Below are 57,671 nucleotides of genomic sequence, written 5' to 3'. Positions count from 1 at the left end.
CCTCAAGAAGTGCCAGCTCTTCTGGTTTGAAATGGGTTTTGTACGGAGATCCCACATTCAGGACACCAAATCGTTCAGCACCAGCCCTCAGCGGTACTGTGGCATGATGGGTGAGTCCGTTTGTCTCGCCTGTTTTGTTGTTGATGGCATCCTCAAGCCTTTTGCACTCAAATATATTCGTCGCTTTATTGAGCCTTCCATCTTGATACCGATCAACACACCAGCAGCCGCCCTCGCACATGGGCCGATATTCATTCAGTGTAAGTGCTGGCGGCAGCTGGACTTTCGCTGGCAGCTGATAGTCTCCTTGTTCATCAATCAGGAAAATCCATCCTGTCTCTAGTCCGGTTATATGTAGAAGCCTTGAAAGAACCTCGCTTAAAACCGTATTTAGCTCTGTTCCTTCATTCAATAGTTCAGCAATTTCTTTTAAAATGCCTATATCTGAATGACGATTCTCTACGGTCATAAAAACCCCTCCACTTTTCTATATTATATCTATATTGGCAAAATTCCGCATTCAGAAAAAGGATGAGAAAATCTCAGACAAAAGTCGTAAAAAAATCCGAAGAGAGTCACTCTCTTCGGATCATGTATCAAGCAATCGGATAGTTTTGCACTAGCGGGTGGATGACGATTTCATCAATCAGCATATGCTTTGGTGCAGACGCCATGTACACGACAGCATTCGCGATATCCTCAACTTTTAGCCAGTCATGCTTCTCAGGAAGGCCCTGCTCGGACTCAGCAAAATACGTATCAACCATTCCTGGGTTGACCGTGCCTACGCGGATTCCAAATTCCCTGACTTCCTGTGCAAGTGCGCCGCTGAATCCCTGGACTGCATATTTAGAAGCTGTATAAGCACTTCCATTTGGAATCGTGTATCGGCCCACATCAGAGGAGATCGTGATGATTGTTCCGGATTTCCGCTCCTTCATGTGCGGAAGAACAGCTTTCGCTCCAAGGAACACTCCCTGGACATTCACTTCAAATAGCTTTTTCCATTCATCAATGGTCACTTCCTCGGCAAGCTTGAAAAAGCCGATCCCTGCATTGTTCACCAGCACATCAATCTGACCAAATGCCTCGAGCGTTTTAGCAACAAGATTATTTACCTGCTGCTCATCACTGACATCTGTCTGCACTGCAATCACTTCGGAAAACCCTTTTTGCCTTAATTCCTCTGCAGTTTTATTGATCTCATCAGAACTTCCCGCAACAGCCAGCTTCATGCCCTGTTCCGCCAATTTGAAGGCGATTTCCTTTCCAATCCCTCTTGAAGCACCAGTCACGATGGCTATTTGGTCTTTTAACACCATATTTACTTCCTCTCTGTGTAAAAACTAGATGTTCTTTGCTGCTTCCATTTTCTTTTCAACAACCTCCATGAAATCCTGTTCGATTCTTTGGAGTTTCTGCTTGCTGTCCGCAAGGCTCTTGTCATTCACGCCAAAATAAAACTTGATTTTCGGCTCTGTTCCAGATGGGCGAAGACACATCCAAGTACCATCTTCAAGATAGTATTTAATGACGTTTGAAGACGGAAGATCAATTTTCTCTTCGTCATTGTTTTCATTCACTCTAACACCTGTTAAATAATCTTCCACTATTGTGACTTTCAATTCACCCAGATTCTTAGGCGGCTCCTGGCGGAAAACCCCAAGTGTCTTCTGGATCAGCTCCGCACCCTCTTTTCCTTTTAACGTCAGGGAACGAAGACCTTCCTGATAGTAACCATATTGTTCAAAGACGCTTTGGAGCGCTTCGTACATCGACATGCCCTTCTTCTTATAGAACGCGCATACTTCAACTGCTAGCATAGCAGCCTGAACCGCATCCTTGTCCCGTGCGAAATCGCCAATCAGATAGCCATAGCTTTCTTCATAGCCAAACAGGAATTTATATTCTCCAGTGTCTTCATATTGCTTGATTTTTTCAGCAATGAATTTGAATCCTGTCAGTACATCAATAGTATCGAGTCCAAATGAAGAGGCAACCTTGCGGCCAAGTTCAGAAGTAACGATCGTTTTCAGAACGACACCATTTGCAGGAAGTGTTCCTTTTTCCTTCTTTTGTGAAAGGATATAATGAAGCAACAGTGCACCAGTCTGGTTTCCAGTCAGTACGACATAATCCCCATCTTGATCCTTAACAGCAATTCCAAGTCGGTCAGCATCCGGATCGGTAGCAATCAGGATATCCGCGTCGATTTTCTTCCCTTCACGAATCGCCAGTTCAAATGCAGCCTGTTCTTCCGGATTCGGGCTTTTTACCGTTGAAAATTCAGGATCAGGAAGCTCCTGTTCCTTTACTACCGTGACATTTTGATATTTAAGGTTTGTCAGGATATTGCGTACAGGCATATTGGCCGTCCCGTGAAGCGGTGTGAACACCACTTTCACATCTGTCTCATCAGACAGGGTCGGATTTTCAGAAATCGTCATCAGCTTCTCGAGATAGGCACGATCCACTTCAGGCCCGATCATCTTGATCAAGCCTTTTTCCTTCAGTTCCTGCTCGTCCATAACTTCGATTGACAGTTCATTTTCGATTTCGTTGACCTTGGCGATGACTTCGTCGGCACTTTCCGGCGGAAGCTGTCCTCCGTCTGAACCATACACTTTGTACCCGTTATATTCAGGAGGATTGTGGCTTGCCGTAACCACGATTCCAGCGTAGGCGTGAAGGTGCCGGACTGCAAAAGACAGTTCTGGTGTCGGTCTCAGTTCTTCAAACACATAGGTTTGGATGCCGCGAGTCGCCAGCGTTTTAGCAGCCTCCATTGCAAATTCAGGTGACTTATGACGAGAATCATAAGCAATCGCCACCCCGCGCTGCTTCGCTTCATTTCCATGCTGTTCTATGTATGCCGCAAGTCCTGCCGATGCTTTTCGGACCGTATAGAGATTCATCCTGTTCGTGCCCGCGCCGATTTCTCCGCGCATTCCGCCCGTACCGAATTCAAGGTTTTTATAGAAAACTTCCTCTAAATGCTTTTCGTTATCTTTGAATGATTCAAGCTCAGCCTTCAGCTCTGGATCAAGCCCGGCAAAACCCAACCATTTTTCGGCTATCTTTTTCCAATCCATTGGATGACCTCCTGATAATAAGATTTCAATCTTACAGCTAATTATAAAACAATATTGGTTACCAATGATAATTTTTATTAAATTCTTTATGGAAGTTAAGCTCCAGTCATGCAAAAGCCTGCCAATTCGGCAGGCTAAATTCTATTTCTTATATTGTATCCTGTAAATGTCATGGCGGCGGTCTTTCAGCTGGCGGACTGTTCCGTCCTGGCGCTGGCGGCGCAGGATTTCGAGGTCGACGTCGCCGATCATGACCATTTCGATGTTTGGATTTGTTTCGCCGACGATTCCGTCCCTTGCGAATTCAAAATCGGATGGTGCGAAAATGCCGGACTGTGCGTACTGGATATCCATGTTTTCCGTTTGCGGCAGGTTTCCGACTGTACCGGAAATGACAGTGTATACTTGGTTTTCAACGGCTCTCGCCTGGGCGCAGTAGCGTACTCTCAAGTATCCCTGACGATCTTCTGTACAGAAAGGCGTGAAAATGATTTTTGCCCCCATATCTGTCGCAATCCGGGCTAGTTCAGGAAATTCGATATCATAGCAGATTTGAATGGCGATTTTTCCGCAGTCTGTATCGAATACCTTCAATTCATCTCCGCGGCTGATGCCCCACCACCTGCGTTCATTAGGAGTGATGTGAAGCTTATATTGCTTATCGATCGTGCCATCCCGGCGGAAAAGGTAGGAAATGTTGTAAATCTCATCATCATCTTCTTTCACAAAATGGGAGCCGCCAATGATATTGACATTGTAGCGGACGGCCAGGTCGGTAAAGAGCTCGATATATTGCTCGGTATACTCTGTCACCCTGCGGACAGCAAGGGACGGCGTCTTCTCATTCAGGAATGACATGAGCTGTGTCGTGAAGATTTCCGGGAATACCGCAAAATCAGACCCGGCATCCGATGCAACATCGGTGAAATACTCTACTTGATGTGCGAAATCCTCAAAAGATTGGATTTGCCTCATCATATACTGTACGACACAAATGCGGACAGGGTTGCTTGTTTTAAAGAACCGCTTTGATTTCGGCTGATAGTCCACATTGTTCCATTCCATCAAGGTAGCATATTTATTCGACTGGAGGTCGTCAGGCAAATAGTTTGGGTTGATCCTCATCAGCGTGAAGTCGTTTCGAAGCTGGAATGACAGAACCGGATCATAGATTTTGTGGGATGCGACCTGCCTTACATATTCTCGCGGCGACATTTCCTCTGCATGGATATGGTAGTTCGGGATCCGGCCGCCGATGATGATGCTTTTCAGGTTCATCTGCCGGGCGAGGTCCTTGCGAGCTTCGTACAAACGGTATCCGACCTTCATCCTCCGGAACTCCGGATGGGTCATGACTTCGATTCCGTAAAGATTGTAGCCATCCGGATTGTGGTTGGTGATATAACCATTGTCGGTGACATCATCCCAGCTGTGACGGTCATCATATTCATCAAAGTTGATAATGAGGCTGGAACATGAACCGACCACTTTGCCGTCATATTCAGCCACGAATTGTCCTTCAGGAAAAATCTCGAGATGGCTTTCCAGCTGATCACGCTTCCACGGATCCATACCTGGAAAGCAGCTGTTCTGCATTTTTATGATTTCATCGATATCCTCATATCTCGTATTTCGGATGATCATCTTTTTTTCAAATTTGGATAAATCCAGTTCTGTCATACGGTCTTACACACCTTTCGTCTCGTTCGAAAAATAAAATACGATACACCTATACCCTTAATCGTCTTCAGCTAATACTTCTATTTACTTTCCCCTTTTACATTGGGAAAAATTAATTCACAGAATGTTAATTGAAATATTCCTTCAGATTTCTTAAGATGTAATGAGAAGTTTGTTTTATAATGAATGTTTAAACAGAGATTATATAGCTTAGGGGAGATGAACTTGGAGCCAAAGAAAAAAGATGCCCGGGAAACATGGTTGTTCGCAGCCTGGGCGACATCGATCATCGCGATGTTCGGCAGCCTTTATTTTTCAGAAATACGCCAGTATGAACCATGCTTGCTGTGCTGGTACCAGCGGATATTGATGTATCCATTCGCCTTGATATTAGGAATCGCTGTCGTGAAAAAGGATTACAGAATTTCCTTTTACACTATGATTATGTCAGCTGCCGGCGGTCTAATATCGCTTTATCACTATTCATTGCAAAAGGTGCCATTCATGGCGGACAATGCAATCACTTGCGGAAGAGTACCTTGTACAGGGCAATACATAAACTGGCTCGGATTCATTACGATTCCTTTCCTGGCTCTGACAGCATTTATCATCATATTCGCACTAAGCTTGATCATTTGGAAAAAGACGAAGGAGGAAGCGTAAGTTGAAAAAGGTTATTATATTTCTGGTAATTATAATTGGGTTATTTGCGGCCCTGTTTTTCTTAAATAAGGCGCAAAATGAGGAGAAAGTGGAGGGAAATCCGTACGGTAAGGATACGTTGCATCCTGAAACCGCAAAGCAGCTTGATGATCCAAACTATCAAAACATCATCCTGCCAGACGAACTCGACAAGAAAATTGAAAGCGGTGAAGCGAGTACGGTTTATTTTTACAGTCCTACTTGCCCACACTGTGTCCGCACGACACCGATTGTTTCCCCTCTTTCAAAGGAAATGGGTGTGGACCTTGTCCAATATAACCTTTTGGAATTTGAACAAGGCTGGGATGATTACGGCATCGAGTCAACGCCAACCATCGTCCAATACAAAGACGGAAAAGAAGTCGACCGAATTGTCGGCTACCAGGAAGAACCAACCTTCGAAGCCTGGTTTAAACAGAACAGCGTCGAATAATAAAAACGCCTGCGAAAAATATCGCAGGCGTTTTTCTGATTATAACAGCAATCGATTAGCTGGTTTCGCATAAGTACTGATATAATCTAAGTGTACATGCTTTGAATCGGAAAACTGGCTGTAGTTGAATGGAAAACAAATACCATAGTCTGTCAGGATCTGTACATTTCTGCGGAACATGGATTGATATTTCTCAGGAATATGGCCAGACTCAAGAATAGAGATCAGTGTCTGCATGCACGTAATTACCTGGAACGCATCTCCCAGTGTGCTGAATCTCTCGAATTGCTCAGGTCTGGTATGTAATACTTCAAGCTTTTCAAATTCCTGTATGTCCTCATCATTAAAATACAGCGGAAAAACATCACTATAGAAATACCTGGCCAGCTCCACAATCTTTTCTTCTTGTCCGGGTGTTGAAGCAAAAACAATTTTCAATGATGGACCCACCTTTTTTTAACCCTTTGTAATCTATTCGTAATATATATTCTTAGAATAACATATCCATTCCCGGTAACATGGTGGTAATTATGCCCATGCCTGCGGTAAAAGTTGACAAAATGCACGCTTAATGGAAGAGAAAAACACAATACTATATATGTCAGGAGACCAAGATGATACAAACAAACAAAAAAGGCGATTGGTTCGAAATGATCATTCCAGCATCCTGGGAACAGTATACGCTTGAATCTCTTTTTAAAGGGTTCTGGAAAGCCCCTAAAAAAGTGGTCCACCAATTCCGCTTGGATAAAAAAGTCCTGATCAATGGAGTGCAGCCAGATTGGACCCAACCATTGAAAAAGGGACAACGCATCCAGTTGAAGCTTTTTACCGAAAAAGCTTTGACCGTCATTCCGGAATACCATGATATTGGCATCATTTATGAAGATGACCATTTGATTGTTTTCAACAAACCGGCTGGAATGGACACACATCCGAATGAACGCGGCCAGACTGGCACTCTCGCCAACGCGGCAGCTTTTCATGTGCAATCCAATGGTGAAGCATCCAACCCTCGGCATATCCATCGCCTTGACCGTGATACCACTGGAGCGATTTTATTTGCCAAGCATGCTTTTATTGCTGCGATCCTCGATAAGATGCTTGAAGAACGTTTCATTAAAAGGACGTATCTGGCACTGGCTGACGGCATCATCAGACAGAAAAAAGGGACGTTTAACAAGCCAATCGGACGTGATCGCCATCATCCAACAAAAAGAAGAGTCTCGGAAACAGGCCAGAACGCGGTAACACATTTTAAGGTGCTCAGACAAATGAAGGAAGAAAATCTGACCCTTGTCCAATGTACGCTGGAAACTGGCAGGACTCATCAAATCCGGGTGCATTTCAGTGATTTCAAACATCCGCTCGCCGGAGACGCTTTATATGGCGGCAGTGAAACCTTCCAAAGACAGGCACTGCATGCGGTGAAGCTGGAGTTCATCCATCCTTTTACACAGGAGAAAATAGAATGTCACGCTCCTTTTATCGACCAGCCACCCATCTTTTTAAATATTGAACTCTACGATATTTGATTTTTTGTACTAAAAAAGAGCCTTTTTTCTTGTAAAGGCTCTTTTTTATGGCGACTTTGGTTTGGATGACTTGCGTGATTTTTTTAAAAAACAAAGAAAAATCCTTCCGAAATTCGGAAGGATTCTTTTCTTAATTAATGATGACGGTCAGTTTTACGCATGCTCTTCAATACAAGGCTGACGATGAATACAAGTGCAATCGCACCAATCAACGCCGGGATAATCGCGAAATCTGCAACTACAGGACCCCAATGCCCAAGAATCGCTTCACCAATCCATGCACCAATGAAACCTGCGATGATGTTACCAATGATGCCGCCTGGAATATCTCTTCCAAGGATTAGTCCTGCCAACCATCCAATAATACCACCAATAATTAATGCCCATAAAAAGCCCATTCGTAATTCCTCCTTAAATGTGATGTAATGTTATCAAGTAGTTAGTAGTGCCAAGGGTGTTACACCCTTCTTAAAGAGTTGTACTGCAGTGAATGTTAAAATTAGGCTTAACTGAAAATTCTTTGCTTCCCGGGAGCTTTTCCAGCTTGCTCTAATCTTATCTTACCTCGAATTCGATGGTGTTAAACCATGTATTCTGCAGCTTTTCAAGCAGAGGTTCGAAGCTTCGCATGCTGTTGTTTTTTCATGTCACTTCTGCTTGTACACCTACATTACCACCCTGAGATCATTTTAAAACCTCCAAGGTCTATTTTGCCTTTTCGCCTTGAATGTCGATCTCTTGCTCTTAATATATCCAATTAGGAATAAAAAAAACGGGCTGAATAAAATTCAGTCCGTTGAAATATCCTTATTCAAAAATCAAATGAATCAGGGTCAGCACCAAATCGCTCGTTTCTGTTTAGTTCGTCAATCTCTTCCATTTCCCTTGCTGTCAGCTGGAAGTCGAAAATGTCAGCATTTTCTTTAAGCCTCGCAGGTGTTACCGATTTTGGTATCGGGATAATTTGATGTTGAAGGTGCCATCGCAATATCACCTGTGCAGGAGTCTTGCCATATTTTTCAGCAATTTCCCCAAGAACGGGTTCATCAAAGAATCTCCCCCGCGATAAAGGCGACCAGGCTTCCACTTTGATTTCTTTCTGCTGGCAGAACTGTCGGAGCTCCGCTTGAGATAACAATGGATGCAGCTCGACCTGATTGATCACCGGTTTTTCGTTTGAATGGAGCAATAGGTCTTCCAGGTGATGGACCTTGAAATTACTTACACCAATTGCCTTTACCCTTCCTTCACGATATAGCTTCTCAAGCGCTCGCCATGTGTCTAAATATTTGCCTTTTACGGGCCAATGGACAAGATAAAGATCAAGATAATCAAGCCCAAGCTTTTCCATGCTAAGCTCGAATGCTCTCAAAGTTTCGTCATAACCCTGGTCAGAGTTCCATACCTTTGTGGTAATGAACAGGTCTTCACGCGGTATACCGCTATTGCGGACAGCCTGGCCGACACCTTCTTCATTTTCGTAAAAAGAGGCTGTATCAATCAGCCCGTATCCAAGATCAAGTGCAGTCTGGATGGTTTTCTCGATCTGAGTGCCCTCCTCAACTTTGTAGACACCCAGACCAAACGCAGGCATTTCAACTCCGTTATGTAGAGTTACCTTATAGAAAATACTTCCCATGTGACCACTCCTTTTATTTATTTTATCCCTCGAACTGCATGAATGACAAATCAAAACGGCTGCCCACCGGCAGCCGCTAATCTATATAAACGGCACCACGGCCGAAATTTTTCCTTGTTTGCTACTTACGTTCCCGGCAAAAAATTGTCCTAAACAGCAGGACAAATTCTTTTTCGAAAATGGGCTTTTCCTTTTTTACAGCAAAGAAAAAAGCCCGGGGATCGAATCCCGGGCTTTTCCAGATGATTATTTAATGCTGTCGATCGCGCCAATCAGCCTGTGTTCAATATCGGAAGCGATGGCTTGCAGTTCTTCATTCTCTACGAATTTAATCAATTCAGTTGGTTTTGGAAGACCTACCTTTGTTGAACCGTCCTCTTTGTATACGACAATTTTACAAGGAAGGAAATAGCTTACGAGCGGACTTTTTTCCAAAACCCTTTTTGCTTCATGCGGGTTGCAGACCTCAAGGATGATGTAATCTCCATCCAGTTCTACCCCTTTGCCAGCTAGTGTTTCCTTCATGTTCAAGGACCAAAGAACACCAAACTTCTCATTCTTCAAGCTTGCTTCAAGAGCGGATACCGCTTCGTCCAAAGACTTGTCCACTTCAACCGTATAATGAAACATTTCCATCTCTCCTTTCGCTTTTCACCAAAACTGGTTAAAACCACTATAGGTATTATTTACATTGTGCCATACTAAAAAACCGCCGTACACTAATTTGCATTCGGCGGTCATTTCTTTAGGCTGTTTCCGTATTGATTCTTGCGTTTCGTATATTTTAACTTTACCGCAGTCTGTAAGGCTTCGGGGCTCTTTCTTACTGCTCCTTAACCAATAGGCTTTCAAAACCCGTAAAAATCCAGCAACCGATTTTTATTTTTGTGTCTGAAGGCAACAAAGTTTACGAAAAGAGCCTTTCTTCAAGACTTATGATCTTTCATGAAGTTCCGAGATTTCAACGGTCGTCCTTTCCTCAAGCGGCCCCCGCAGATGGACAGTCGCTGTGCGTCCATCCTCGTTCAATTGATCAATCCACACAGATGCACCATTGTAGGTGACATCGATTTCTGCTGATGAAGAAAGTATTTGTTTCACGCGATTAACATCCATATTCCTTACCTCCACAATCGATTTCTCCACTATTTTTGCTTGAAGCATTTCGTTTTATTCGTACTTCCAGACTTGAGAGCAAAATGTTCTGTAAATCCGATACCAAAGGAATCTTCATTTACGTTACAATGAATAATAAGCTATAACCATCTGGAGGTCATTATGCCTGATTGGTCTTATCATCCCCTATTCAAACCATGGCTGCAGCGCCTTCCTGGCAATACCGGGCGTGAATTCATCCACCGCGGAATGTCCATCATTTCCAGCATCCCTGGCGGCAGGTCTTTCATTGAGTTCCTTGGACATATGTCTCCCTCGGAAAAACTTTCACATACCCTGTTCGGAACTACATTCAAGAGCCCAGTCGGACTCAGCGGAAAAATCGACCCCCAGCTATCCGGTATACAAGCAATCCCGCATCTGGGTTTTGGCCTGCTTGAAATTGGGCCGGTTACTCTGGAGCAAAACAATAATGAAAAAGCAGCCAAGATTACGGGTGAAGATCTGCTTTTACCAAAAATGAATGAATCAGTCGGATTGGATGCCGCCGTCAACAAAATAACAAAGCTTAATAATCGCTCTGTCCCAATGTTCATCAGGCTGGGCGAACCATCGGAAGTTGCTGGAACCCTTAAAGACTTTGGTGATATCTTTGTCATTGACATAGACTTAATTAAGGATGCAGACGAACTGCTGCAGTTAAAAAAGACGTTAGAAAACAAGCCTGTCCTTTTGGCCGTAGAGCATACTTCTGCCAGAGAAAGTTTAATAAAACTAAAGAAGTTAAGTGTATCGGCGAATGGAATCATGGTTGATGAGAATGCTGTGAGTGACGGCGGAATGCTGAGGCTGCCTTTGCAGCAGACAGAAGAAATGGCGACCACGCTAAAAATGTTAAAAAAAGAGCTTGATTTGCCGCTGGTTGCCTCAGGTGGAGTTGTTGAACCGGCTGATGCCTTATCCCTTTTTAACTCAGGCGCTGAACTTGTCCTTCTTTCCGGAGGGTATATCGCATCTGGCCCTGGTCTTCCGAAGAGGATTAATGAAGCACTGTTGGATGATCGTTCTGACAAGAAAGAAGAGTTGCCAGGATGGATCTGGTATTGGCTTTTCGGTTTGTTCATCCTACTTGGCGGAGCGATTGTCCTGTTCTTCAGCTTTACCAGGGTCATTCTGTTTTATGATGAAGCATTCCTGCAGATGACAAGGCTGGAATTGATGGCCTACAATCCTACGCTCTATAAATTCATGTCCCATGACCGGATGACACTTGCCGGAACGATGATATCCGGCGGTTATATTTATATGCAGCTGGCCAGGCATGGCATCCGATACGGACTTCACTGGGCAAGAAGGGCATTCGACATTGGGGCAATCACTGGATTCCTTGGAATTTTGCTTTTTCTCGGTTTCGGTTATTTTGATTGGCTTCATGCCCTGTTTTGGCTGGTGCTGCTTCCCTTTTACCTGATCGGCTACCGGAAGACGCGCACAGCCAATGAATCACCAACTTCCAAAAATCGCACCAATCATACGGCCTGGAAAAAGGCAGTATTTGGTCAGCTGCTGTTTGTGGTACTAGGCTTTTCATTCGTCCTTGGGGGAATCGTCATCTCAACGATAGGAGCAACTTATGTCTTTGTTGATACCGACCTGCAATATATTTGCATGACACCGGAGCAGATGAATGCACTAAACGAGAAACTGATTCCTGTCATTGCTCATGACAGGGCAGGGTTTGGGAGCGCCCTTTTCAGTGTTGGCCTTTTAGTGCTGTCGATGGCACTGTGGGGATTCCAGGAAGGCGCAGCCTGGATTTGGAAGACGCTTTTTATTGGAGGCATACCTGCTTTTACTACAGGAATCTTTACACATCTGTATATTGGCTACATCGATTTTATCCACCTGCTGCCTGCATATTTCGCTTTAGGTTTATATATTGCAGGCCTGTGGCTGACTAAAGATTACTTCAAAGCGCAAAACTATTGAGGACTCTAATGAGTCCTTTTTTTATTTGCTGGGAAAACTACATGACGAAAGAATAACATCGACAAAAAAACCGTTTTTTTTCAAACTCACACTTGTAAAATACCCTATAAACGAATATTATATAAATTGTGTTTAAAATCGTTCGTATTTTTGGAGGAACTCATGTTTAAATTAAAAGAGCACAACACGAATGTAAAAACAGAAATGATGGCCGGTATCACGACATTTTTCACTATGGTCTATATCGTGGTCGTCAACCCAATCATCCTGGCTGATGCCGGTGTCCCTTTCGAACAGGTTTTTACAGCGACGATCATCGCAGCTGTCATTGGTACGCTATGGATGGGCTTATTCGCTAATTATCCAATCGCGATTGCTCCAGGTATGGGGCTCAACGCTTACTTTGCCTACTCGGTAGTTGGCAATCACCAGAACATTACCTATGAAACAGCATTTGCCGCTGTTTTCATTGCAGGTTTAATATTTGTCATCCTGTCTTTGACTCCTTTCCGTGAAAAATTGATTGAAGCGATTCCAGTCAATCTGAAGCATGGCATCACGGCCGGTATTGGTTTGTTCATCGCCTTTATCGGATTGCGCCTGACCGGAATCATCACAGACCACCCAACGAATCTGGTTGCTCTAGGCGACCTGCACTCGCCTTCCGCCTTGCTTGCTTTAGTCGGGCTTGCGGTAACGCTTGTTTTTATGATGCTTAATATCAACGGTGCATTGTTTTTAGGAATGGTCGTCACTGGAGTCATCGCTTTCTTTACTGGACAGCTCGACTTCAAAGAAGGCTTAATGTCAATGCCGACCCTGCCTGAAGGCATGATCGTACTGAATCCGTGGACTGCCTTAATGGATGTTATCCAGAACAGCTTATATGCAGTCGTGTTTTCATTCATTCTTGTAACAATCTTTGATACAACTGGAACGATGATTGGCGTGGCCCACCAGGCCGGCCTTATGAAGGGCGATAAAATGCCGCGCGCAAGAGAAGCCTTGCTGTCAGATTCAATCGCTACAGCTGCCGGTGCCATGTTCGGAACGAGCCCGACAACAGCCTACATTGAATCTTCCTCTGGTGTCGCTGCAGGCGGGCGTACAGGTCTTACTTCATTAACGGTTGCAGGTCTGTTCATTGTCGCTGCTTTCTTCGGGCCGCTTGTTGGTGCGGTTTCAGGATTGTCAGCAATCACAGCACCCGCATTGATCATTGTTGGAAGCTTGATGATGGGAAGCATTTCACACATCACTTGGGATCAGCTGGATGAAGCCTTCCCTGCATTCCTGATCATCCTGAGCATGCCGCTGACTTCCAGTATCGCAACAGGAATTGCGCTAGGTTTCATTTCTTATCCTTTGCTTAAAGTAGTAAAAGGCAGATGGCGCGAGGTACATCCATTACTCTACGTCTTTGCCGTACTGTTCTTTTACCAGCTAGCTTATTTACCGCATTAAATCCGGACCCGCTGCACAGCGGGTTCTTTTTTATTGGCCCTGTTCTATTGCTCGTCTTTTTTCATAAAAATAGTGGAAGAAGGACAAGGCTGGTGATGAATGGTGGCAGGTAAGGTTCTCGCTGTTTTGGTTGGCAGTTTGTTGCTGGGAATAGGTGTAAATGGCTTTCTAGTGCCTCATCATCTGCTCGATGGCGGAATGATTGGACTAGGTTTAATCATGCATTATTTTTATGGCTGGCCAACAGGATTGACCATCCTGTTCTTAAGCATTCCTCTCTATTTTCTCGCATGGTTTCTTGAACGCAGATATTTTTTCCACAGTCTTCATGGATTGATGATTTCAAGTTTGTTCATCGACCTTTTCGCACCCGTCGCAAAAGAATGGAGCCTTGGCATACTGCCAAGTGCCATTATCGGAGGATTGCTTGTAGGCTGCGGAATCGGTCTCATGCTGCGGCATGAAACAAGCACAGGCGGTACCGATCTTCTTGCCCAATTGATTCATAAATTCGTCTCCGTGAACGTCGGCATTCTTATTTTTGCAATCGATGGCCTGGTGATTTTAGCAGGATTGAACGTAATCGGATTGGAAAAATTCACTTACTCCCTGCTGACAATCATATGCGTCGGAGCCATGACTTCGATCTGTGTAATCAAGCGCGAAGGGATGGCTTGAAAGAAAGAGGCAGAGTCTTATTGTGTGGGTACGAATCAACGCCTAATATATAGAAAAAGTAGTGATGAAGGCTGAAATCGTAGTGAAAATGCCATTTTTCGTAGTGAATTATTGCGATTTCGTAGTGCATTAATGCGATTTCGTAGTGATAAACATGATTTCCGTAGGGATTCCTGGCAATTTCGTAGTGTTGGGGATCATTTTCGTAATGATTCCTGCCGATTCCGTAGTGAGGAGCATGATTTTCGAAGTGATCCTGCCGATTTCGTAGTGAGGAGCATGATTTTAGATAAAGATTCGTGGCTATTTCGTCGTGATGAACAGGATTTTCGTAAGGACTCGTCCCCTTATGTAACTGATTCTTAACCTCTATGTTGCAATGAGCCTATGGGAGTTCCAAAAACAACCCTAAAAAAGCCAGCCAAAAGTGATTTTGGCTGGCTTCCTTTTTATGCTTCCGCTTCGATTTTCTGATTCATATCTGTGTAGACGGATGAATCGATTTCTTTCGTGATCCTGCTTGTTAAGATACCGGAAGTCATGGATCCGCTGACATTCACGGCTGTACGTCCCATGTCAATCAAAGGCTCGATTGAAATCAGCAACCCGGCAAGCGCGATTGGCAGGTTCAGCGCTGACAGGACGAGCAATGCGGCAAAGGTTGCACCGCCGCCGACACCGGCAACACCGAATGAACTGATGGCTACGATCGCAATCACGGTTGCGATGAATGATGGTGATAATGGATTGATACCGACTGTCGGAGCAATCATGACAGCAAGCATCGCTGGATAAATCCCGGCACAGCCGTTCTGGCCGATGGAAAGTCCGAATGAACCAGCAAAGTTTGCAATGCCTTCCGGTACACCAAGGGAACGCTGTGTTTTGATATTAAGCGGCAATGCTCCGGCACTCGTTCTTGAAGTGAAGGCAAATGCAAGAACCGGGAATGCCTTTTTAATATAAGTGATCGGGTTCAATCCCGCGAGAGTCAATAATAGCAAGTGGATTACGAACATGATCGCGAGTGCTACATAAGATGCTGCTACGAATTTTCCGAGTTTCAGGATCGCATCGAAATCGCTCAATGCGACTGTCTTGGTCATGATCGCAAGTACACCATATGGAGTCAGGCGAAGAATCAGCGTCACGACTCGCATGATGATCGCATAGAAAGCGTCAATTATTTTAGCAAACAGCTCTGCCTGTTCAGGAGATTTCCTCCTGACACCAAGATAAGCGATTCCCAGGAATGCGGCGAAAATGACAACAGAGATTGTTGAAGTCGGGCGTGCTCCTGTGAAATCAAGGAAAGGATTCGCTGGCAGCAGGTCAAGAATCTGCTGGGGCATTGTACGGCCTTCAATTCCGCCATACGTTTCTTCGAGTTTTTCTGCTCGGGCCTGTTCCGCCTCACCCTGCGTGATTTGCACTGCCTCGAGATCGAATCCGACTGCAGTCGCAATCCCGACAGCAGCCGCAACTGCTGTTGTCCCGACCAGCAAGCCGAGAATCAGCGTACTGATCTTACCAATATTGTTTGTCAGCTTTAATTTTGTAAAAGCGGTAAGAATGGAAATGAATACAAGCGGCATAACGATCATTTGCAGGAATTTTACATAGCCGCTTCCTACAATTGAATACCAGTCTGTACTTTTAGTAATGACTTCAGAGCCGGCTCCATAAGCGTATTGCAAAGCGAAACCGAAGACAATTCCGACTCCCAGCGCAATGAATACACGTTTAGAGAAGGACACATGTTTCTTCTGTAAATAAAAAAGTCCGGCAATGATGCCCAGCATAATGGCAATATTTAAAATAACAATTCCAGTGGTCACCTATTTTCCCTCCTAATATATCATTCTGAAATACTATAATACATGTATTCTGATAAGTCAACTCGGGATTACAATTACACTCTCCTCTCCAAAAGAGTAATTTATTATAAGTTATGCATTGCAGGTTTGTTCGATGTCGGCAATAAAAATTTTCTTAAGGAAACATTTGGGATCGGCGCTGCCTATAAACCATTTAATGGAAAAAGTAGTGATAATGGCGTTTTTCGTAGTGAAAAGGAGTTAAATCGTAGTGATAATTAGGTAATTCGTAGTGGTTATGCCCAAAACCGTAGTGAAAAGGGGGTATATCGTAGTGATAATGCCAAAAATCGGTGTGATAATGGGGTGTATCGTAGTGATACTGCCAAAGATCGTAGTTAAAATAGATTAATCCGTAGTCATTTTCTAAAAATCTTAGTGATGAGAGCCTAAATCGTCATGATTATGCCAAAAACCATCGTAATTATCCTTAAAACCGTAATGATTAGGTGGGTCTCCAGAGTAATTCGTATCTTTTCCCTGATGAAGGTTGTCGTTAATTCAAGAAATAATTTCTTTTCGAACTTGAAAACGCAAAAAGCCATCTGGCCGATGGCTTTTTTCCTTCAAGTGAGACTTTCGACAAGCTTTTTGATTTCACTTCTGTTATTTTCAAATCCGATCAGGACTTTTTTCTGTTTAAGGAACAAAAGCTTTGTGGATGTAAAAATAAATGCTGGTACGATGGCGGTGCCGCTTACTTCCTTGAGCTGTTTCTCCTTCTCTGGATCACCCTGCACATTGATTTCTTCGTACGAAATATTTTTTTGCGAAAGAAACTCCTTCGCTTCCTGGCAGTCTGTTCACATTGGTCTGGTATACAGGGTTAACGAATTCTGTGCCATACGTTTTGCCTCCTATGCTGAATACTGTTAGCAGTATTATACCGCCAACAAACAAGCATCATCCAACAATCTGTTTGGCCCTGCATTGCCACTATAGTGAAAAAAGGCGGCTTTAATGGCCGCCTTTATTTCCTATTGTGTGTCTTCTGTCTGAACCGGCAATGAAATGGTAAAGGTACTTCCACTGCCATAGAGCGAGTCGACTGTGATCTCGCCTTGATGATACTGGATGATTTCTTTTACGATGGCAAGGCCCAGCCCTGTGCCTCCGATGGTTCTTCGGTCAGAATTATCGACGCGATAGAACTTCTCAAACACTTGATCCATTGCTTCTGACGGTATGCCAAGCCCATTGTCTATAACAGAGATATTCACCATTTCGCCGCTTTCCGAAACGCCGATATTGACCTCGCCTCCCCCGGGCGAATATTTAATGGCGTTATGGACCAGGTTGGTGATAGCCTGTTCCAATTTCTCCGCGTCTCCAATAACTTTTGCAGCACTGCCGGTAACCTCAAGGATCAACTCATGCTTATCGGTCTGAATTCTTTGCAGGTCAATCACCTTTTTTATGATTGGCAGCAAATCGACCTGCTTGCGCTCATAGCCCTGCTTCCCTGATTCCATCCGTTGTATATCAAGGAAATCATTGATGAGAGCTGTCAGCCGTCCTGCTTCATTGTGGATGGTTGTCAGGTATTTTTTCTGGCGGTCTGGCTTCAGCTCTCGTGTTAACATTAATTCAGTAAAGCCAAGTATGCTCGCTAGCGGAGTCCTCAGTTCATGGCTGACTGTGCTGACAAATTCCGACTTGACTCTGTCCACCTCAAATTCCTTCGTGATATCACGGTGGACAAATATCGTTCCAAGCTTCGTATTTTCATGGAACAGTCCTTCGCAATATACCTTGAAAACTTGCCCGTCATTATTTTTATACGTAAAAGGGCGTTCATTCAAGACGTTTCTTTCACCATTCAATACTTCTTTTCTCAGGAATTCAATAAACTCGGCAGGCCCGGCTATTGAAGCACTTATCAATCCGATCCACTCGTCAAAGCCAATACCGCTGCTTTCCTTCAACAAGTCAGGACAGCCAAAAAGTTCACAGAATTTCTTGTTGACTTGCAGGATCTTTCCATCTGTATCGACTAGCTGAATGCCTTCCTGGATGGTATCCAGAATATCCTGGTTAAGACGCCTGGCTTCTTCGGATTTACGGTACAGGCTGATTTTATCAAGGGCGATTCCGATATTTTTGGCCATGGCCTCGTATTCATCCATCTTCTTTGAGTCAAAAGGGGCCTCTGAACGGCTGAATGCCATGACAGCAACCAGTTTCTTCCCTGATAAAAAGATTGGAAGGAATAAGTCATATGAAACCAAACTGCCTGTATGGAAGCCTTTCTCTTCTTCAGCAGCTTCCCGCTTCATGGAAAAAGGTTTCCGCTCCATTTGCATTCTTTCGACGATTCCGCTGAATAGCAGATTGTTCCTGAACTGCTTCACCCCTTCAGGTGAAATGCCATATGACGCGTAGGAGTCCTCATGAACGAAGGCAATGATTCCTTTTTCCGCTCCGATAATCGGGCACATATTCACAATTGTGCTCTCCAGGACCTCCTGCTGATCGAGGGAATTCGCAATTTTGTTGATGAGTTCATTGCGGCTGTTAAGCTTCTGCTCACTTGCTTTGACGATTTCAAGTGCTTCCTGAAGGTCTACCTGCTGGGCATGCAGTTCGTCCTGCTGGGCGACCAGTTCTTCATTTTGTGCCAGAAGGTTTTGTTCATTCTCCTGGATACTCGCAGCCATCCTGTTGAATGCCACAGATAACACTCCAAGTTCATCATTCCTGTCGGCATCCACTTCAATGACAGCTTCTTTGCCACTCGCAATCTCATTTGCTGCTGAAGCGAATCCGGCCAGTGGTTTGGCTATTTCACTGAACATCAGTCTGGTGATCCTGAGCAGGACGATCAAGAATAAGAGAATGAAAGAAACGAAACCAATCTGTACATAGGATTGGATTTTCATCAATTCCTTGAAGTTATCCTCGATTTGATTATTGATTTCGTCGTTATAGTCATTCATTTCATTCTTTATGCTTTCAATTCTTTTTGTTGCCCCGCCATTAGCTGTTTCCTTGACTGCATCAATATCTCCTGTCTCATAATCTTCAATAGCATCAGGCAGTACTGTTACAAAATAATATTCTGTGAAAAGGTCGACTTGATCTAGGACTTTTTGGTCCTGCTCCTCACTTGCGATCTTCCTGAGGCGTTCGGTAAGAGTCCTTATTTCGTTCTCCTTATTAAGAGCCTTCTCTTTCAATTCCATATTTCCATAGGCAATATAACCACGAACATCCATGAATGCCTCGGTAAATGCTTCATTCATTTCCTGTACAAGCCGCTCTTTATCTTCCAGCTCTCTGTTCTTGGATGTGTACCCTTCATTCAGCTCTTGAAAGGAATATAAGAGAATAGCGGCCAATGCCAGGAATGCGGCAATGAATATGCTCATCAAGTAAATGTAGCGGCGCACTATACTGTGCTTATTGAATGATATTTTCGTCATCTAGGATCTCTCTCACTTTTTGCAATAAATCGTGCGGGCTGAAAGGCTTGGCGATGAAATAATCGGCACCCGCCGCCATTGCCCTTTCTTGCTCTGTCAGCTGGCTTTTGGCTGAAAGCATCAGGATTGGGACATCCGTGTTCAAGCCACCTTTACGTATTTCAGCAATGACCTCGAGCCCTGAATAGGTCGGCATCATATAATCGATGATCACCAGGTCATATTTTACATCCGCAAGGGAATCCAGCGCTTCTTGACCGTCTGCTGCCTCATCGACGTGATATTCCTCTTCCTCCAGAGTATCGACGATCAGCATTCTTAAAATTTCTTCATCCTCTGCCAGCAAAATCCTTCTCACTGGTTGCCCCCCTTGCTCCAATTGGATTACGTATAACTGATTGCCAAAAATAACTAAATAAATCATATATTCTACTATTTTGTGATAGTTATATCGGCTACAGATGATTCTTATTTAGGTTATAGTCAATGCCTCATCTTACATCTTCTAGAATTTCCTTCAACATTGGCACATAGGTTGACCAATAGAATGATTTGTCCGCCAGAGCTGCCTTTCTCCATGAGGTCATCCCAACAGTTTGGTAGATTCCTGGGACCTCCGCTTCATCAGCGAAATCCCCGGCAAAATAATAGGAAGAATAATGATCATTTTCGTGATGAACAACCGCAGGGAATGTTGCTGGTATTCCGTATTGTGCCAATTGTTCAAGACCGTCTTGGCTAGCAGGGATACTGTAAAAAGCCAGAACTTCATGCTCGTTCTTCGGCTGGATAATATCGAACCAATAGCGATATTGAGAATCCAGCTCCTTTTCAAAGAATCTATTTCCCCGATCAGTAAGGATAAAATCAAGTCCCTTTCCAGAAAGCTCCTCCTCATTCAAGACAATAATCCTATTCTTTTTATTAACGAAAACAAAGCCCTTTCCAGTAAAACTCCAGGGTCCAGATTGTGAAGAATATTCATCTGTAATCCAGGACGGTACTTCCGTTCCAGCGAGATCAGCAAAATAACGTCCAGTCCAGCCGCTCCATTCTATATTCAGAATGTCAGTCATTTGTTTGCTGACTGACTCTTCTGTCGGGCTGCCGAATGTATTAAATTCTGCAATTAATGTTTTGCCCCCTTTTTCCAGCCCTGCTTTCAATCGATTGATATCTTCCTGGAGGAGGCCGCCATACAATAGGCTGGATTTCTCATCATCTGCCCGGCTACGATAAAATTCATCCTCATAAACCCCGTAAAGGTCGGCGAGATAAATGACTTTGTATTTCTCTAATTGTTTTGGCAGATCTTTTGTGGAATAGGACTCTTGGGCTTTAGGTTTAAAGCCGACATAATCATTGTCAGCAGAATAATTCCCTCCATCTGCCTTTCTATATTTTTCATTATTTAAAATCCAGGTAAGCCCCTTATGCTCACGATAACTTTGGTCAGGGACCGTCTTGTCAACAATCAGGATATCAAGCTTTTTCTCAGGCTTCATCTGCCATAGCCAGAAAGGACTCGACAGGGTGGCAACCACCATGGTGACAAATAGCAGGACACCCATCTGGGGGTTTTTAGCAAAATATGATTTCATTGAGATACACCTTTTCGTTTCATTTCACCCCAGCCGGTCTCGCCCTTGACCATCTGCCAGATTCCCTGACAGCGCCAAAAGACAGTAAGCGGCCGATACCACATTGTCTCAGTCAGCGAGTAAAAAAACAGCTTGAGCAAATCAGTGATTTTTGGATACTTGCGAAGACTCCACTCCTCCAGCAGAATGGCGAAGGCTGAGAAGAGCGAGCCGTAAAGGCAGGATAAAAAAAAGATTAAAATTGCAAATTCGAGATAGATGCCGCCCGCAAATAATGAGAAGATGACATACAGATAGCCTGACAGTTCAACAATCGGACCGAAGAATTCGACAATCCAAAAATAAGGAAAGGATATGAAGCCTATTGGACCATACTTCGGATTGAATGTAAGCTTCCGGTGGCTCCACAGACTTTCAAACAGTCCTCTATGCCAGCGCCTCCTCTGCCTTTTCAAGTATTTCATGCTCTCTGGCACCTCTGTCCAGCATACTGGATCAGGAACATACACGATTCGCTTTTTCATGCCCTTTTCTTTAAGGAGCCTGTGAATACGGACGACCAGCTCCATATCTTCTCCGACCGTATCGGTCCTGTATCCGCCGGCCTGAACCACCCACTGCTTGGAAAAAACCCCGAAGGCTCCTGAGATGATGAGAAGCAAATTATGCCTGCTAAGGCCAATCCGTCCCATCAGGAAAGCCCTCAAATATTCAATGACCTGCAAGATGACCAGCGGGTTCTTAGACAGACCGATTGTAAGAACTTCGCCATTTCGGATTTCACATCCATTGGCAATTCTGATACTCCCTCCTGATGCGATCACTTCCTCATTTGAGTCAATGATCGGCTTCATCACCTTGAGGAAGGCATCTCTTTCAAGGACCGAATCACCATCCAAAGAACAGACATAAGGATAATGTGAGAAATTAAGCCCTGCATTCAGGGCATCTGCCTTCCCGCCATTTTCTTTATCGATCAGGAACAGGGATGGCAGTATCTGCGATTGATAGACTTTTTTGATCGGCTTTGAATCTACCTGCTTGCGGATTACTTTCTGGATTTCCTTCATATCATAATGCTGGATCAACTTTTCCATTGTTTGATCGGTGGAACCATCATTGACAACAATGATTTCAAAGACTGGGTAATTGATGCTGAGCAGCGAGCGGATGCTATGGATCACTCCAGCCTCCTCATTATAGGCTGGAACGATGATTGACACGGGTTTTGTATAGATATCCTCCGCATAATCACTATAAGACTTATCTCTATCAAGCTTGTATTCTCTTCGCAGCTGAATGACGGAAATCAGCATAACAATCGAATAAAAGGAGATAACGATGATCATATATACCATTATGAACCAGGCGAAAAAGATACCGATGTCTTGTAGACTCATGATTGATGTACTCCTTTATTCATCCATTCCCAGGCCATATCCCTGGCGAATGTATCATTGCTTTCAGCCATGACCTTCTCCAGGGTCACCCGGCCTTGGGGAAAGGACATGATCGACTGCCCGGCCTGTGAGCGTACCCACCATGACGAATCCTGAAGAAGCTCGACAAGATCTGGAAGTGCCTGCTCCAACTTCATCGCTCCAGCAAGTCTTGCAGATAGCATCCTTTCTTGCCAGTTCGCCGATTTCAGCAATGGCAGGTAGACCTCCATATTTTGAACAAAACCGACCGATGCAAGAGCTTTTAATGCCCGGATTCTTTCTTCACCATTACTCGCAGAAAATACAGATTCAATAAATTGCAAGTATTGAAGGTTTTTCTTTAGTCCAACCAAATCAAGCAGTGCATATTGAAGCTCAGAATGGCAAGAATGATAGCCTAGTAAAAATTGCTCAAATCCCCTATCCTCAACCCTTGACAGAATATTTCTGTACTCAAGGTGAGAAAGGTCTTTATATTCGTCCATCAATAAACGGAACATTTCTTTTGCCTGGAATTCAGCTAATATGGTCAGGGCCCTGACTTGTTCTTCTTTTGTTACCCGCTTGTGCTTTAGCATGGCCAGGATTTCCTCTTTCAGCGCTGCCATCCTGAAAGTCTCTATATAGAATAACGCATTCATCCTTGTACTCCATTTAGGTTTTCGCAATCCTTTGCGGTAATGATGGAGCAGCAGACTTTCCGCGAGCTTTTCCAGGTTCTTTTTCTCTGCTTCCCCTTCCAGAAAATCTGCATAGTGGCTCAGCAATTGCTCAATCGCAAGAGCCTTAGCCTTTGAATCCGCCTGCAAAGACCGTAAGGCCTCACCGGTCAGTATGGAATGGAGCAGTTTATCATTTATTGCCTGCTTTTGTTCCTCCACCCTTCTCTTCAGCCTATTCTCCCTCGCTTTTCTGATGACAAGATAGAACAGCAGCAACAGAAGACTGCCTGATAATAACAGGAAAAGTGTTAAAAGAAACTGTATTTCATCTTTGATCATCTAGAACATCCTCTGAATCAGCCTTTGGATCCTCGCCTGCAGCTCGGTAATGCTGAAAGGTTTTGTCACATAGTCATCCGCCCCAAGCTTAAGGGCTCGGGCAATATCATATTCTGATTTCCTGCCGGTAAGCATCAACACATGTACCTGACTGGAATTGGCGTAGTTTTTCACTTTGCCCAGCACCTCGATTCCATCCATGACAGGCATAACACCATCCAGAATCAAGAAATGTTTTCCCTTTTCATCCAGACGGCTGTCTGCAAAGAATTTTTCACCATTTTCATAGGATTCAATATTAAGCAATACTTTGCCTGTATCAATGGTTTGCAGCACCCTGACGAGCAGAGTCCGGATGATGGCGTCATCATCTATGACGGATACATTCAGGATCTTATTCGCCTGATGCATTGACTCATTGGCACTCTCCACCCTGGCACGGCCCTTTTCCTTGGCTTCATACAATGCCTGATCGGCCATTTTCAAAAGCTCAAGTCCGCCTTCCGCAGGATTGTCAGCCATATATACACCAGCGGAAAAACTGACTTGGAAGGACGGCTCCTGGCCGGTAAACGCAATGCTTGAAAATTTTTCAAGCAGGCGCCTTACCACCTCTGTGGCTTCATGAACGTTCGTCCTCGGAAGGAGCAGAACGAACTCTTCTCCCCCGTATCTGAAGACGATATCCGTGCTCCTGACATTTTCTTTCAGGAACAGGGCGAAAGCTTCAAGCACTCTGTCTCCCGTGAGATGACCATATGTATCATTTATTTTCTTGAAGTGATCAAGGTCAAGGATGGCGATAGAAAAAGCGATGCCTGTCCGTTCGAATTCTTTTAGGAAACGGTCCATTTGATCCGTTAAAAATCTTCTATTATAGACCTGTGTCAGCTCATCGACAAGAACTGATTGGTCAAATATCTGCTTTCTTTGCAGTTGCCTGTTGATTCTGACCAGGAATTCCTCAAGGTCGATCGGTTTTTCAATGAAATCATCGGCACCAATCTTGTACGCTTTGATTCTTGTTTCCCGTTCCTTTTGGGTGCTGAGGATCATCTTCGGAATGAAGTGTTTATGGTTATGCTGCTGGATCGTTTCCAATAATTGAAGGTCTTCGTCAGCTGGGATCCCAATCACCAAGCAGTCAGGCTGCAGGTCATAGTACAGGGATAACGCTTGTTCCTGATCCGTATTCGCTACGACCATCCATCCCATTTCCTCCATGGCTTCCTTCAAAAGAATCAGCATGGATACATCCTTGTCGATAATTTGGATTAACGGAGAGTCACCGCAGCAAGGTTCATTTTTTCTGTAATCAGATTCCTGAAAATGCTCATACTCATAGCTCAGTCCTATGAGTTCAAACAGGAATTCCCGCAGGTCATCTTTTTCCCACTTCCTTTCTTCCATTGATTCCAGACGTTCAAGAAGCCCTGAGGAAACGTGGAAAAGTCCGCCCAGCTGAATGGTTCCCGCTGTCCCTTTTACCGAATGCAAAAAACGATACACATCCTCAAAATCTATAGACTCATCCGGTTGTTCATCAAACCAGGTGTTCATTTGCTGCTTTATTTTTTCAAATAATGATTTTTGATATTTTTCTAATGACGCCACTTTCACACCCCATCCTATATTAAAAGCTTTTCTGCTCCCATCTCGCGGTCAGGGCTGGAAAGCTTTTAGCACTTCATCTCATTAATTCGATTATATATCATGGAAAGGAAGGCTAGTAGAAAATTACCGGCTGCAGCACATTCCTCATTTTTCCAAAAACCTTCAAAAAAAATTACGGTCTATTCGGCAAAAAAAATCACAAATAGTTAATATTTATATGTTAAAGTTATAGTGATATATCCGAATAATTGCACATTTTCAGACATTTGTGCAAAAATTGGCGAATAAACCCGTGAACATGCGAATTCTATTCCCTTAACTCACACAAGGGATTGTACCTCTTTATGACTGGAGATTTAGACTATGGACCTGCTGACTGTTCTTGTATTGAATCTGATCTTCATCCTGTTGACGACTTTTGCCTTCCAATATATTCTCGTCATTCGATTTACGAATTTATATATGAAATTCCCCAAATTTCTCATTTCATTATTATCGACAATTCAGATCCTCTTTTGCATTTCATTTCCGATGACCGGAAATGAAAATTTCATTTTTGACCTCCGCTTGATTCCTGTTGTGGTTGGAGGACTGTATGGCGGACCGATTGTCAGCATCATCTTATTCGTAGTGGTCGTTTTGGCCAGGATTCCTATTGGCGGAAGCGGAGTATGGGTAAACTTTTTCAATATGCTGACCGTCACAGTCTTTATTTCCTACATATCCATCCGATTCAGGGCATTTTCGCTCACAAAAAAGCTTTATACGGTTTTTGGGATCGCCCTCTGCTATTCTATTTTAATCTTCCTCATGAAGGGTGAGATTTTCAAAGATCCTTCCAATCTTTCTTTCATGCTCATTTACGGGCTGACCCTCACAATTGGCATCTTGATTGTTACTTATTATATTGAAATTATCAGACAGAATTATTTTCTCCAAAATGCGGTGATCAAGACCGATAAGATCGAAGTGGTCTCCCACTTAGCCGCAAGCGTAAGCCATGAAGTACGCAATCCGCTTACAGTGACACGAGGATTTCTGCAGATGCTTAAGGATCCTTCCATCGAGGAAGAAAAAAGGCTGTATTATTTGAATACCGCTATAGATGAACTGGACCGAGCTGAAATGATCATCAAAGATTACCTTACTTTTGCGAAGCCACATTCAGATATTGCATCATCCATCCTTGTTAAAGAAGAAATCGAAAAAGCCCTTGAACTGATTCTTCCATATGCGAATCATTTTTCAGTGAAAATACAAAGGGATTTGGCAACGGGCCTGACCATAACAGGAGAGGTTTCGAAATTCCATCAATGCATCCTCAATATCATCAAGAACGGGATTGAGGCGATGCCCAATGGCGGGGATTTGTTCATCAGCACCCGGGAAAGAGAAAATGGATTTGCCTCCATCGTGATTAAAGATACAGGTTGCGGCATGTCTCCCGCCCAGATTGATAAACTTGGCGAGCCGTATTTTTCAACCAAAGCGGAAAAGGGGACCGGACTTGGGATGATGGTGGTATACAAAATCATCCATGAAATGGGTGGCAGCGTTGAGGTCATGAGCATACCTGGTGAAGGAACTCAATTTACCATTTCATTGCCGCTTCATCATACATAAAAACGGGAGACATCCACCATCTCCCGTTTTCTTACTCCTCTATTAAATTCAGGACTGGAACATCCCTCTCCCGCTCCGGGTCTGCCTTCGAATACACCCTTGCCATTTTGCTTTTTTCATCAACATGCTGGATTATGATCGGCTCCCCTTCATAGGTAACATTGAACATTTCTGCTGATTCAACAATTTCCTTCGCTCTTCCTACATTCATTTCAGTTCCTCCTTGTATGTGACAAATATAATTTGCTCCTTTTTATGGACAGCTATCCAAAAAAATCATCTTGTATCCCTCCGCTTGTATCGAAATTGATCCATGGTGGCTATGCTCCTTCTCACTCTTCCAACCGGATGAATTTCTGCTATATAAGGGATGTGTTTTCATGATGGAGGGTATACAGTTTAAAAAGAGTGTTTTCTGGAGGTCTTATGGAAGATCAAAGCTATTTCTTCCCTATTTTAGATAAGTATTTTTTCCAGCAGCCTACTCTTGAACTTGCGGTTTCACTGCTAGGCTGCGTTCTGATCAAGGAATGTGATGAAGGGACTGCTGCGGGAATGATCGTCGAAACAGAAGCCTATATTGGGCCAATGGACAGGGCGGCTCACAGCTATAATAATCGCCGGACCAGACGGACCGAAGTGATGTTCCATGAACCCGGACTGGCCTATACGTATGTTATGCATACCCATACGCTTTTCAATGTGGTCAGCGGTGAAAAAGGGAATCCTGAGGCGGTGTTGGTTCGGGCTGTAGAGCCGGTGAAAGGCATTGAACTAATGGCAAGGCGGAGGGGCATGCCTGATTCAGCCAATCTGACAAATGGACCTGGAAAATTAACTAAAGCGCTTGGGATAAAGATGTCCGATTACGGGCATTCCTTAACAGAGAAGCCGCTTTATATTGCCAAAGGGATGATGCCGGACAGCATCTCTTCAGGGAAGCGGATTGGCATCGATAATTCCGGCGAAGCAAAGGATTATCCCTGGCGTTTTTGGATCACGGATAATCCCTATGTATCCAGGCATCAAAAAGCTGTTAATGTAATAACACAAAGGATAGGGAGGCAAAAATGAAACAAGCGATTTTTTTGGACAGGGACGGTGTCCTTAATGAAGTTTTATCTGACCGGGTAAAATTCGTCAACCGTCCGGAGGAGCTCTACCTGCTCGAAGGTGCCGCAGAGGCTGTGGCTGAGTTAAGCAGGAATGGATATGAAATTTTCGTCGTCACGAATCAGGGCGGTGTCGGCCTGGGCTTCCTGAAGGAAAAGCGTCTGCATGAGATTCATGATACTATGATTGATATGATCAAAGAACATGGCGGAGAAATCAAAGAGGTTGCCTATTGCCCGCACAAGCCGAAGGCAGGCTGTGAATGCAGGAAGCCAAATGCCGGCATGCTGCTCGACCTTGCCAGCAGACATCACCTCGACCTCACCCGCAGCGTCATGGTTGGAGACCATGAACGCGATATAGAGGCAGGCAAAAAAGCAGGATGCAAAACTGTTTTTATTGGAGAAGATGAGACAGCTGCGGATGAAAAGGCACCAACTCTCAGTGCAGCTGTTCCGCTGATTCTAGAACTGTTAGAAGCATGAAGAAACGCTGCCCTTGAGCTGGCAGCGTTTCTTCAATGGCAGCTGATTATATTTTTACATTGCCAGCCAAAGACCGTCCAAGTTCAAGAGCCCGGCGATTGATTCCCAGCAGGGAATGCTTCTCGGGAGAGAGGACTTTTTTCAAAGCTTCCAAAATCGACTCATCTGAAAGAATTCCTGTCTCCTCAAGGAAAGCGCCAAGCAGGACCATATTTGCCACCTTAGGGTTCCCTAATACATTGGCATGTTCAGTTGCTTTAATGTTTAACACTTTGATATCCGATCTCTCAGTTGCCTTTGATATCAAGGAAGCATTGACAACCAGCAACCCGCCCTGCTTAACGAGCGGTTCGAATTTTTCATAGGAAGGATTATTAAGGACAATCGCAGTGGATGGACGGGAGACAAGCGGTGAACCAACCTGCTCTTCGCTGACAACAACCGCACAGTTCGCGGTCCCGCCTCGCTGCTCAGGTCCGTAGGAAGGAAGCCATGAAACATACTTTCCTTCATTCATCCCCGCATACGCGATCAGCTGGCCCATCGACATGACCCCCTGGCCGCCAAAGCCGGCAATCAAGATTTCCTCCATTATTGCCCAGCCTCCTTTTGCGAATCCTTATAAACACCGAGAGGATAGGCCGGCACCATATTATCTTTGATCCAATCAAGCGATTCACTCGGATCAAGCCCCCAGTTTGTCGGGCAGCTTGAAAGGACCTCGACCATCGAGAAGCCATGTCCCTGCTTCTGAGTTTCAAATGCTTTTCTGATTGCCTTTTTCGTCCTGATGATGTTTGGTACGTCATGTGTCGATACACGCTCAATATAGGCTGTGCCATCAAGGGTCGAAAGCATCTCACTCACCCGGATCGGCAGCCCCTGCACGGCGGCGTTCCGGCCGAACGGAGTGGTGGCTGTTTTCTGGCCGATCAAAGTGGTCGGAGCCATCTGTCCGCCTGTCATGCCGTATATCGCATTATTGACAAAAATGACAGTGATGTTCTCTCCTCGTGCGGCAGCATGGACAGCCTCGGCAATCCCGATCGACGCCAGGTCGCCGTCACCCTGATAGGTAAAAACAAAGCGGTCAGGCAGGACGCGCTTAATCCCGGTAGCTACAGCAGGTGCGCGGCCATGCGCCGCCTGTGTCATATCACAATTGAAATATTCATAGGACAAAACGGAGCATCCGACAGAAGCGACTCCTACTGTATCCTCTAATATGTCCATTTCCTCCAGTACTTCCCCGACCATCCTGTGAATGATTCCGTGCGTACAGCCAGGACAGTAATGTGTCTGTGTTTCCGTCAGTCCGGAAGTCCTTTCAAACACTGTTTTCATGCTCATACCTCAACCCCCCCGGAAATGTTCACAATCTGTTCGTAAATCTCCTCCTGTGCCGGCACGACACCGCCAGTACGTCCAAAGAAGGAAACCGGAGCCCTGCCATCCACCGCAAGCCTTACATCCTCTACCATCTGTCCGGCACTCATTTCGACTGAAAGATATCCTTTTACCCTGTCACGCGTTTCAATGAAAGGCTGTTCCGGGAATGGCCATAATGTAATCGGGCGAATCATTCCAATTTTCAAGCCGGCCTTTCTCGCTTTCTGGATCGCATTCATCGCAATTCTCGCTGCTGTACCATAAGCAGTGACGATATAGTCGGCATCCTCTGTTTCATACGTTTCATATCTCACTTCATTTTGCCTGATCATGGCAAACTTCTTCTGAAGATGCTCATTACGCTTTTCCAGCGCATCGGCATTCAAATCCAGCGAAGTAATGGTTCTTGGCTTGCCGTCGCCTCGAGTCCCGGTCGTAGCCCATTCTTTTTGTCCGGGCTCCCTTTCAGTGAGATCCTTGAATTCAACAGGCTCCATCATTTGTCCCAGCATGCCGTCGCCAAGCAAAATTACGGGTGTACGATAGGTGTCAGCAATCTCGAATGCCGCTTCCGTCAGATCAATGATTTCCTGAAGCGTCGATGGAGCCAGGACAGGTGTATAGTAATCACCATGTCCGCCGCCCTTTGTTACCTGGAAATAATCCGACTGAGCAGGCTGGATATTGCCCAGCCCAGGGCCGCCGCGAACCACGTTCACAATCAGCGCGGGAAGCTCTGCGCCGACTAGATAGGATATGCCCTCCTGCTTCAAACTGAAGCCTGGGCTCGATGATGATGTCATCACCCTTACGCCCGTGCCTGCTGCACCATAGACCATATTAATTGCTGCCACTTCGCTTTCAGCCTGCAAAAACACCCCGCCAACTTCCGGAAGTCTTCTGGCCATATAGGCAACAAGTTCACTTTGCGGTGTGATCGGATACCCAAAAAAATACTTGCAGCCCGCATGGACGGCCGCTTCAGCAATGACTTCGTTTCCCTTCATCAATACTTTTGCCATATTCATCTCTCCTCCGCTAAACAGATTTCCTAACCTTTTCAGGTCTGTAGACAGTAATGACCGAATCAGGACACATTTGGGCACATTTACCGCAGCTGATGCAGTGCTCCTGGTCTGTCACGACAGCCGGACGATAGCCCTTCTCATTCAAATAATCAGCAAGATAAATGACATTCGTCGGACAAGCATGAACGCACAGCTGACATGATTTGCAGGTCTCTTCATTAAAAACAACTCTCCGCTCCACTGTTTTAGCCTCCTTTACATTTCCCATGGCAATTTTAAATATCTGGTCATCACTTTTACCGGGGCGCCTTCCAACTCACCGATTTGATCTGATAAATGCTCCGGCAACACCGCATGCATAAGCGGAATCCCCAGTGCATCTGACAGCTTCCTGCTTAACTCCAGCCCCTTTTGGACATCCTCGATCGTCGTCTCATTTCCTACATTTGAGTTATTGATAATTCCCGTGACTGAAAGCCTGGAAGCTTTTTCGATTTTTCTCAGCGTCTCAACTGCCCCTTCCAGTGTGCTTACATAAGGGCGGTTAGCGTTCAGGATGAAAAGGACTTCAGGATTCAGATACTTCCAGTCGTTGAAAAATTGCCCTAATGCCGTCGCTCCATCTTTATCTCCCCCAGCATCAACGATCAGTTTATATGCCGGGTCATCAATCAACCTTCCCATATCGCCCGGAACAATCGGCAAATCTGCCGCTGCTAGACGCTCCGCCGGTGCAATCAATTCTATTCCGTGGTCCTCAAGTACCGCCTTCGTATCTCTTGCGCGGTAATAAGGATTCACGATATCGAGATCGGCAACGGCAACTTTGCCGTGATTCCTCCTCACCTCAAGTGCAAGATTGATGGCTGTTTCTGTTTTCCCGCTGCCAAAATGGCCAGTCATGATCGTAATATCCGCACCCTTCTTCACCGGTCCCACCTCCGTTTTGAAAGCGTTTTCATTTATTGTCAGGTTCATTATATAAATTTCCGACCAGCTTCTCTTTGATAAAAGTCACGTTTTCGCGAATTTATTAGCAGTTTTCGTGAAATCTGCATAATTGGCACAGAAAAGCGCAAGCGCCATGGGCAGCCCGAAAAGCGCTGGGAGAAGGGCATTTCTCGAAGTGAAGAATTCAAACTTTCCTATATGAAAAAAGGAGTCCTTAACAGAACTCCTTTTCATCTTTATAGGGCGTAGCTCAGGATTACCTTTTGCGGCATGTCCTGTTCTTCGTACACATCCTTCTTCAATCTCTCGCAAGAAGGCATTTCATAAGAGAAATCCTCAACAGCATCCGGAATGACCCCTTCAGTTTTCAGTGTCTGGAATACTTTCTCCATTGCATCATCAGTGTCAAGGCAGTCTTCCGAGCCCTCATATTTAAAACAATCAACGCACGTCTCCACGATATTCGCATCAATCTGTTCCTGGGTAAATACTAATCTTGCGCCAGCCATCTTTTCCACTTCACGATTTTCCAGCTCAATAATCGTCATTACGTTCATTATTGGCACCTCCGTTTGTATTACACTATCATTATAGTAATTTAGATTCCAAACAGGGGTGTTTTGATATTTAGTTCATTTATTATTCACATATTCCAGTCAAAAAGTTGTCAAAAACTTGATAACCAAGGGGTTATCATACCCCCGGGCGGAACGGTTGTGATTTTTCAGCCACATGATCAAAAAGATCCTCCTCTTCTTCTCTAATAATCAGAAAAAAACAACATCTATAAATCCAATTGACCTTCAACCTTTTTGCTGGTACTATCACTAGTATTATTCAAAACCGAATATTTTTTTCCTTGTATATGTTCAGGAATATGGCTTGAACGTTTCTACCATGCTACCGTAAAAGGCGTGACTACAAGGGGCTTTGATATTTGCTATTCTTTTTTGGCATTTATTTATTTGTCCTTTGTGGAACTCCGGCAGCATGCACTGCCGGAGTTTTTTATTTTTCTACCAAACTACCAGGAGGGACAAACATATGAAAAACTTTTTCCAATTTGCAGAACGCAATACTACTTATAAACAGGAAACGCTCGCAGGGATCACGACTTTCCTTTCAATGGCATACATCCTTGTCGTCAATCCGATGATCCTGAGCCAGGCGGGCATGGATAAGGGTGCGGTTTTTACGGCCACTGCCCTATCAGCCATTATCGGCTCCCTGCTCATCGGCCTGCTTGCCAATTTCCCGATTGGTATCGCACCAAGCATGGGACTAAATTCATTTTTCACCTTCACCGTCAGCATTGGGATGGGGGTTAAATGGGAAGTTGCCCTTACAGGTGTATTCATCGCGGGTATCCTGTTTGTCATCCTCAGCCTTTTGAAAATCCGTGAAAAAATCATCAATGTCATCCCTCAGGATCTCAAACATGCCATCGCTGCAGGCATCGGGTTCTTCGTCGCCTTTATCGGACTGAAAAATGCAGGGATCATTGTCAGCAGCGATGCAACCTTTGTATCAATAGGAAATCTTACTTCCGGACCTGTCCTGCTGGCTTTGTTTGGTTTTATTATCAGTGTTGTCATGATGGTTCGCGGCATCCATGGGGGTATTTTTTACGGAATGGTCATTGCAACTGTCGCAGGGATTTTTGCCGGCCTGATTGAAAAACCAGATTCGATCGTCGGAACGGTACCGGACATTTCGCCTACTTTTGGAGTCGTCTTTCATCATCTCGGAGATATCTTCTCCCCAGATGTGCTTGCCGTGATCTTTACGTTCCTGTTTGTCGCTTTCTTTGACACAGCCGGCGCGCTGATCGCCGTCGCGAGCCAGGCCGGGCTGATGAAGAACAATAAAATCCCTAACGCCGGCCGTGCTCTCCTTGCCGATGCAGGATCTGCAGTTGCTGGGGCAGTCCTTGGAACCTCAACAACGGCGTCATTTGTCGAGTCATCTGCCGGAATCGCTGTCGGCGGACGTACAGGTTTTACTTCTGTCATTATCTCTGCCTGCTTTGGAATCGCATTGCTGTTCTCTCCGGTTCTGTCCGTAATTACACCAGAAGTGACCGCTCCGGCTTTAATCATCGTCGGTGCATTGATGGCATCGGAAATCAGCAAAATCAATTGGAACAATCTTGCTGTCATCATCCCTTCATTCGTGACGATCATCATGATGCCGCTCACCTTCAGTGTCGCAACGGGAATTGCTCTTGGCTTCATTCTTTATCCGCTGATGATGCTAGGCACCGGCAAACTAAGAGAGGTCCATCCAATCATGTATGCCCTTTGCTTTATTTTCGTTGGATATTTTATATATGTCTAATGACAAAACCACCTGCTTACTAGGAACAAAAACGCCCCGGTTCAGATGACTGAACCGGGGTGTTTTTATAGCGCCTCTAATTCCTTAACTATTTTCTCGCAAATTTCATGAGTCCGAAGGGAATCCTCGGCGGTAACCAGAGGGGAGGTGCTGCTGCTGACTGCCTGGAGGAAATCAAATATGATTTGCTCAAAGCCACGCTTATGGAGTGTCGGTTCCCAATCACTGCCCCCTATTCTCGTTTCATTTCGGTTTTCCTGGAATAATAATTCAGAGACGTTCAAGGCCGTTCGTTTTTCATTCGACTGGAATATTTCAACCTTTTCCTCGACCACCCCGCTGTCCCGGTTCATGATTCCAATTGCGATTCCTTCATCTGCCTGCAGCTGGATGACTACATGATGCAAAAACTCACCATTCTTTTTTCCCATCACATTAACTTGGCTGATGGTATAGGGAAATAAAAAGCGAAGTGTGTCTACGACATGGATAAAATCATCAAAGATGAAATGGCGGATTTCCCCAGGCAATGAACGCCTGTTTTTTTGCATGATCACCATATTGGGTTGCTTCAGTTCAGCCAGTTCCTTGTAAACCGGAGCATATCTGCGGTTGAAGCCCGTCATTAAGATCAATCCTTTTGCTTCTGCAAGCTCCGTTACTTCCCTTGCCTGTTCATAATCATACGCAATCGGCTTGTCGACATAGACATGAATGCCTGTTTGCAATAGTCGTTTGACGATGTCATAGTGCGATTCTGTAGCACTATGGACAAATGCTGCTTTAATACCGCTAGCTATGACTTCATCAAGACTTGTGTGGATATGGGAGAAACGGTATTTTTGTGATAACACTTCAAGTCTGGATATATTTCGAGTGTACAAATGGAACTCAATATCTCCCTTTTCCGCAAATATGGGGAGATATGCTTTTTGCGCAATGTCCCCCAGCCCGATCAGGCCGATTTTCATCATTTGTCTTCCTCCCTTTGGTCGTTACATGAATCAATCGTTTACCTATCAGTGTACATAGTCTTACAGGCAAAAAAAAGAAATCAGCCTTTGGATAGCTGATTCCCTTCATTCATTCTAGTCATTGATCCAGGCAAGTCCGATTGTTCCCTGTCCTGTATGAGTTCCCGGTACTGGACTGAAAATGGTTGTCGAAAACGAAATATTTGGATATCGCTGCTGCAATTCCTGGCGCCATTCCTCCGCCAGCTCACCAACATTCCCATGAATGACGCTGGCGTCACTTATATGGGTCGATGCTTCATCGAAAATTTGGAAAAGTCTTTCCTTTACCTTCTTTTCTGTCCTGATTTTATCAAACAGTACGACCTTTCCATCCTCGAATCTGACAATCAGCTTCAACTTGATCAAGCTGCCGATAATAACCTGTGTAGTCGACAGGCGCCCTCCCTTATGAAGCTGCTCAAGACTGCCTGGTGCCATATAGAGATTGGCCTTCTCTGGCAGCGTACGCAGATAAGAAACAATTTCTTCATATGTTTTACCCGCTTTTTGCAGCTCAACGCCTTTTTTAATCATGAGGCCCAAAGGATAAGACCCAATTTTTGAGTCAATGACATCCACCTTGAACTCGACCATGCTGGATGCTGCAACGGAGGATTGGTAAGTGCCAGTCAATGCACTGGAGGCATGGATGGCGATCGCATGCTTGTATTGCTCCTTCAGCTTTTTATAAAGCTCAACAAACTCCCCGATTGCTGGCTGCGATGTTTTAGGAAGTACCTTTGAAGCAGCGAGTTTCGGATAGAAATCCTCAGCTGTAATATCCACGCCTTCCAGGTAGGATTCTTCTCCAAAAATAATGCTTAACGGAACAACATATATATGGTTATTCTTAATAAACTCATCAGAAAGTGAAGCGGTACTATCTGTTACCCATGCGATTTCATTTTGTAGTGTCATAATTTCTCCTGTTCTTCGTCAAAAATTCAATGAATGTGCTTACAAACTCCATCATATATGAAGATTCCTTTTAAGACTATTGGTAATTCGATTAATTTGTTAAAAATAATGAAAATGTTAATAAGGTGTTCACATGTTTTTCCTTTCAAATTGAGGGAACAATGTAACAAATGTACAAATTGGGAGGAAAATCTCTTTTATGGACCCTTATATCTACGCATTATATTCCCTCTTTTATTTTGTTTTATTCCTGTGGGGATTGAAATTATCGCTTCATTCCGGATTTACTTCGCTGACAAATGTTCTCTTGCTCGTTACCTTCGGACTTATTTATGACAACACCGTACTAGCAGCTGGAAGCATAATAGGAGAAGGAAGCCTTTTAAAAGGCCTGAATCTGATGAGGTACTGGATCCACGCACTGTTCACCCCGCTCCTGATCCTTTTTTCCTGGGCTGCTGTCAGGAAAAGCGGATTAACATCCATCAGCAACCGGAAAGGAGAGATCCTCGCCTGGCTGTTCACAGCTGCCATGATCCTGACTGAACTCATTCAAAACACGATTGGCATCAAGATTGAGCCTGCCAGAAAATACGGAGTGCTTAGCTATGAGCCGGCAGCCTCCCATGTCCCACCAATCATGATCATCGGTGTGACCCTTGCCTTGCTTGCAGCCGGCCTCATACTTTGGAAAAGATTGAAATGGAAATGGCTGGCCATAGGGGTCATATTAATGGGAATAGGAAGCACCGTCCCGTTTCCATTCAAAAGCGATGCTGCCACCAATGGATTCGAACTGGTCCTGCTAATCTCATTATGGGCAACGAAATCCTTTCTCGATCAATACAAAAATCAGGCCTCGACATAGGCCTGATTTTCAAAAGAGATCCTTCAACTCCTTTACAGTGAGCAGTTTCCCGCTGGAAACCACCTGGTCATCAATCACCACTGCCGGTGTACTTTTCACCTCATACTTTAGGATGTCCTCCTCCTCATTCAGTCTTTCAACAACCGCTGCCACTCCAGCCTGCTCCACAGCCGCATTTATGTTCTCTTCTAAGTGATGGCACTGTCTCATATCATCACCCAACACTTTGATAATCATTAACAAACACTCCTTCCGCTGCATATTGTTACTTGAAATTTACCCGTTCCCAATGGAGAAAAGACACCTTTTTGATGGGAATTTTTGCTGCAAATCATTCAGTTGCCTATTCAATTTATTTATCAAACCAATTTCTTTTTCCTTTTACTAAAATTGTGAGAAAATAAGCAGGAATTCAAATGACGAGGAGGCACATATTTATGCCAAAAAATCTTCAGGATACTACAACATTACATAACGGTGTTAAAATGCCATGGTTCGGCCTAGGAGTTTTCAAGGTCAAGGAAGGCTCTGAAGTCGTTGAGTCTGTGAAGGCTGCCATTAAAAACGGCTACAAGAGTATCGACACAGCCGCCGTATACAAGAACGAGGAAGGTGTGGGGCAGGCGATCAAAGAAGCTGGTGTTCCCCGCGAGGAATTGTTCATCACAACAAAGGTTTGGAACTCTGACCAGGGCTATGAGTCCACGCTTCAGGCCTTTGAAACGAGCATAGAAAAGCTCGGCCTGGACTACCTGGATCTATATTTGATCCACTGGCCGGTTGCCGGCAAGTACAATGAAACCTGGAAAGCACTTGAAGAGCTTTATAAAGATGGCCGGGTGCGTGCAATTGGTGTGAGCAACTTCCATGTCCACCATCTTAAAGATTTGATGGCTGATGCGGAAATCAAGCCGATGGTCAACCAGGTCGAGTACCACCCGCATCTTGCACAGACGGAACTGCTTGAATTCTGTAAAGCGGAAGGGATCCAAATGGAAGCATGGTCACCGTTGAAACAGGGTGAACTTTTGTCCGAGCCAACAATCGTGGAGATTGCAGAAACTCATAAAAAATCTCCTGCCCAAATAATCTTGCGCTGGGATTTGCAAAACGGCGTTGTCACGATCCCGAAGTCTATCAAAGAACATCGCCTCATTGAGAACGCAGATATTTTTGATTTTGAGCTTTCAGCAGAAGAAATGGATCGCCTAAACAGCCTGAACAAGAATGAACGTGTAGGGCCGGATCCTGATAATTTCGATTTTTAATACCAGGAAAAAGGACGCAGAACATCGTTTCTGCGTCCTTTTTATTAATCAAAAACAAGACCAAATAATTATACCTTAACTTAATACCAGGTGCTAAAAATCACATCTTTTAAAATTCATACATGGTACACTGCAAAGGAATAACATTGGAAAGGGGTTTTTTGATGGATTTCCCACAGCTTAAAATTGGTCATATGGTTCCGGCAGTACCTATTATGCAAGGAGGTATGGGTGTAGGAATATCTCTCAGCAGCTTGGCATCCGCCGTAGCGAATGCTGGCGGCATCGGCATTATTTCTGGCACAGGCATCACTGTAGAAGACCTTCGCATCCATATCAGGAAAGCACGTGAGCTAACCAAAGGCAAAGGCTATATCGGTGTGAATGTATTATTTGCAATGAACGATTTTGCCGAAAAAATGAAGGCTGCCCTTGAAGAGAAGGTTGATTTCATCATATCTGGTGCAGGAATTTCGAGAGATATGTATTCATGGGGAAAGCAAGCAGGGATTCCGGTCATTTCAATCGTTTCGTCTGCCAAGCTCGCTAGAATATCTGAACGGCTTGGAGCCGCTGCCGTCGTCGTGGAGGGGTTTGAAGCTGGCGGGCATCTCGGCACGGACAGGCCCTTGTTTGATATTCTGCCTGAAGTAGCAGCCTCAGTCTCCATCCCAGTAATCGCAGCAGGAGGAATCATGACTGGCGATGATTTAGCAAAAGCTTTCTCCCTAGGCGCATCAGGTGTCCAAATGGGTACAAGATTCGTTGCCAGTGAGGAATGCGATGCACCACAGAGTTTCAAAGACAAGTATGTTTCTGCAACCGAAAAAGACACGTTGCTGGTAAAAACAACAGTTGGCCTCCATGGCCGGGCCATCGCCAATAACTTCACCAAGCTGATCACCACTTCCGATAAACTTAAAATCAACAAGTGCCGCGATTGCCTTAAAAATTGCTCCTATCGATTTTGCACATTAGACTCCCTGCTCACCTCTGTAGCCGGCGATGCAGAAAATGGCCTCGTATTTGCCGGGGCAAGGGTAAGTGAAATCAAAGAGATCCTGCCGGTCCATAAGATCATTGAGAATATTAAAATGGAGTTTAAAGCAGCTGCAGCTCAGCCTTTGATTTAATTTCCCAACCAATGCAAACACAAAGAGGGTGTCCCAAAAGTATAAACTTTTGGGACACCCTCTTTATTTTTGAGACTACTTGTAAAAATGGTCCGTTGATTTCCGTACCATACGCTTCGCTTTCAGTGGGGCTCGTTGGCAAAAGCGCATCGTTCCCAAAACAAATTAACTTTAAAGTCTTATTAAAAACTCCTGATCCGTCCTTTCTTCCTGGCTGAATACCCGCTCTTTGAATAGTATCTCGTTCTCATCCATCAGAATCACCGTCGAGCTACGCGTCCCGTACCCTTCGCTTTTGATAAACATCGGTGAGAGCAGGCGTTCCCATTCAAGCGAAACACCTGTAGACGGGAGCATATCATCATGTGCGGGATCTGCATTTTCAAGTTGAGCAAATAACAATTCTGGCAAATCCCCATGCTCATTTGCAACGATTTCCGCAAGTCCAGCCTTACCGCGTTCAACCTTTGGCCAATTGGTGTTAAGCAGGTGGTTGCTTACACCATGGATCCCGGGCTGAATCGTCTGGATTTGCCCGCCCCTGGTAGAATAATAATAGAGATGATCCAAATCCCCTGCCAGGAAATTGTACCCCGGATAATCATGCCGTCGCTGGCTCAATTTTTCCAGATAGTCTTTTGTATAGGCTGTTCCTTTAAGGTAGTCAGCCACTAATTCTCCTCTAGTTCTCTTTCCCACTCCAGACTCTTTTGGACCTCGATAATTCGTCAAGGCGGCAAACTTCCCCGAAGTTGACACTCCCATCCACGTTCCCATTTTTTCAAGATCACGTCCGGCAAGGATTTCGGGCGCGTCCTCCCAGAAATTTGCAGGTGCAGTCGGACGGTCATAAAATTCATCCCGGTTGGCTGCGACAATGAGCTTATACTTTGGATGGGCTTTGTAAGCGAATAGAATCAAACACATGACCATCACAGCTTTCTGTTTATTTTCCTTCATTATAACCCACTTTGCGAAAGCCATAAAAAAAGAGAAGGACCAGGTCCCTCTCCCTTTCGTTCGATTTTATAGAAGCATACCTGCCATTGCTGCACTTAGCAGTGATGCAAGCATACCTGCGATAACAGCTCTTACACCCATTCTTGCGATGTCTGAACGGCGGTTTGGAGCAAGGCTTCCAAGTCCGCCAAGCAAGATTCCCATTGATGACACGTTTGCAAATCCACAAAGGGCGAAACTGATGACAGCGACCGTTTTAGCAGACAGCTGATCAATTTGCGGTGCGAATGAAGAGTAAGCAACAAATTCATTCAGGATTAACTTCTGGCCAATGAAACCACCAGCTTTGATTGCTTCATCCTATGGCACACCAATCGCGAATGCAAGTGGTGCAAACACATAGCCAAGGATTGTTTCAAGCGTCAGGTCGCCGGCTCCGAAAATGCCGCCGATTAATCCAAGGATTCCATTAATTAACGCAATCAATGCAATGAACGCAAGCAACATCGCACCGATATTCAATGCCAATTGCAGACCCGTGCTTGCACCTTTGGCAGCAGCGTCAATCACGTTAACCGAATCCGTGTCTTTTTCCATTTTCATTTCATCGGTTGTCACTGAAGTTTCAGTTTCAGGAATCATGATTTTAGCCATGATCAAACCTGCAGGTGCAGCCATGAAGCTTGCTGCCAGCAAGTATTCCAAAGGAACACCAAGCAGTGAATAACCAATCAGGACAGAACCGGCAACCGAAGCCAGTCCACCAACCATGATGGCAAATAGTTCTGATTGAGTCATTTTAGCGATATAAGGCTTAACTACAAGTGGTGCTTCTGTCTGACCTACGAAAATGTTCGCTGCAGCGGATAAAGATTCCGCTTTGCTTGTCCCAAGCAATTTGGACAATCCCCCGCCGAGGAACTTGATGACAACTTGCATGATTCCCAGATAATATAGTACCGAAATTAAAGATGAGAAGAAAATTACGACAGTCAATACCTGGAATGCGAATACAAAGCCAATGTTTTCTGCCTGGAACAATCCGCCGAATAAGAATTGCACTCCAGAATCTGCATAGTTGACAATTTCATTGACTCCCAGTGAAAGCTGTTTTAATGCAAGCTTTCCTGTTTCCCATTTAAGGACGGCAAAAGCGAAGATAAACTGAATCGCAAGACCGCCAAGGATTGTTCTTAAATTGATGGATTTCTTATTATTGGAGAAAAGGAATGCGATGCCCAATACAACCACGATCCCCATCAAACCCCATAAGATATTCATTGTTGTCCCACCTCTTGTTGAGTATTTGTTGTTAACGTTTACAAATAGCATGAAAAAAATTTCATTAAAACGTTTACATTTGTTTAACTTGAACTTTATATAGCAAATATATCAGAAGTGAAGAACTTTTGTAAATACGTTTTTGAACAAATGTAAAATGAAATATCTCCCTTTTCACCTTTCAGACAAAAATACCCTCAAGGCCGTGAACCTGCAGGGTATATGTTTGTACATATGGCTTAATTCTCTTAAACAACAAACTTAAACTTGGTTTTATTTATTTATCCAATAAGAATTTTGCTGTGAATTGGTCTGTTACGAGCACATTTGTATATTTCCCTTTTAACGCTCCATAAATACCATCAATTTTATGAGCTCCCCCGGCAACGAGAATGGAGTATTTCTTCTTTTTCAACTCTTCCAGTTCGATGCCAAGCGTCCGCGCATTAAGGTTCTCATTGCAGACCTTCCCGTCTTTATCGAAGAAACGTGAACAAATATCGCCAACTGCTTTTGAATAGATCACCTGAAGATCTTCTTCCGTAAAATAGCCCAACTGGAATAACAGAGACTCGGATTTAATAGGGCCGATTGTATAGACAGCAATGTTCGACTGCTTCCCCATCTCGAGGATTTTTTTAATATGCCTGTCCGCTTCCATCGCTTGCTTTACGACAACATGGTCAACGATGGCTGGAAGAGGCAGATGGTGGGGAGCACTGTTGAAAGCCTTGCCGAACAAGTAAAGAATCTCGTTCGCATAGGTGTTCGTTTCCGAATGACTTACTCCGCCCTTAAGCTGTACAACCTTTACATTTTTGCAGGCTTTCTGCTTTAACTCAAGCGCTACATGGTACAGCGTCGTTCCCCAGGTAACCCCGATGATATCGTCATGGTCCACCACCTCATTCAGGAAGGCTGCTGCCTTTTTCACCAAGGTAGGTCTTGATGACACTGTCCTCATACTGAGGAATATGGGTGACAATTGCTTTTTTCAGCCCGAATTTTTGTTCAAGCTCCAAAGACAAATTCTCTACATCCTCTGTCGGATCCATAATTTTGATATCGACTATTCCCTCCTGCTTAGCGATCTGCAGGAACCTTGATACCGTCGGCCTTGAAACACCAAGCTCCTTAGCAATATCATTCTGGTTATAATCTAAAAGGTAATAAAGCTTTGCTGCCTCAATAATCTTTAATAATTTTTCTTTTTCCATAATCATGATCACCTTTGGAAATGACATATTCAACAACATTATTTTAGCAAATAATCCGGTTGAAAACATTTACATTTTAAAAAAGTACAAAATGTTCAAATTTAACCAATTCTTTACATATGTTTAGTATCTTCAGAACAATTTAATCAAAGAAAAAGACACCTTCCTATAAAGAAGGTGTCCGTTAGTCTTTATTCTTTAGGCTGACGCTTGGGAATCTTGCCAATTCCCAGCTCTTTGGCCTCCTGGTTTAATGATTTGATCAGGCTGACAGCCATCATGGCCATGATGACCGAAAAAGGCAGAGCCGCTACAATCATTGTGTTTTGCAAGGCCTGCAGCCCGCCAGAATATAGCAGTACCAAGGATATCGCGGCCAGCATGAATCCCCAGATGAATTTTATCCTGTTGCCAGGCGTCAGCGATCCATTGGTGGTCATCATGCCAAGTACAAATGTGCCTGAATCAGCTGACGTGATAAAGAATGTTCCAACCAGTGTCATGGCAATAATCGATAACATTAATCCTAAAGGATAGTTTGCAAAAACGCCAAATAAAGATTCTTCTGTAGCGAGTTCCGAGATGTTTGCAACCCCCTCATGTTCCAGCATCATAGCTGAACCTCCGAATGCCGAGAACCATAAAAAGCCTATCAAGGATGGAATCAGCAAAACACCAAAAACAAATTCCCGGATGGTCCTTCCCTTGGAAACACGAGCAATGAAAATACCGACAAAAGGTGCCCAGGCTATCCACCATGCCCAATAGAAGATTGTCCAGCCATTGATCCATGATCGGATATCTTCATTTAAGGGCGAAATCCTGAAGCTCATTGCCGGAAGGTTTTGCAGGTACGTACCAATCGTATTGGTAAACAGGTTCAGGATCAATTGTGTTGGCCCCAGAATCAGCATGAATAAAAGCAAGATTCCTGCCAGCAGCATGTTTACATTACTTAATATCTTGATTCCTTTGCCCAGTCCCGTCCACGCTGAAATCATGAACAAAACCGTCACAACCAGGATAATCAGCAATTGAGCGACGAATCCAGCAGGAATCCCAAAGAGATAGGATAACCCACCATTGATTTGTACTGCTCCAAACCCGAGAGTTGTCGCTACCCCGATTACTGTTGCGACAACTGAGATGATATCCACTACTTTTCCGGCAGTCCCATTTGCACGCTTGCCCAAAACTGGTTCGAGTGTCGCACTGATTAACCCAGGCTTTCCATGCCTGAAGTTGTAATAAGCCAAAACAAGTGCGACAATCCCATAAATGGCCCAAGCATGTACACCCCAGTGGAAAAAGGTAAACCTCAAGGAATCACGAAGTGCCTGGTTCGTGCCTGGCTCCACTCCAGTCGGTGTCGAAATCATATAATGGCTGACCGGCTCAGCGGTCCCCCAAAAAACAAGTCCAATACCCATTCCAGCACTGAACAGCATCGCGTACCATGTTGGAGTCGAAAACTCCGGACGGTCATCCTGTTTACCTAATCTGATTTTTCCAAGCGGACTGATCAAGAAGTACAGACAAACAATCACCATCAGAGATACAAGAATTAAATAATACCAGCCAAACGAATCTGTAATAAAAGCCTGAACGTTAGCCGTCAACGATTCAAGCGTTTCCGGAAAAATTACTCCAAAGAGGACAAGCAGCAGCAAAATCCCCGATGATATGTAAAAAACTGATGAATCCTTTTTCATCAAAAAACTCCTTTCTTTCTATATGGCCCGTTACATAACCCTTTAATACCCTAACATACTTCAGCGAAATTTTAAAAAGATGTACACATAACAGAAGTAGTATTGCCTATTTAACCATTAAGAATGTGTTTAATTAAGATCGTAATCCTTTAATTTGCCACCAATTAAACTTTTGTACTGAGCTGGGGCTACTTCGGACATTTCATGCGCTCTTGCTTGTCATTTTGTCCGAAGTTGAACTGACTTCGGACATTTTCCAGCTTCTCCTTCGGGATTTTGTCCGAAGTTGCACTGACTTTGGACATTTTCAGCGATCTTGCTTGTCATTTTGTCCGAAGTTGCACTGACTTCGGACATTTTATGCGGTCTTGGAGATATTTTTGTCCGAACATGGGGTTACTTCGGACATTTTTTCGCTTCACCCACGGGATCTTGTCCGAACTGGTAATGCCTTCGGAGATTTCCCTGCCTATTCATCAACATTCTCCCCAAAACTCGCCTTACATTTCCCAACAGATTCCAATTATATTTCTATTAGTCTATTGAATGACTGTCGAATCTTGTTTAGTATTGTAATAGAGATACCAGCTAAGTACTTTGGCTGCAAAAGGATTTAGGAGAAGGCTATGAACATATTAATCAAAACTTTATCTATTGGAGCCATTTTCATGGTGACATTTTTAGGGGCGGAAAAATTTCGCTCGATTGAAAATCCTACGGCTGAGACACAGGTTTCCGACGCTCCAAAAATCACACGCACAATAGCTGAATCGATCACGAAAACGGTTGAAGATGAAGAACTCATCAAGGAGTTTATCAGTACTGAGGATCAAACCATGATTGAGGGCGTTCCGCACATCAGCCAGCTGCCGGAATTGCAGCGGGGTTGTGAAGTCACAAGTTTAGCAATGTTGCTTCAGTATGAGGGCATTGACGCTGATAAAATGACATTGGCGAAAGAAATACATAAGATTCCGTTCCGGGACGCGAATTACGTTCGCGGCAATCCATATGATGGCTTTGTTGGCGATATTTATTCCTTCAGCAAATCGGGATATGGGGTGTACCACGGCCCTGTGGCAAAGCTTGCCGAGAGCTATCACCCAGGAAAAATCATGGATATTACCGGGCAATCCATCGATGCAGTTTACGATTTGATCAACAGCGGTTCCCCTGTATGGGTCATAACCAACTCAACTTATGCGCCGCTTCCCGAATCCGAGTTCACTGTCTGGGAAACCAATACTGGTAATGTAAAGATCACCTATAGGGAGCACAGTGTCGTTATTGTCGGCTATGACGAACAATCTGTCTACATTAACGATCCACTTGCGCATGAAGGCTATAAAGCCTTACCAAGGAAACCCTTTGAACAAGCTTGGGTTCAAATGGGAAGCCAGGCAATTGGAATAGCAAAATGATAGCTTTCAAGTAGTAAAGGAGTACCGTTAGGATTGGTACTCCTTTTTGTATTGTTTTTTTAGCATGGGTAAAACTAATTTAAGCGTGATTGGGGGAGTATTCGTGGATTTACATAATGGCAGACTGCTGTGGACGGATAATCTGACTGAGCTTGAATTTAATAGGAATACGACGAACAAGCACTACGATGCTATCATTGTTGGAGGCGGCCTTTCCGGAACTTTATGCGCCTATATGCTGGCACAAGAGGGAATGAAGCTGGCAATTATTGATAAAAGAAGAATGGCAACGGGCAGCACCATGGCCAATACTGGGTTATTGCATTCTTTGAATGATATCATGCTCAAGGACTTGATTGCCCAAATTGGCGAAACAAAAGCAGTAAGATTTTACCGAATGTGCCAGGAGGCAATCGACAAACTCGAGGAAGCAACAGCTTCCCTGCCCATTTCAAGTGAGTTCAAGAGACGAAAAACACTATACTATGCCAGCAATGAGGAAGATGCTGTCCTTTTGAGAAAGGAATATGAGACGCTAAGGCAATTTAGCTTAGACGCTGAATTTTGGAACAGAGGCCAAATAGAGAACCACTTTCCTTTTTCAAAACATGCCGCCATTGTCACCCATCAAGATGCCGAAATGAATCCGTTTCAGTTCTCAATCGGAATCCTTCATCATTTAAAAAGGTTAGATGTGGAACTATTTAATCATGTAACTGTACATAACATAACCAATTGCTCCTCGGGCATTGAACTCCTTACATCCATGGGCACATTAAAATCAGAAAATGTCATTTTTGCAACAGGCTATGAAACACCTCCGCATCTATCGCGAGCAAGCAGTAATTTGGACTGTACATTTGTTATGGCATCCGAACCAATCAAAGATCTATCTCCCTGGAAAGATCGCATGCTAATCTGGGAAACAAAGAGGCCTTATTTATATTTAAGGACGACAGCGGATGGCCGAATCATTGCAGGAGGTTTGGATGAAAAGCTGCATAGAACGTCCAAAAGCAAAGAGTGGATCAGGAATCGAGCCGAACTTCTGAGGAAAAATGTAAGCGAATTGTTCCCTATGCTTGAAATCAAAACCGCTTTTTCCTGGGGAGCAGTGTTCGGCAGCTCATATGATCAACTCCCCCTTATTGGAAGACACCCAGCCAGGGAGAGAATATATTACCTGTTAGGTTATGGTGGAAATGGAATTGTATACAGTATGCTTGGATCGATAATTTTAAGGGATTTAATTTTAGAGAGGCCGAACAAAGATGCTGATATCGTAAAACTGGAACGTTGATATCAAAGATACGTATAGATCAAAAGTGTGGAAAATCTCAGGGGATTTTCACTTCCAGCTATTGTTGACTTGAAATACATGCTTGCTGGCATCAGTACTAAAAATGGCGGAAATGGCAGGCATACTTCCATCTAATGAGAAAAATCGGCAGGGTCCTTGACCTGCCGATTTTTGGTTTAAGCATACAGCTTATTTTCTTCTTTTTTGAAGAAGCTTTTCATCGAATGGAATACGTCAGCTTTTTGCTTGAGGATATAGTAACGGAAGTTGTCGTCTTTAATGTTTTTATACGCGGACATTAGGGTCGAGTGGCGGTTGTACTGATTGACTTCTCCATAGCCAAACATATTGGAGACCTTCATCAGTTCTTCAACTAGCTTCACACAGCGGGCATTGTCGGAGGTCAGGTTATCACCATCGGAAAAATGGAATGGATAAATATTGAACTTGCTTGGATTGTATTTGACATCAATGAGTTCTAACGCTTTTCGGTAGGCGGATGAACAAATGGTGCCTCCGCTTTCTCCTTTTGAGAAAAAATCTTCTTCGGATACGACTTTTGCTTCGGTATGATGGGCAATGAATTCAATCTCAACGGTTTCGTATTTCGAACGCAGGAAACGGGTCATCCAGAAGAAAAAGCTTCTTGCCATGTACTTTTCCCATAAACCCATCGATCCGCTCGTATCCATCATCGCAAGGACAACGGCTTTGGAATCCGGCTTAACGACTTCATTCCAAGTCTTGAATTTCAAGTCCTCTTTGTAAATAGGATGGAACGCCGGCTTTCCTGTCATCGCATTTCGTTTGTAGGCTGACATCATCGTCCGTTTTTTATCGATATTCCCCATCAGACCTGTTTTCCTGATATCATTGAATTCGATGTTCTCTACCAGATGTTCCTGATCTTCCTTCTTCTTGAGGTTCGGGAGCTCTAACTCCTTGAATAACGCTTCTTCAATTTCCATCATTGATACTTCTGCTTCATAATAATCTTCACCGGCCTGGTCTCCTGCTCCTTGCCCTTTTCCTGGCCCCTGCTGGCCGGATCCATCCCGGGCGACAACATCGCCAACCTTCGTGTCCCCGTTCCCCTGGCCGACATGTTTGTTCTTATCATAGTTATAACGGATTTTGTACTCATCCAGTGACCTAATCGGTATCTTTACGACATCCCTGCCGTTGGACATGATAATGTTTTCTTCAGTGATCAAGTCAGGCAAATTGTTCCGGATTGCTTCCTGTACCTTTTCCTGATGGCGCTGCTGGTCATCATGTCCTTTGCGGTGGAGGGACCAATCTTCCTGGGAAATCACAAACTGGTGACTACTTTCATCGGTCATTTTCAACCCCTCCTTTTAATTGTCAATTGGCAGTAACACTCTACTGTAAACTTTCATACAATATCCCGATGGCCTTCAGCTAAAGGGGAAATGTATTACTCTATCTTATGCAGGAAGAGAAAATAATTTACAAATAATTTTGACAATTAACCTTTTCTCTCCTGGCTGGCCAAGCCCATTTTCTGATAAAAAGCTTTAAACACTAATGTCCAATAACAGCATTATGGAAAAGCAAAACCTAAGGTGTGTTTTTTCCAGCTGCATCAGGAATATTTGCGCAAAAAAATAACCCCTGCTTGTCCAGCAAAGGTTACTTCTTTTCATTCGCGTTATCGTATTGAACCGGATCGGGCTTTTTATCATACTCTTCTTTCAGTACTTCACCAGTCCGACGGTTTTCCATCTGCTTGCCCAGATTCTCGATTTCTTCTTCATTCCGGGCCATTGAACTATTTTTAGGGACATAGTTTTTCGGAAAATCTTTACCCATTCTAATCACCTCTTGCCTGTACTATTCCCTCTATTTCCGCTTTATAAACAAAAGGACCTGCAAACCATGCAGGTCCTTCAATCCTACCTGTTCAACAAGCTTCCTACATAACGCAGAAGTTCGTTCGCTGAAGTAGAGTTATAACCATGCTCATCAATCAGCCTAGCAACAACATTATTGATTTTCTTCAATTGCAGTTCGTCAGGCGTCTTAGTTGATGTCGTAATCTTCACGACATCCTTCAGGTCTGCAAACAGCTTTTTCTGGATTGCTTCGCGCAAACGGTCATGCGAATTGTAATCGAATCTCTTTCCTTTACGGGCATATGCTGAAATCCTGATAAGAATCTCTTCGCGGAACGCTTTCTTGGCATTCTCAGAAATACCGATCTGCTCCTCGATGGAACGCATCAGCTTCTCATCCGGATTGATTTCCTCACCAGTGAGCGGGTCACGAAGCTTCGCTTTGTTGCAATATGCCTCTACGTTATCAAGGTAATTGTCCATAAGCGTTTTAGCCGACTCTTCGTATGAATACACAAATGCTTTTTGTACTTCTTTCTTTGCAATATCATCATACTCTTTGCGCGCAAGGGAAATATAGTTCAGATAACGTTCCCTTGTCTCGGCTGTGATCGATGGATGCTGGTCAAGGCCTTCTTTCAGCGACCTCAGTACGTCCAGGGCATTGATCGCCTTGATTTCCTTCCTGATAATCGTAGAAGAGATCCGGTTGATGACATAACGAGGATCGATACCGCTCATGCCTTCATCCTGATGCTCCTTCTTCAGCTCCTCGACATCTGCCCAGTTATAGCCTTCGACGCTCTCGCCATCATAAAGCCTCATTTTCTTGATCAGGTCAATATCGCCCTTTTTCGGATCCTTCAGACGAGTAAGGATCGTGAACATCGCAGCTACCCTTAGCGTATGCGGAGCAATATGAACATCATTGACGTCACTTTCACGAATCATCTTTTCGTAAATCTTTTCTTCTTCCGTCACCTTCAAGTTATATGGTATAGGCATCACGATAATCCGTGAGTGCAAGGCTTCATTTTTCTTATTGGAAATGAAAGAACGGTATTCCGTTTCGTTCGTATGCGCAACAATCAATTCATCAGCGCTGATCAGCGCGAAACGTCCCGCTTTAAAATTGCCTTCCTGCGTCAAACTCAGCAAATGCCAGAGGAATTTTTCATCGCACTTAAGCATCTCCTGGAACTCCATCATCCCGCGGTTCGCTTTATTCAATTCCCCGTCAAAACGGTATGCGCGAGGGTCGGACTCTGACCCGTATTCTGCAATGGTGGAGAAGTCAATGCTTCCTGTCAGATCGGCTATATCCTGCGATTTCGGATCTGATGGACTAAATGTCCCGATACCGGTACGCTTATCTTCAGAGAAGAAAATCCGTTCTACGATGACATCTTCAATCCTGCCTCCATATTCCTGCTCAAGCCGCATCATATTCAGCGGCGAAAGGTTCCCTTCAATCCGGATGCCATATTCATCATAGAAATCCTTGCGAAGATGGTGCGGGATCATATGCAAAGGATCTTCATGCATCGGGCAGCCTTTAATAGCGAAAATGGCCCCCCTGTCCGTATGGGAGTATGCCTCCAGCCCTCTTTTCAGCATCGTGACGAGAGTGGACTTACCCCCGCTCACCGGCCCCATCAGCAGAAGGATCCGCTTCCGGACATCCAGCCTTTTTGCCGCAGGATGGAAATACTCCTCAACCAGCCTCTCCAATGCTTCCTCGAGACCAAAAAGCTGCGAATTGAAGAAGGAATAGCGCTTTTTGCCTTTCTCGGTTTCAATTCCTGCATCTTTGATCATATTATATACACGTGAATGTGCTGATTGAGCAACCCATGGCTGTTCCTTCACAATTTCAAGGTACTCCCTGAACGTCCCTTCCCATTTCAGCTTCTCTTCATCCTGGCGATACATCGCAATCTTTTTTAAAATATCCATATGGACCTCCCCATGTAGCGTTATCAAGAGACGATTAATAAATTCTATGCAGCAAACAATTTGAACATGCGTAATCGTTCAATCCCCTTGATTGTCCTTTTTTAATTCCTCAGGCAAAAAACAGCGCTCTCCTTCACAGTTTCGAAATAATAGGCTATAATAAAACCTATATGGACAAAATCGCATAAAAAGGGAGGCTTACATATATGAAACTGCTACTAATCATTGGCGTTACGATTGCATTCTTATCTGTCATTTTCACTGCAGGATACGAAGATAAGCCGGGCGTAAACAAAAAATAAAAAGCTGCCAATTGGCAGCTTTTTTACTTTTTATTCAAATGTTGCTCCTCAATGAACTCCTTCATGTACATGCGTGATTTCCTGCCAAGCATCCCGGCCATTTGTCCTGTCCAGGTATCAGCCCTCTTCCCGCCAGTTCTTTCACGGTAATAATCAGAGGTTGTTTCATTGTAATCTTTCAGCTGTTCCTCGAATTTCTGGCGATCCTGCTGATACTCGTTTTCCATATAGACATGCTCAAGCGGCAGCCGCGGCTTGAGATCGGTCTCCTGATCAGGATAGCCTACTGCCAGTCCAAAAAGAGGCACTACATATTCAGGTGTCTTCAATAGCTCTTTTACACCCTTCAGGTCGTTCCGGATTCCGCCGATATAGCAAATCCCCAATCCCATCGATTCGGCAGCAAGTGCTGCATTTTGAGCAGCCAGGGCAGCATCAATGAGTGCCACCATGAATTTCTCTGTACTTTCTATCGACTCATCCAGGTTTTCCTTTTCCATTTCGCCAATCACCTTATGGCGGTGAAGGTCAGCACAAAAAACAAAGAAGTGGCCATTTGCCGCTACATATGCCTGGTTTCCCGCTAATTCCGCAAGCTTGTCCTTCTTAGCTTGATTGGTGACTCCAATGATTGAATAAGCTTGAATGAAGCTCGAGGTAGACGCGGCCTGTGCACTTTTCACAATCATTTCAATCTTCTCACGATCAAGCTTCTTTTCTTTAAAACGTCTGATGGAGCGATGCTGTAAAATCGTTTCAATTACCGGGTTCATTTGAAATCATCTCCTCTGCAATTGTGGTTTGGTCCATTTTCACTCTATTGTGAAAAACACCAAAAGGAGACCCCTGATCAGGTCTCCCAGTTTTTTCGCAAATCACTGTAATCCTGCTGCCTCAGCGCTTCATAAATTAAGATTGCCGCTGTATTCGACAGATTCAATGAACGGATATTCTCATTCATCGGCAGCCTCAGGCATCTGTCCATATTTGCTTCAATCACTTCTTTTGGCAGTCCGGTTGTTTCCCGGCCAAAAATAAAGAAGAAATCTTTTTCAGTCTCACTGTAATCAAATTCGGAAGGTGCTTTTTGCCCAAATTTCGTCACATAGAAGAATTCCCCGCCTGCATTATTTTCATAGAAATCCTCAAGCGAGTCATGATAATGGATCTTCACGTGCTCCCAGTAATCAAGTCCGGCCCTCTTCAACATTTTATCGTCTGTAGAGAATCCCAATGGCTTAATTAAATGAAGCTCGGTATCTGTTCCCGCGCAGGTGCGGGCGATGTTGCCGGTGTTTGCAGGAATCAGGGGCTGGTATAAAACTACATGCAATGCCATGACTTTCACCTCTAATAAAAACTATAGCCATTATACCACTCAGCTTCGGCACGACAAAAGAAATCGGTACTTTTAATTAAGCATCCGAATCATCTGTGATTGTAATGAACTTATATTTTATATTCGGGGTATAGGCGGTAGAGTCCTCATAAGCCCAGTATCTCATGCGGCTGTTATAGGTATGCGCGTTGACAAGCGGCATCCCGTTCCCGTCATGACCGGTAACGATCGTTGTATGATCAAAACGTCCATCCCCCTGAAAATCATAACAGATGACGTCACCGAGCTTCAGCTGTTCTGCACTGTCAACCGCACGCCCTCTCAACCCAAATTTCGAGCCTGGCAGATACCACCTCATCGCATTGGCGACAGTCCAGCTGAAGCTCCAATTGTTGTTCTGCATCCACCACCCATTGCTGCGGTTAGGATATCCCCGCATCGGGCCCCCTCCGGCGTGCAGACACTGGGATATATAATTCGTGCAATCAACCTCGAACTTCTTATATGCCGGGTTGAAATCATTCCACCACCTCTCCGCATATTGGACGGCTTTCATCCTGTCATACCTGAACCCTTTCCGCTCCTGGCCCTCTTCATGTCCGGAGAAAACAGGGATGTCTTCTACATCCTCCCTGGGACCATCTATCTCGTTAAGTTTTTCATCACTCACCAGAATTCCTTTGTAAAACTCTACCTGCCTTTTTTCAACTTCCTCTTCCATATAAAACAAGCCGCGCTGCTTGATCAAGTACTGAAAATGAACCTCGTATAAAACAGACTCATTTTCCTGATTTTCAAACTTCCTCTTGATCCTTCCATTCGCCTTTGCTTTTACTATTTCAGCAGACCTCTTTGCACAACTCTGCTTTTTCAACTCAATTCCTGGACATTCGTGCAGCTGATTCCGGGGCATCGATACACATTGAAGGACACGCTGCTCCAGCAGCTCCTGCAGTTGTTCACGCATGTTCATCTCTCCCTTCATCATCATATTTATGAGAAGAGATTGATTTTAAGCCGTAAAAAAAGAATGGACCTCCTGATCCATTCTTGTTAAACATGTATATTCGTTTCGGAATCGTTCTTGAAGAATTCAAGTCCCTTGCTGATTTCCTCTAAAACTTCTGCATCCTTTTCCACCTTCGACGCACGATTCAACGCTTCCAGCGCATCTCTGCCGCCGATTTTTCCCAGTGCCCATGCAGTGGTTCCCCTCAGCACCGGTCTTGGATCCTCCTTCAGGATAGTGATCAGTTCAGGGATAGCCGTATCATCTTTATAATGCGCAAGAGCAATAATGGCGTTCCGCTGAATTGGCTTTTTCCCTCTCCATGATCCAGATACATGCCCAAACCTTTCCTTAAAGTCACGATTGCTGATTGTAAGCAAGGGCTTCAAAAGAGGTTTTGCAATTTCAGGATCGGGCTCCATTTCTGCATGAAGATGAAAGTCTTTTCCCTTGTTCTCCGGGCAGATTGTCTGACAAGTATCACAGCCATATAAACGGTTGCCCAGCTTATCCCTGAACTCATCCGCCAGAAAGCCCTTTGTTTGTGTCACAAAAGCAATGCACTTTTGTGCATCAAGCTGTCCGCCCTGCACAAGAGCCCCTGTTGGACAAACGTCTACACATTTATTGCAGCTGCCACAGCGGTCCTCCATAGGAGTATCCGGTTCGAACGGTATATTTGTTATCATTTCACCTAAATAGACATATGACCCAAATTCAGGCGTGATGATGGAACAATTCTTTCCGCTCCAGCCGATACCTGCACGTTCAGCCACTGCTCTGTCAACCAGTTCACCCGTATCGACCATCGACTTGAATATTGCACCTGAAACTTTTCCGGCGATATATTCTTCGAGCTTTCGCAGCCTGTCCCTGAGAACTGCATGGTAATCAGTGCCCCATGATGCCCTGCAAAAAATCCCTCTTCTTTCGCCCTTCTTGCTGACAACCGAGGTCTTCATCTTGGATGGGTAGGCAAGAGCAATGGAAATAATCGATTTAGGGCGATCAAAAATTAAGGATGGCTCCGTTCTCTTCTCAATATCCTTTTCCTCAAAGCCTGATTGGTAATTTAGCTCCTGCTGCCTGTATAGCCGCACTTTCATCTCTTCAAAGGCGTCCGGCGCAGCAAACCCAATTTTATCTATGCCGATCGTTTTGCTGTAGGCTATAATATCCTGTTTTAAAGCTGCCATATCCATAAAGCATCCTCCTTTCTATTTTATATCTATCAATCAGCGAACACGTAAATTTAAAAGCAAATTACTTTTATGATAAACTATTTTAAAGCAGTTTTGGAGGTGGAATCAATGGAAATTCAAGTTGACCGGGCGTTTTGCGATTTAGTTCCCGGTTTTTCCGTCGGAGTGATTGAATATAAGAATATTATGGTCGGTGTATCCCCGCAAATGTTGAAGGGCCGTCTGCAACTTTTCCAGGAATCGATCTACTTTGATCTTTTAGAAAAGAATGTGACAGACCTCGAGGGAATCAAAGAATGGCGAAGCATATTCAAAACCACTGGAAAGGACCCAAACCGTTATAGACATTCTGCAGAAGCACTTTATCGCAGGGTCGCCAAGCAAAATTATTTGCAGCCAATACATAGTGCGATTGACTTGAACAACTTCTTTTCGCTTGAATACCAGGTTCCCATCGGGGTTTATGACAGCGACAAGCTAAGTGGCAGCCTAACAATTAAACTGGGCGAAGATAGTGAAGAATATATGGGACTTAATGGGAGGACGAATAACCTTGCTAACTTAATCATCTCGGCTGATCACCAAGGACCCTTTGGCAGCCCCTTCGTCGATTCGGAGAGAACGGCCGTTACGGAAGAAACATCAAATGCCCTTCAGATTGTGTACCTAAGACCTTCAAGTACGCCAGAGAGCAAAGAGAAAATGACCGAGTCGCTGATGAACATGTTCCTTCAGATACACGGAGGATCAGCATCGTATCGAATTGCGGGATGCTAATGCATCCCATTTCTTCTTACACCTTCAAGACAAAAATAAAAAACGCAGTAATTCGTTTTCCAGAAACGAAAGACTGCGCTAAGTCACATATGTATGGAGCGGGTGAAGGGAATCGAACCCTCATCATCAGCTTGGAAGGCTGAGGTTTTACCACTAAACTACACCCGCATACATATCTCTATGAAATAAAGAAAACAGGATATCCTGTTTATAATAAAAGTGGTACCGGTGGTCGGGGTCGAACCGACACTCCAGAAGGAACACGATTTTGAGTCGTGCGCGTCTGCCAATTCCGCCACACCGGCATATGAAGATTTCAGTATTGCTTTTGCCACTAATGAGTTAGTGGAGGCGGCAACCGGATTTGAACCGGTGAATAAAGGTTTTGCAGACCTTTGCCTTACCACTTGGCTATGCCGCCATATATTTTTGGAGCGGAAGACGGGATTCGAACCCGCGACCCCAACCTTGGCAAGGTTGTATTCTACCACTGAACTACTTCCGCAAAAATGGCTGGGCTAGCTGGATTCGAACCAACGCATGACGGAGTCAAAGTCCGTTGCCTTACCGCTTGGCTATAGCCCAATATATTGTATTCAATCACTATTGAATGGGTGATTAAAATGGGGCGACTGATGGGAATCGAACCCACGAATGTCGGAACCACAATCCGATGCGTTAACCACTTCGCCACAATCGCCATAATAAAATTGGCAGGGGTAGTAGGAATCGAACCCACACCAAAGGTTTTGGAGACCTTCGTTCTACCTTTAAACTATACCCCTGTGTTAAATGGTGGAGGGGGACGGATTCGAACCGCCGAACCCTGAGGGAGCGGATTTACAGTCCGCCGCGTTTAGCCACTTCGCTACCCCTCCATTATAACATGAGAACCAATGTTTAAAAACCCATTAATTTTGTTTCCTGAATAATCAGGTCTTGTATAAATGGTGGCTCAGGACGGAATCGAACCGCCGACACAAGGATTTTCAGTCCTTTGCTCTACCGACTGAGCTACTGAGCCACAAATGGCGGTCCCGACCGGGATCGAACCGGCGATCTCCTGCGTGACAGGCAGGCATGTTAACCGCTACACCACGGGACCAAAGTCTTTTCAAGTGCAGTACTTGAAAAGAACTTGCTTGATTGCGGGGGCAGGATTTGAACCTGCGACCTTCGGGTTATGAGCCCGACGAGCTACCGGACTGCTCCACCCCGCGACGGTAATAATGAAGAATTTATGGTGGAGGATGACGGGATCGAACCGCCGACCCTCTGCTTGTAAGGCAGATGCTCTCCCAGCTGAGCTAATCCTCCGTTTAAGTGACCCCTACGGGATTCGAACCCGTGTTACCGCCGTGAAAGGGCGGTGTCTTAACCGCTTGACCAAGGGGCCGTATTTATAGTTTAAATGGCGGAGAGCAAGGGATTCGAACCCTTGAGACAGCGTTGACCGTCTACACGATTTCCAATCGTGCTCCTTCGACCTCTCGGACAGCTCTCCAAATTGGCTCCGCAGGTAGGATTCGAACCTACGACCGCTCGGTTAACAGCCGAGTGCTCTACCACTGAGCTACTGCGGAATAATATGATTTCTCCGACCTGGATACACGATCCTTATCTTTGAAAACAGGATGGTATGCATCCTGCCCGGCGGCGTCCTACTCTCACAGGGGGAAACCCCCAACTACCATCGGCGCTGAGAAGCTTAACTTCCGTGTTCGGTATGGGAACGGGTGTGACCTTCTCGCCATCGCCACCAGACATTTTTTTAAAGACAATATCTATTATACTGTCTTTTATGCATTTTGCAAGAGGAAATTTAGGAAAGTTATTTTGCTTTCGCAAAAAACTTTATTCCCTCAAAACTAGATAATGTGTAAGAAGAATTAGAAGAACGAATGATCAATTTGGTTAAGTCCTCG

General features: G+C 44.4%; 51 protein-coding genes, 15 tRNA genes, 1 rRNA gene, 3 pseudogenes and 1 riboswitch (1 of these 71 running past the window's edge). Of the genes and pseudogenes, 16 read left to right on the top strand and 54 right to left on the bottom strand.

Annotation, left to right across the window (positions count from 1 at the left end; genetic code table 11):
- The 4 genes from EJA10_RS00745 to EJA10_RS00730 all read right to left on the bottom strand — a co-directional run.
- Window positions 1-469 carry the 5' portion of a GAF domain-containing sensor histidine kinase gene (locus EJA10_RS00745; RefSeq protein WP_125478083.1) on the bottom strand. Its footprint begins 650 nt before the window's first position, so the window shows 469 of its 1,119 coding nt (coding positions 1-469); its start codon is at window positions 467-469; its stop codon lies beyond the left edge, outside the window.
- 127 nt (window positions 470-596) lie between these two features.
- Window positions 597-1,319 carry an SDR family oxidoreductase gene (locus EJA10_RS00740; protein ID WP_125478346.1) on the bottom strand — a complete coding sequence of 241 codons (723 nt, stop codon included), beginning with the start codon at window positions 1,317-1,319 and terminating at the stop codon, window positions 597-599.
- Between the two features lie 27 nt (window positions 1,320-1,346).
- Entirely contained in the window at window positions 1,347-3,092 is a 1,746-nt protein-coding gene (locus tag EJA10_RS00735; protein WP_125478082.1) for a phospho-sugar mutase, read from the bottom strand.
- A 141-nt stretch (window positions 3,093-3,233) separates the two neighbouring features.
- Entirely contained in the window at window positions 3,234-4,772 is a 1,539-nt protein-coding gene (locus EJA10_RS00730) for a bifunctional GNAT family N-acetyltransferase/carbon-nitrogen hydrolase family protein (protein ID WP_125478081.1), read from the bottom strand.
- A gap of 219 nt (window positions 4,773-4,991) precedes the next feature.
- Between EJA10_RS00730 and EJA10_RS00725 the strand changes: the two genes are divergently transcribed.
- Together EJA10_RS00725 and EJA10_RS00720 are read left to right on the top strand one after the other, a co-directional pair.
- The gene (locus tag EJA10_RS00725; protein ID WP_425462058.1) at window positions 4,992-5,435 is read left to right on the top strand and encodes a disulfide oxidoreductase; all 444 of its coding nucleotides are present in this window, start codon (window positions 4,992-4,994) and stop codon (window positions 5,433-5,435) included.
- Window position 5,436: 1 nt separating this feature from the next.
- Complete coding sequence (locus EJA10_RS00720) at window positions 5,437-5,907, top strand: thioredoxin family protein (protein WP_125478079.1); 471 nt, start codon at window positions 5,437-5,439, stop codon at window positions 5,905-5,907.
- 39 nt (window positions 5,908-5,946) lie between these two features.
- Here EJA10_RS00720 and EJA10_RS00715 read toward each other — a convergent pair whose 3' ends face one another.
- A complete protein-coding gene (locus EJA10_RS00715) occupies window positions 5,947-6,345 on the bottom strand; it encodes a YhcU family protein (RefSeq protein ID WP_125478078.1) in 399 nt (132 codons plus the stop codon).
- Between the two features lie 176 nt (window positions 6,346-6,521).
- On the opposite strand from EJA10_RS00715, the gene EJA10_RS00710 reads away from it, so the two are divergent.
- Window positions 6,522-7,442 (top strand): RluA family pseudouridine synthase, encoded by a 921-nt coding sequence (locus EJA10_RS00710; RefSeq protein ID WP_125478077.1) that lies wholly within the window; start codon window positions 6,522-6,524, stop codon window positions 7,440-7,442.
- 134 nt (window positions 7,443-7,576) lie between these two features.
- Here EJA10_RS00710 and EJA10_RS00705 read toward each other — a convergent pair whose 3' ends face one another.
- The 4 genes from EJA10_RS00705 to EJA10_RS00690 all read right to left on the bottom strand — a co-directional run bounded on the left by EJA10_RS00705 (window position 7,577) and on the right by EJA10_RS00690 (window position 10,197).
- A complete protein-coding gene (locus EJA10_RS00705; RefSeq protein ID WP_125478076.1) occupies window positions 7,577-7,840 on the bottom strand; it encodes a GlsB/YeaQ/YmgE family stress response membrane protein in 264 nt (87 codons plus the stop codon).
- Between the two features lie 413 nt (window positions 7,841-8,253).
- Window positions 8,254-9,081, bottom strand: a complete 828-nt coding sequence (locus EJA10_RS00700; RefSeq protein ID WP_125478075.1) for an aldo/keto reductase — start codon at window positions 9,079-9,081, stop codon at window positions 8,254-8,256.
- Between the two features lie 246 nt (window positions 9,082-9,327).
- A complete protein-coding gene (locus tag EJA10_RS00695; protein ID WP_125478074.1) occupies window positions 9,328-9,711 on the bottom strand; it encodes a DUF302 domain-containing protein in 384 nt (127 codons plus the stop codon).
- A 303-nt stretch (window positions 9,712-10,014) separates the two neighbouring features.
- Window positions 10,015-10,197: an H-type small acid-soluble spore protein gene (locus tag EJA10_RS00690; protein ID WP_125478073.1), complete on the bottom strand. Its 183-nt coding sequence runs from the start codon at window positions 10,195-10,197 to the stop codon at window positions 10,015-10,017.
- Between the two features lie 162 nt (window positions 10,198-10,359).
- Between EJA10_RS00690 and EJA10_RS00685 the strand changes: the two genes are divergently transcribed.
- The 3 genes from EJA10_RS00685 to EJA10_RS00675 all read left to right on the top strand — a co-directional run bounded on the left by EJA10_RS00685 (window position 10,360) and on the right by EJA10_RS00675 (window position 14,328).
- A complete protein-coding gene (locus EJA10_RS00685; RefSeq protein WP_125478072.1) occupies window positions 10,360-12,186 on the top strand; it encodes a dihydroorotate dehydrogenase in 1,827 nt (608 codons plus the stop codon).
- 162 nt (window positions 12,187-12,348) lie between these two features.
- Window positions 12,349-13,650 (top strand): NCS2 family permease, encoded by a 1,302-nt coding sequence (locus EJA10_RS00680; RefSeq protein ID WP_125478071.1) that lies wholly within the window; start codon window positions 12,349-12,351, stop codon window positions 13,648-13,650.
- A 99-nt stretch (window positions 13,651-13,749) separates the two neighbouring features.
- Window positions 13,750-14,328: a YitT family protein gene (locus EJA10_RS00675; RefSeq protein ID WP_211340513.1), complete on the top strand. Its 579-nt coding sequence runs from the start codon at window positions 13,750-13,752 to the stop codon at window positions 14,326-14,328.
- A gap of 449 nt (window positions 14,329-14,777) precedes the next feature.
- On the opposite strand, the gene EJA10_RS00670 is transcribed toward EJA10_RS00675, so the two are convergent.
- The 8 genes and pseudogenes from EJA10_RS00670 to EJA10_RS00635 all read right to left on the bottom strand — a co-directional run bounded on the left by EJA10_RS00670 (window position 14,778) and on the right by EJA10_RS00635 (window position 25,285).
- The gene (locus EJA10_RS00670) at window positions 14,778-16,130 is read right to left on the bottom strand and encodes an L-cystine transporter (RefSeq protein ID WP_281274460.1); all 1,353 of its coding nucleotides are present in this window, start codon (window positions 16,128-16,130) and stop codon (window positions 14,778-14,780) included.
- Between the two features lie 641 nt (window positions 16,131-16,771).
- Window positions 16,772-16,993, bottom strand: a pseudogene (locus EJA10_RS00665) (glutaredoxin family protein); the annotation flags it as partial.
- Between the two features lie 189 nt (window positions 16,994-17,182).
- Complete coding sequence (locus EJA10_RS00660; protein ID WP_125478068.1) at window positions 17,183-19,627, bottom strand: ATP-binding protein; 2,445 nt, start codon at window positions 19,625-19,627, stop codon at window positions 17,183-17,185.
- Window positions 19,605-19,985: a response regulator transcription factor gene (locus tag EJA10_RS00655; RefSeq protein WP_125478067.1), complete on the bottom strand. Its 381-nt coding sequence runs from the start codon at window positions 19,983-19,985 to the stop codon at window positions 19,605-19,607. The genes EJA10_RS00660 and EJA10_RS00655 overlap by 23 nt, the downstream gene beginning before the upstream one ends.
- A gap of 133 nt (window positions 19,986-20,118) precedes the next feature.
- The gene (locus tag EJA10_RS00650) at window positions 20,119-21,228 is read right to left on the bottom strand and encodes a hypothetical protein (RefSeq protein ID WP_125478066.1); all 1,110 of its coding nucleotides are present in this window, start codon (window positions 21,226-21,228) and stop codon (window positions 20,119-20,121) included.
- Entirely contained in the window at window positions 21,225-22,628 is a 1,404-nt protein-coding gene (locus EJA10_RS00645) for a glycosyltransferase family 2 protein (protein ID WP_125478065.1), read from the bottom strand. Before EJA10_RS00645 ends, EJA10_RS00650 begins: the two co-directional genes overlap by 4 nt.
- Window positions 22,625-23,671 carry a HEAT repeat domain-containing protein gene (locus EJA10_RS00640; RefSeq protein ID WP_125478064.1) on the bottom strand — a complete coding sequence of 349 codons (1,047 nt, stop codon included), beginning with the start codon at window positions 23,669-23,671 and terminating at the stop codon, window positions 22,625-22,627. Before EJA10_RS00640 ends, EJA10_RS00645 begins: the two co-directional genes overlap by 4 nt.
- The gene (locus tag EJA10_RS00635) at window positions 23,672-25,285 is read right to left on the bottom strand and encodes a GGDEF domain-containing response regulator (protein WP_246017631.1); all 1,614 of its coding nucleotides are present in this window, start codon (window positions 25,283-25,285) and stop codon (window positions 23,672-23,674) included.
- A gap of 363 nt (window positions 25,286-25,648) precedes the next feature.
- Between EJA10_RS00635 and EJA10_RS00630 the strand changes: the two genes are divergently transcribed.
- The gene (locus EJA10_RS00630; protein ID WP_125478063.1) at window positions 25,649-26,908 is read left to right on the top strand and encodes an ATP-binding protein; all 1,260 of its coding nucleotides are present in this window, start codon (window positions 25,649-25,651) and stop codon (window positions 26,906-26,908) included.
- Between the two features lie 31 nt (window positions 26,909-26,939).
- Here the strand turns inward: EJA10_RS00630 and EJA10_RS00625 are convergent, their stop codons facing one another.
- Window positions 26,940-27,119 (bottom strand): H-type small acid-soluble spore protein, encoded by a 180-nt coding sequence (locus tag EJA10_RS00625; protein ID WP_125478062.1) that lies wholly within the window; start codon window positions 27,117-27,119, stop codon window positions 26,940-26,942.
- Between the two features lie 215 nt (window positions 27,120-27,334).
- Here EJA10_RS00625 and EJA10_RS00620 point away from each other — a divergent pair, with 215 nt between their 5' ends.
- Window positions 27,335-27,982: a DNA-3-methyladenine glycosylase gene (locus EJA10_RS00620; RefSeq protein WP_125478061.1), complete on the top strand. Its 648-nt coding sequence runs from the start codon at window positions 27,335-27,337 to the stop codon at window positions 27,980-27,982.
- Complete coding sequence (locus EJA10_RS00615) at window positions 27,979-28,506, top strand: D-glycero-alpha-D-manno-heptose-1,7-bisphosphate 7-phosphatase (protein ID WP_125478060.1); 528 nt, start codon at window positions 27,979-27,981, stop codon at window positions 28,504-28,506. Before EJA10_RS00620 ends, EJA10_RS00615 begins: the two co-directional genes overlap by 4 nt.
- Window positions 28,507-28,552: 46 nt before the next feature.
- Here the strand turns inward: EJA10_RS00615 and EJA10_RS00610 are convergent, their stop codons facing one another.
- The 6 genes from EJA10_RS00610 to EJA10_RS00585 all read right to left on the bottom strand — a co-directional run bounded on the left by EJA10_RS00610 (window position 28,553) and on the right by EJA10_RS00585 (window position 32,431).
- A complete protein-coding gene (locus tag EJA10_RS00610) occupies window positions 28,553-29,098 on the bottom strand; it encodes a 2-oxoacid:ferredoxin oxidoreductase subunit gamma family protein (protein ID WP_246017630.1) in 546 nt (181 codons plus the stop codon).
- A complete protein-coding gene (locus EJA10_RS00605) occupies window positions 29,098-29,856 on the bottom strand; it encodes a thiamine pyrophosphate-dependent enzyme (RefSeq protein WP_246017629.1) in 759 nt (252 codons plus the stop codon). The genes EJA10_RS00610 and EJA10_RS00605 overlap by 1 nt, the downstream gene beginning before the upstream one ends.
- Window positions 29,853-30,917, bottom strand: a complete 1,065-nt coding sequence (locus tag EJA10_RS00600) for a 3-methyl-2-oxobutanoate dehydrogenase subunit VorB (protein WP_125478058.1) — start codon at window positions 30,915-30,917, stop codon at window positions 29,853-29,855. Before EJA10_RS00600 ends, EJA10_RS00605 begins: the two co-directional genes overlap by 4 nt.
- Window positions 30,918-30,933: 16 nt before the next feature.
- Window positions 30,934-31,164, bottom strand: coding sequence for a 4Fe-4S binding protein (locus EJA10_RS00595; RefSeq protein WP_246017628.1), 231 nt, complete (start codon window positions 31,162-31,164; stop codon window positions 30,934-30,936).
- 14 nt (window positions 31,165-31,178) lie between these two features.
- Window positions 31,179-31,853 (bottom strand): nucleotide-binding protein, encoded by a 675-nt coding sequence (locus EJA10_RS00590; RefSeq protein ID WP_170169026.1) that lies wholly within the window; start codon window positions 31,851-31,853, stop codon window positions 31,179-31,181.
- A 257-nt stretch (window positions 31,854-32,110) separates the two neighbouring features.
- Window positions 32,111-32,431, bottom strand: coding sequence for a hypothetical protein (locus tag EJA10_RS00585; protein ID WP_125478055.1), 321 nt, complete (start codon window positions 32,429-32,431; stop codon window positions 32,111-32,113).
- A gap of 282 nt (window positions 32,432-32,713) precedes the next feature.
- A riboswitch (purine riboswitch) is annotated at window positions 32,714-32,815 on the top strand.
- Window positions 32,816-32,918: 103 nt separating this feature from the next.
- Here EJA10_RS00585 and EJA10_RS00580 point away from each other — a divergent pair.
- Window positions 32,919-34,211 carry an NCS2 family permease gene (locus tag EJA10_RS00580; RefSeq protein ID WP_125478054.1) on the top strand — a complete coding sequence of 431 codons (1,293 nt, stop codon included), beginning with the start codon at window positions 32,919-32,921 and terminating at the stop codon, window positions 34,209-34,211.
- 65 nt (window positions 34,212-34,276) lie between these two features.
- Here EJA10_RS00580 and EJA10_RS00575 read toward each other — a convergent pair whose 3' ends face one another.
- Both EJA10_RS00575 and EJA10_RS00570 read right to left on the bottom strand, forming a co-directional pair.
- Complete coding sequence (locus EJA10_RS00575) at window positions 34,277-35,185, bottom strand: Gfo/Idh/MocA family protein (RefSeq protein ID WP_211340512.1); 909 nt, start codon at window positions 35,183-35,185, stop codon at window positions 34,277-34,279.
- A 114-nt stretch (window positions 35,186-35,299) separates the two neighbouring features.
- Window positions 35,300-36,145, bottom strand: a complete 846-nt coding sequence (locus tag EJA10_RS00570; protein ID WP_125478053.1) for a DegV family protein — start codon at window positions 36,143-36,145, stop codon at window positions 35,300-35,302.
- A gap of 199 nt (window positions 36,146-36,344) precedes the next feature.
- Here EJA10_RS00570 and EJA10_RS00565 point away from each other — a divergent pair, with 199 nt between their 5' ends.
- Window positions 36,345-37,013 (top strand): hypothetical protein, encoded by a 669-nt coding sequence (locus EJA10_RS00565; protein ID WP_125478052.1) that lies wholly within the window; start codon window positions 36,345-36,347, stop codon window positions 37,011-37,013.
- A 9-nt stretch (window positions 37,014-37,022) separates the two neighbouring features.
- On the opposite strand, the gene EJA10_RS00560 is transcribed toward EJA10_RS00565, so the two are convergent.
- Window positions 37,023-37,250: a thioredoxin family protein gene (locus EJA10_RS00560; RefSeq protein WP_125478051.1), complete on the bottom strand. Its 228-nt coding sequence runs from the start codon at window positions 37,248-37,250 to the stop codon at window positions 37,023-37,025.
- A 200-nt stretch (window positions 37,251-37,450) separates the two neighbouring features.
- On the opposite strand from EJA10_RS00560, the gene EJA10_RS00555 reads away from it, so the two are divergent.
- Together EJA10_RS00555 and EJA10_RS00550 are read left to right on the top strand one after the other, a co-directional pair.
- Window positions 37,451-38,281: an aldo/keto reductase gene (locus EJA10_RS00555; protein WP_125478050.1), complete on the top strand. Its 831-nt coding sequence runs from the start codon at window positions 37,451-37,453 to the stop codon at window positions 38,279-38,281.
- Between the two features lie 164 nt (window positions 38,282-38,445).
- Window positions 38,446-39,414: an NAD(P)H-dependent flavin oxidoreductase gene (locus EJA10_RS00550; RefSeq protein WP_125478049.1), complete on the top strand. Its 969-nt coding sequence runs from the start codon at window positions 38,446-38,448 to the stop codon at window positions 39,412-39,414.
- A gap of 171 nt (window positions 39,415-39,585) precedes the next feature.
- On the opposite strand, the gene EJA10_RS00545 is transcribed toward EJA10_RS00550, so the two are convergent.
- The 4 genes and pseudogenes from EJA10_RS00545 to EJA10_RS00530 all read right to left on the bottom strand — a co-directional run bounded on the left by EJA10_RS00545 (window position 39,586) and on the right by EJA10_RS00530 (window position 44,584).
- On the bottom strand, window positions 39,586-40,374 hold the full coding sequence (locus tag EJA10_RS00545) for an NRDE family protein (protein ID WP_342773862.1): 789 nt from the start codon (window positions 40,372-40,374) through the stop codon (window positions 39,586-39,588).
- A gap of 66 nt (window positions 40,375-40,440) precedes the next feature.
- A pseudogene (locus EJA10_RS00540) lies at window positions 40,441-41,655 on the bottom strand (NupC/NupG family nucleoside CNT transporter).
- A gap of 277 nt (window positions 41,656-41,932) precedes the next feature.
- Window positions 41,933-42,872 (bottom strand): annotated as a pseudogene (locus EJA10_RS00535) (sugar-binding transcriptional regulator).
- 191 nt (window positions 42,873-43,063) lie between these two features.
- On the bottom strand, window positions 43,064-44,584 hold the full coding sequence (locus tag EJA10_RS00530) for a glycine betaine uptake BCCT transporter (RefSeq protein WP_125478048.1): 1,521 nt from the start codon (window positions 44,582-44,584) through the stop codon (window positions 43,064-43,066).
- A gap of 626 nt (window positions 44,585-45,210) precedes the next feature.
- On the opposite strand from EJA10_RS00530, the gene EJA10_RS00525 reads away from it, so the two are divergent.
- A complete protein-coding gene (locus tag EJA10_RS00525; RefSeq protein WP_170169025.1) occupies window positions 45,211-46,005 on the top strand; it encodes a C39 family peptidase in 795 nt (264 codons plus the stop codon).
- A gap of 103 nt (window positions 46,006-46,108) precedes the next feature.
- Window positions 46,109-47,305: an NAD(P)/FAD-dependent oxidoreductase gene (locus EJA10_RS00520; RefSeq protein WP_170169024.1), complete on the top strand. Its 1,197-nt coding sequence runs from the start codon at window positions 46,109-46,111 to the stop codon at window positions 47,303-47,305.
- Between the two features lie 176 nt (window positions 47,306-47,481).
- Here the strand turns inward: EJA10_RS00520 and yhbH are convergent, their stop codons facing one another.
- From yhbH to queG, 7 genes are all read right to left on the bottom strand, one after another.
- Window positions 47,482-48,648 (bottom strand): sporulation protein YhbH, encoded by a 1,167-nt coding sequence (gene yhbH, locus EJA10_RS00515; RefSeq protein WP_125478046.1) that lies wholly within the window; start codon window positions 48,646-48,648, stop codon window positions 47,482-47,484.
- 310 nt (window positions 48,649-48,958) lie between these two features.
- Window positions 48,959-49,138: a hypothetical protein gene (locus tag EJA10_RS00510; RefSeq protein WP_125478045.1), complete on the bottom strand. Its 180-nt coding sequence runs from the start codon at window positions 49,136-49,138 to the stop codon at window positions 48,959-48,961.
- Window positions 49,139-49,221: 83 nt separating this feature from the next.
- Entirely contained in the window at window positions 49,222-51,117 is a 1,896-nt protein-coding gene (locus tag EJA10_RS00505) for a PrkA family serine protein kinase (RefSeq protein WP_125478044.1), read from the bottom strand.
- Window positions 51,118-51,442: 325 nt separating this feature from the next.
- On the bottom strand, window positions 51,443-52,192 hold the full coding sequence (gene nfsA, locus EJA10_RS00500) for an oxygen-insensitive NADPH nitroreductase (RefSeq protein ID WP_125478043.1): 750 nt from the start codon (window positions 52,190-52,192) through the stop codon (window positions 51,443-51,445).
- Between the two features lie 77 nt (window positions 52,193-52,269).
- Window positions 52,270-52,758, bottom strand: a complete 489-nt coding sequence (gene trmL, locus EJA10_RS00495; protein WP_125478042.1) for a tRNA (uridine(34)/cytosine(34)/5-carboxymethylaminomethyluridine(34)-2'-O)-methyltransferase TrmL — start codon at window positions 52,756-52,758, stop codon at window positions 52,270-52,272.
- 76 nt (window positions 52,759-52,834) lie between these two features.
- Window positions 52,835-53,725 (bottom strand): amidase domain-containing protein, encoded by an 891-nt coding sequence (locus tag EJA10_RS00490; protein ID WP_125478041.1) that lies wholly within the window; start codon window positions 53,723-53,725, stop codon window positions 52,835-52,837.
- Window positions 53,726-53,811: 86 nt separating this feature from the next.
- Window positions 53,812-54,969 (bottom strand): tRNA epoxyqueuosine(34) reductase QueG, encoded by a 1,158-nt coding sequence (gene queG / locus EJA10_RS00485; RefSeq protein WP_125478040.1) that lies wholly within the window; start codon window positions 54,967-54,969, stop codon window positions 53,812-53,814.
- Window positions 54,970-55,077: 108 nt separating this feature from the next.
- Between queG and EJA10_RS00480 the strand changes: the two genes are divergently transcribed.
- A complete protein-coding gene (locus EJA10_RS00480; RefSeq protein WP_125478039.1) occupies window positions 55,078-55,746 on the top strand; it encodes a B3/B4 domain-containing protein in 669 nt (222 codons plus the stop codon).
- Between the two features lie 94 nt (window positions 55,747-55,840).
- Here EJA10_RS00480 and EJA10_RS00475 read toward each other — a convergent pair.
- From EJA10_RS00475 to rrf, 16 genes are all read right to left on the bottom strand, one after another.
- Window positions 55,841-55,914: transfer RNA gene (locus EJA10_RS00475), tRNA-Gly, on the bottom strand.
- Window positions 55,915-55,966: 52 nt separating this feature from the next.
- Window positions 55,967-56,051 (bottom strand) — tRNA-Leu (locus EJA10_RS00470).
- A 41-nt stretch (window positions 56,052-56,092) separates the two neighbouring features.
- Window positions 56,093-56,167: transfer RNA gene (locus EJA10_RS00465), tRNA-Cys, on the bottom strand.
- Window positions 56,168-56,176: 9 nt separating this feature from the next.
- Window positions 56,177-56,251, bottom strand: a tRNA-Gly gene (locus tag EJA10_RS00460).
- Window positions 56,252-56,256: 5 nt separating this feature from the next.
- Window positions 56,257-56,331: transfer RNA gene (locus tag EJA10_RS00455), tRNA-Gln, on the bottom strand.
- Window positions 56,332-56,370: 39 nt separating this feature from the next.
- Window positions 56,371-56,446, bottom strand: a tRNA-His gene (locus EJA10_RS00450).
- Between the two features lie 11 nt (window positions 56,447-56,457).
- Window positions 56,458-56,531 (bottom strand) — tRNA-Trp (locus EJA10_RS00445).
- An 8-nt stretch (window positions 56,532-56,539) separates the two neighbouring features.
- Window positions 56,540-56,624 (bottom strand) — tRNA-Tyr (locus EJA10_RS00440).
- 70 nt (window positions 56,625-56,694) lie between these two features.
- Window positions 56,695-56,770: transfer RNA gene (locus EJA10_RS00435), tRNA-Phe, on the bottom strand.
- Window positions 56,771-56,775: 5 nt separating this feature from the next.
- Window positions 56,776-56,851 (bottom strand) — tRNA-Asp (locus EJA10_RS00430).
- A 41-nt stretch (window positions 56,852-56,892) separates the two neighbouring features.
- Window positions 56,893-56,966: transfer RNA gene (locus EJA10_RS00425), tRNA-Met, on the bottom strand.
- Between the two features lie 21 nt (window positions 56,967-56,987).
- Window positions 56,988-57,063: transfer RNA gene (locus EJA10_RS00420), tRNA-Val, on the bottom strand.
- A gap of 7 nt (window positions 57,064-57,070) precedes the next feature.
- A tRNA-Glu gene (locus EJA10_RS00415) sits at window positions 57,071-57,142 on the bottom strand.
- Window positions 57,143-57,158: 16 nt separating this feature from the next.
- Window positions 57,159-57,250 (bottom strand) — tRNA-Ser (locus tag EJA10_RS00410).
- Window positions 57,251-57,254: 4 nt separating this feature from the next.
- Window positions 57,255-57,329 (bottom strand) — tRNA-Asn (locus tag EJA10_RS00405).
- Window positions 57,330-57,394: 65 nt separating this feature from the next.
- Window positions 57,395-57,510, bottom strand: a 5S ribosomal RNA gene (gene rrf, locus EJA10_RS00400).
- Window positions 57,511-57,671 lie beyond the last annotated feature (161 nt).

The organism is Mesobacillus subterraneus, assembly GCF_003937825.1.
GTDB lineage: Bacteria > Bacillota > Bacilli > Bacillales > Cytobacillaceae > Mesobacillus > Mesobacillus subterraneus.
Note: the sequence above shows the minus strand (reverse complement) of the source record. Positions and strands in the feature narration are given on the sequence as shown.

Coding starts and splice junctions, on each gene's coding strand:
- EJA10_RS00610 (WP_246017630.1), bottom strand. CDS start 29,098: ATGGAGGAAATCTTGATTGCCGGCTTTGGCGGCCAGGGGGTCATGTCG.
- EJA10_RS00585 (WP_125478055.1), bottom strand. CDS start 32,431: ATGAACGTAATGACGATTATTGAGCTGGAAAATCGTGAAGTGGAAAAG.
- EJA10_RS00555 (WP_125478050.1), top strand. CDS start 37,451: ATGCCAAAAAATCTTCAGGATACTACAACATTACATAACGGTGTTAAA.
- EJA10_RS00700 (WP_125478075.1), bottom strand. CDS start 9,081: ATGGGAAGTATTTTCTATAAGGTAACTCTACATAACGGAGTTGAAATG.
- EJA10_RS00735 (WP_125478082.1), bottom strand. CDS start 3,092: ATGGATTGGAAAAAGATAGCCGAAAAATGGTTGGGTTTTGCCGGGCTT.
- EJA10_RS00480 (WP_125478039.1), top strand. CDS start 55,078: ATGGAAATTCAAGTTGACCGGGCGTTTTGCGATTTAGTTCCCGGTTTT.
- EJA10_RS00650 (WP_125478066.1), bottom strand. CDS start 21,228: ATGAAATCATATTTTGCTAAAAACCCCCAGATGGGTGTCCTGCTATTT.
- EJA10_RS00505 (WP_125478044.1), bottom strand. CDS start 51,117: ATGGATATTTTAAAAAAGATTGCGATGTATCGCCAGGATGAAGAGAAG.
- EJA10_RS00625 (WP_125478062.1), bottom strand. CDS start 27,119: ATGAATGTAGGAAGAGCGAAGGAAATTGTTGAATCAGCAGAAATGTTC.
- nfsA (WP_125478043.1), bottom strand. CDS start 52,192: ATGAACCCGGTAATTGAAACGATTTTACAGCATCGCTCCATCAGACGT.
- EJA10_RS00580 (WP_125478054.1), top strand. CDS start 32,919: ATGAAAAACTTTTTCCAATTTGCAGAACGCAATACTACTTATAAACAG.
- EJA10_RS00680 (WP_125478071.1), top strand. CDS start 12,349: ATGTTTAAATTAAAAGAGCACAACACGAATGTAAAAACAGAAATGATG.
- EJA10_RS00730 (WP_125478081.1), bottom strand. CDS start 4,772: ATGACAGAACTGGATTTATCCAAATTTGAAAAAAAGATGATCATCCGA.
- EJA10_RS00675 (WP_211340513.1), top strand. CDS start 13,750: ATGGTGGCAGGTAAGGTTCTCGCTGTTTTGGTTGGCAGTTTGTTGCTG.
- EJA10_RS00725 (WP_425462058.1), top strand. CDS start 4,992: ATGAACTTGGAGCCAAAGAAAAAAGATGCCCGGGAAACATGGTTGTTC.
- EJA10_RS00660 (WP_125478068.1), bottom strand. CDS start 19,627: ATGACGAAAATATCATTCAATAAGCACAGTATAGTGCGCCGCTACATT.
- EJA10_RS00550 (WP_125478049.1), top strand. CDS start 38,446: ATGGATTTCCCACAGCTTAAAATTGGTCATATGGTTCCGGCAGTACCT.
- EJA10_RS00600 (WP_125478058.1), bottom strand. CDS start 30,917: ATGGCAAAAGTATTGATGAAGGGAAACGAAGTCATTGCTGAAGCGGCC.
- EJA10_RS00620 (WP_125478061.1), top strand. CDS start 27,335: ATGGAAGATCAAAGCTATTTCTTCCCTATTTTAGATAAGTATTTTTTC.
- trmL (WP_125478042.1), bottom strand. CDS start 52,758: ATGGCATTGCATGTAGTTTTATACCAGCCCCTGATTCCTGCAAACACC.
- EJA10_RS00640 (WP_125478064.1), bottom strand. CDS start 23,671: ATGATCAAAGATGAAATACAGTTTCTTTTAACACTTTTCCTGTTATTA.
- EJA10_RS00695 (WP_125478074.1), bottom strand. CDS start 9,711: ATGTTTCATTATACGGTTGAAGTGGACAAGTCTTTGGACGAAGCGGTA.
- EJA10_RS00645 (WP_125478065.1), bottom strand. CDS start 22,628: ATGAGTCTACAAGACATCGGTATCTTTTTCGCCTGGTTCATAATGGTA.
- queG (WP_125478040.1), bottom strand. CDS start 54,969: ATGGATATGGCAGCTTTAAAACAGGATATTATAGCCTACAGCAAAACG.
- EJA10_RS00685 (WP_125478072.1), top strand. CDS start 10,360: ATGCCTGATTGGTCTTATCATCCCCTATTCAAACCATGGCTGCAGCGC.
- EJA10_RS00630 (WP_125478063.1), top strand. CDS start 25,649: ATGGACCTGCTGACTGTTCTTGTATTGAATCTGATCTTCATCCTGTTG.
- EJA10_RS00490 (WP_125478041.1), bottom strand. CDS start 53,725: ATGCGTGAACAACTGCAGGAGCTGCTGGAGCAGCGTGTCCTTCAATGT.
- EJA10_RS00615 (WP_125478060.1), top strand. CDS start 27,979: ATGAAACAAGCGATTTTTTTGGACAGGGACGGTGTCCTTAATGAAGTT.
- EJA10_RS00575 (WP_211340512.1), bottom strand. CDS start 35,185: ATGATGAAAATCGGCCTGATCGGGCTGGGGGACATTGCGCAAAAAGCA.
- EJA10_RS00545 (WP_342773862.1), bottom strand. CDS start 40,374: ATGAAGGAAAATAAACAGAAAGCTGTGATGGTCATGTGTTTGATTCTA.
- yhbH (WP_125478046.1), bottom strand. CDS start 48,648: ATGACCGATGAAAGTAGTCACCAGTTTGTGATTTCCCAGGAAGATTGG.
- EJA10_RS00690 (WP_125478073.1), bottom strand. CDS start 10,197: ATGGATGTTAATCGCGTGAAACAAATACTTTCTTCATCAGCAGAAATC.
- EJA10_RS00705 (WP_125478076.1), bottom strand. CDS start 7,840: ATGGGCTTTTTATGGGCATTAATTATTGGTGGTATTATTGGATGGTTG.
- EJA10_RS00605 (WP_246017629.1), bottom strand. CDS start 29,856: ATGAGCATGAAAACAGTGTTTGAAAGGACTTCCGGACTGACGGAAACA.
- EJA10_RS00525 (WP_170169025.1), top strand. CDS start 45,211: ATGAACATATTAATCAAAACTTTATCTATTGGAGCCATTTTCATGGTG.
- EJA10_RS00510 (WP_125478045.1), bottom strand. CDS start 49,138: ATGGGTAAAGATTTTCCGAAAAACTATGTCCCTAAAAATAGTTCAATG.
- EJA10_RS00670 (WP_281274460.1), bottom strand. CDS start 16,130: ATGCTGGGCATCATTGCCGGACTTTTTTATTTACAGAAGAAACATGTG.
- EJA10_RS00530 (WP_125478048.1), bottom strand. CDS start 44,584: ATGAAAAAGGATTCATCAGTTTTTTACATATCATCGGGGATTTTGCTG.
- EJA10_RS00565 (WP_125478052.1), top strand. CDS start 36,345: ATGGACCCTTATATCTACGCATTATATTCCCTCTTTTATTTTGTTTTA.
- EJA10_RS00710 (WP_125478077.1), top strand. CDS start 6,522: ATGATACAAACAAACAAAAAAGGCGATTGGTTCGAAATGATCATTCCA.
- EJA10_RS00570 (WP_125478053.1), bottom strand. CDS start 36,145: ATGACACTACAAAATGAAATCGCATGGGTAACAGATAGTACCGCTTCA.
- EJA10_RS00560 (WP_125478051.1), bottom strand. CDS start 37,250: ATGATTATCAAAGTGTTGGGTGATGATATGAGACAGTGCCATCACTTA.